Genomic DNA, 57,671 nt, shown 5'->3' on the forward strand with positions numbered 1-57,671 from the left:
GAGCGGGCGGCCACCTTGTCTCGCGTACCAGTTCAGGCTCGCGATCCCGCACAGGCCGGAACCGAGCCCGGGTGCGGGCTGCCGGGCCTGGTAGATCGCCTTGCTCTGTTCGTGAACCCTGGAGTCCCACCAGGCCGCGCGGATCCAGCGCGGGGCCTGGAGGTACTGGCCCGACGGAGCAACACCCGTGCCGTCCAGCCGGGTGAAGACCGTCGGGATGCCGTCGTCGCCGGTGGTGGCGAGGTTGTCGCCGAACGTCCGCCCGATCGCGCGGAGGTCGGTGTCGCCGAAGACAATGCCGGCCTGCCGGGCAAGCCCGGCGAAGTCGACACTGATCGCGGCGTGGCTGCAGTCGTCGACCTGCTGGGCTCCGGCACCTGAGGAGTTCCGGTAGGTCGGCGTGTAGAGCGACACGTCCGTATCCGGGTTTCCAGTCGCGGCGTAACCCTTCCAAATCGGCGCGTCGGTGGGCCAGTAGTACCAAATCGACGCATCGCCGGCGTCCCGGCTGATCTGCGCCTTGAACATGCGGGCGATCGCTGCCGCGCGTACGGCGTAGGTCCGCTCGCCGGTCGCCGCCGCGAGCTCGACCAGCGTCCGGCCGATCGCCGTGGTCTGGTTGATCGGCAGTGGGTTGCCGTCGTACGGCAGCGGCGTGCCTTTCAGCCAGCGGAAGTAGCCGATGCCGTTGCTCTGCACCCATTCGTGGTCGTGCACGGCGATCGCGTCGCGTACCGCCTGGACGTACTCCGCCGCCTTCGAGCGGTAGCGCGGGTTGGAGCGCAGGCTCGGGGTGCTGAGCACGGTCCGTGCGAAGGCGGCCAGCGGATAGGTGATCATCCCGGTGTGCACGGAGAAGATCACCGGCTCGGCGACCAGGCGGTACGTACCCGCGGCGGGGCGGGCGGACGTGCCGGTGCCGCCCGGCTCCCGCGCGGTGATCATGGTGGTCATGGAGTAGGCGCCGTAGACCCGCTTGGACGCCAGGTCGGCGCTCTGCGGATCCAGCGTGAGGTGCTCGTACGTCGTGGTGCCGCCGGTCGGGTGGGTCACGGCGAGCGTGAACCGGCCGTCGTCCTCGTGGGTGATCGTGGCCGTCGCGCCCTCAGCACCCGAGCGGGCGCAGCGGACCTCGAGCGCCGGGCGGCCGTCGGCATCCGGGAGCTCCACGGCAGCGACGGTGTAGGGGTTGGCGGCTCGCCAGGCCGGCAGTGACTGACCTCTGTAGTCGGTGACGCCGCGCTCGGAGTCGCGGCCGGCGAGCACCAGATCGGCGTTGTGGATCAACCGGTCGAGGTAGTAGGTGTCCTGGTAGGCGTCGTACATCCGGATGAAGCCGATCAGCACGTACGACTGGCCCCACGCGAGCGCGCCGGCCTCGTTGGTCTGGTCGGGCTGGCCGGTGTAGCCGCCGGCGTGGAACTGCTGGTCGTAGCTGTCGAAGACGGCACGAGACGTGAAATCGAGGGGGTCCGCGTACGCCCGCGACGCGAGTGGCCCGAGGCCGGTTCCGGCGGTCGCGGCGGCGCCGGCCACGCCGGCGGCCAGCGCGCCGGAGCGGCGCAGCAGCGTACGCCGGCTGACAGCCCGATTGCTGGGACTCTGCCCTGGCATCGGCATCACTGCGGCCCTCCTTCACGTTGCGTGGTCCCACAATAGGGACGTCTCAAACTCGAATAAAGGCCTACCGGAGGTTGAATGACTCCTCCGGCTGGCCAGTTTCGGACCTGACCCGAAGTCCCCTGGAGTCTAGAGAAGTCGCAGGACATATAGCTAGGCGCTCGGCGTAACGAAACTATTTCGGGCAACGAGTGGCTACGATTACGGCCAGCCGTAAACAGTCCGTTACTCGCTACGGAGAGGGTGAGATGCGCCAGCCAGGGGTCGGCCCGCACGAAGAGGTCACGATCGGTGTCGTCGGCGCCGAGGAAGTGGTCCACCGGATCATGGCTGTGGCGCGTGAGTCGGGCAGTCCGTCCTGGCGGCTGGTCACGGCCGTCTACGTCAACGAGGCCGACGCCCATGCGCAGGCGCTCAAGGTCGCTCCGCGGGTCGACGTCTGCCTGTTCGCCGGGCCGTTTCCGTACGACGTCGCGACCAGTCAGGGCGACTTCCCGGTGCCGGCGACCTACGTTCCGGTGGGTGGCTCGTCGCTCTACGGAACGCTGCTGCGGGGAACCCTGGAGGAGCGCTTCGACCCACTGCGGATCAGCGTCGACTCGGTGTCACCGCACGACGTCGAGGTGGAGTACGAAGAGATCGGGCTGGACCCGAGCGGCGTACACGTCCAGCAGTATCTCCATCCGGAGTCGGCTCAGGGCTTCCTCGACTTCCACCGCGATCTCTACCTCCAGGGCGAGACGACCGGAGCGGTGACCACGGTCCCGACGGTCTCGGCGGCGCTCACCCGGATGAAGATCCCGCACCTGAAGATGACGCCGTCCCGGGTCGTCCTCCGGCACGCCCTGCACACGGCGGCGCTGATGGGCAGCGGCGCGAAGCTCGAGGAGTCGCGGATCGTCACGATGGTGGTGCAGCTGCCGAGCGGGGTGGCGCAGCACGCGAGCCCGAGCAACTACTGGTACCAGGAGCTGAAGCTGTCGCTCAACCGCGAGCTGCTGCGGGACGCCCGCCCGATGGACGCGGCGGTGCTCCCGCGCGACGAGCGCTCGTACCTCATCGTGACGACGATGGGCTCGCTCAACCCCGTGACCGACGACCTGACGGTGGCTCCGTTCCTCGGGCGGATCTCCGCCGAGCTCGGCGTGCAGCTGGAGGTCGGCATCGGTCTCGGCCGCTCGACCCGGGAGGCCGAGCTGAACGCCCGCTCGGCGGTCGACCGGGCCGCGGCGGCCGGTGGGCACACGGCGTTCCTGGTGGCGCCGGGCGACACCGTTCTCCAGCTGCCGGCCGACCGGCAGACCGCGGCCAAGCCGATCCCGGCCGCGAAGGACGCGAAGGCGGTCGACATCCTCACCCGCCTCGCCGCCAAGCTCGACGAGGAAGACGACACCGAACGCGTGGTCGACGCGGAGAAGGTCGCCGACCTCCTGGGCGTGACGCTGCGCACCGCCCGGCGGACGCTGCAGTCGCTGGTGGACCAGGGCCTCGCCTGGCCGATGCCGCCGGCCCGCTCCAGCAAGGTCGGCCGCCCGCCGCGGCCGTACCAGCTGCTCGTTGAGAAGATCCCGGACTGACCGACCGACCCCGAGCTGCCCGCAAGACTTCGGCGCACGACGACTCAGCGAACGGACTACCCACGCGGCGTACTCACGACGCAATCGCACGTCGCGGCGAGGGGTCTCGAGTACGGCCCGAGGCGTCGGTATGCGCAGTCAGGCTCGATCACTTCCGTCCAGGAGTCCGGCAAGTACGCGAGACGCGGCCGGCATCGCCGCGATCTCGGCGTGGATTCGGCCGGCGGCCTCGGCGTACGTGGGCTCGGCCAGCAGACGTTCGGCGGCCTCCGCGACCGCGGCCTTCGTCAGTACGTCCGGCGGCAGCGCCAGCCCGGCGCCCGCCCGGGTGACCGCGGTCGCGTTCAGGAACTGGTCCGCGCCGCGCGGCACGAGCAGCTGCGGCACGCCGTGGCACAGCGTGCCGAGCACGGTGCCGGAACCGCCGTGTGAGATCACCAGGCGGCAGTACGGGAGCAGGAGCGCCTGCGGTACGTAATCCGTCACGATCACGTGCTTCGGCTGCGGTCCGAGCGCCGTCGGGTCGGCGCCGGGGCCGGCGGTCACGAACACGTTCACCGGAAGCTCGCGCAGGCCGCCCAGCACCGCCTCGAACACGTCGAGCTCACCGTTGAAGATCGTGCCGAGCGTTACGTAGACGGCGTCCTCGTACGGAAGCGCGTCCAGATCGAACGGCTGCCGCGCGTCCGCAGGGGCGATGCCGGCGGTCGGCCGGATCGGTCGTACTCGCCGGAAGTCGGCGGGCCCGTCCGGCTGCAGCGCCGGCGGAACGATGTCGAGATAGGGCGTGTCCAGCACACGGTCGAGCAGGTCGGGTACGTCCCACTGCCGGCCGAGCTGCTCGATCGACGGCTCGAAGTGCGCGAGGAACCCGGCCGGAAACTGGCCCAGGCTGTGCGTCGCGACCCGGGCGCCGGTGTGCGCTGCCGCGACCGCGCCGGTCAGCTCGGCGAACGCGGACACGATCAGGTCGGGCTTCCACTCGACCGCCCGCGGCACCAGGTCGACCGCGCGGAGCTCGTTCGAGGGGCCGAAGATGCCGTTGATGTTGTGCCGGATCCGCTCCGGCTGCGTGAGCGTCTCGTTCGGCGGGCTGCTCGTGCGGTGGCGAGCATCGGTCTCGGCCCGGCTCGGGCCGACCTGCCAGAACGGCAGGCCGAGCCGAGCGGCGTCGGCGGACAGTTCGGCGCCGGACGCCAGCACGACCTCGTGCCCGGCTGTGCGCGCGGCGTCGGCCAGCGGCAGCATCGGCAGCAGGTGGCCGTGCGCCGGATAGCAGCAGAACAGCACTCTCATCGCAGTTCCTAAGCGACCTTGCCGACGATCACGTAGTCGCAGCCGAACTCGCCCTCGACGGGCTGGCTGGTCTGCACGTTCGCCGCCTGGATGTCGATCTGCGTGCCGCCGTTCTTGCCGAGGTCGACCACCTTGATGGCGAAGACCCCGAAGACGGTGCCCGCGATCGCCGGGCCGCTCCGCGGCGAGACCGTGGCGGTCACGGTCGGGCGTTCGGTGAACTTCGCCGGCACCTGGATCGCCGCCTCGCGGACGTGCGGGCCGCCTTCCGGAATCGCCATCCGCTCGATGCCGGCGGCCATGATCGTGTTGCCGTCGAGCTTGATCAGAATGTTCGGTGCACCCATCTCGATGCCCTCCCCCTTGTTCGGTCGGTGTTTCTCTGACCGCTCAAGTACACGGCCTCCGGCCGGTCCTCGACATCGGTGAGAGCTGCCTATGTCGGGGCTGCCCGGCTGCCTATGCGTACGTCAGCGCGAGCCGGCCGGCCTCGCGGCGGGACGAGACGCCGAGCTTGCCGAGGATCGTCGAGACGTGATGGTCGACGGTACGAACGGAGACCACCAGCCGGTCGGCGATCTCGGCGTTGGTCAGTCCGGCCGCCACCAGGTCCAGGACGTCGGCCTGCCGCGCGGTCAACCCCGCCGGATGCGCCCGCGTCGCCGCCACCGGGCGGCGCGGAACCGCCCGTACGCCAAGGCCTTTCAGCCGCCGCCGTGCCCGCCGGGCGACCTCCACCGCGCCGAGGTCGTCGAGTACGGACAGCGCCTCCATCGTCTGGTCCACCTCGCCGGAGGCGGCGAGCTCGAGCGCCCGCTCGTACGGATCGCCGGCCGCCTCCCAGCCGCGTACGGCGGCCCGCCAGTCGCCCCGAATGCCCGCCAGCCACGGCTCCGGCAGCCCGGAGTCGGCTGCCACGAGCACGCCGGCCCGCGCGGCGTAGCGCGACAGCTCGGCGGTCACCGGCTCGATGCCGGGCCGGCCGGCGTACTGCTTCCACTGCTCCAGCAGGGCCTCGGCCAGGTCGGGCCGGTCCTGCAGCCACGCCCACTCCATGAATGCGGTAGCCGCAAATCCCAGCCCCGGCAAAGAGCCCTGGCCGCAAGCTCGCTGCCAGGCAGCCTGCACCAGCGCCGCGGCGCCGGGCTCGCCGCGCCGGGCCAGCAGCCGGGCATGGTGCGGCTCGGCGTAGACCCGCAACATGCCGGAGTCCTCGGCGCGTTCGACCAGGCCGGCGAACCCCTCGCCCGCGCCGGTCCAGTCGCCCCGGCGCAGCCGCAGCAGGTTGTGGTGGACCTCGAGGTTGTACGTGTGCGACCAGAAGCCGCGCTCGCGGGTGAACGTCAGCCCGGCGGCGAGGCACTGCTCCAGCTCGGCGAACCGGCCGTACCGGTAGAGCAGCTCGCCCAGGTTGGTGTAGCCGCGCGCAGCGTGCTCGTAGTGCCCGTGCTCCAGCGCGAGCGCCAGGCTCTGCCGCAGCAACCCGACCCGTTCGCCGGCGGCGAGCCCGGGCTGGGCCTGGGCCTGGTAGTTCAGGCACAGCTCGGTGAGGTCGACGCGGCCGCAGCCGGCGGCGAGACCGGCCGCCCGGCGCAGCGTTTCGTCGGCGCGCGGGTCGCCGCTCAACGCGAGGATCGCCGCGTGGTAGGCGGTTGCGTACGCCGTCACCTCCGGTGAGCCGGCCGGCTCGACCACCTCGACCGCGGCCCGGGCGACGGTCTCGGCATGTTCGGTGTCGCCGGCCAGGTAGTAGAGCCGGGACAGCCGGACGCGCGACTCGCCCAGCGCCAGCGGCTCGGGCAGCTCGGAGTAGAGCGCGACCGCCTGCTCACTGGCGTGTAGCGCCTCGCCGAACCGATGAGCGTTGTGCAGCTCCCAGGCGTAGTCGTCCAGCAGTGCCGCACGGTGCGGCGGATCGAGCCGGTCGGCGTGGTGGACGGCGGCCTCGAAGTGCGCGAGCGCCTGCCGGTGCGATCCCGCGGCGGCCGACTCGCGGCCGGCCCGGACCGCGAACTCCAGTACGGTCTCGGCGTCGCCGGCCTGGGCCGCGTGGTGGACAAGGCGTGCGAGGTCGGGAGCCGGGCCGGCGCGCAGCGCGGTGAGAACGTTGTGGTGCAGCGCGCGGCGGCGGAGCAGCGGTGTGCCCTGCTCGATCGCCTGCCGCGCCAGCTCGTGCCGGAACGCCACGCCGCCGGCGGCGACCTGCAGGATGCCGTGCTCCTCGGCCTCGGTCAGCAGCTCCAGCTCGCCGGCCAGCAGCGTTTCAGCCAGGCCGAACTCCACGGTGCCGGGTACGACGGCGAGTTGCGCGAGCGCACGCTGGCAGCCGTCGCCGAGCTTCCGTACCCGGGTGAGGACGGCATCGGCCACGCTGACGGGCACCTCGCCCGGGGCCGCGGCCAGCACCTCGGTGACGAAGAACGGGTTGCCGCCGGTCAGCGCGTGCAGGCCGGCGGGATCCCAGCCGGTGCCTTCCGCCAACTGTCCGACCGCCGGCCGGGAGAGCGGCCGCAGCGGCAGGCGTCGTACGTGCGGACCGGTCAGCGTGCCGAGCCAGCGCCAGAGCGGATGGCCGGCCGGTGCGCCGCCGTCGCGGATGGTGCCGATCAGGACGCCGGGCCGGCCGCCGGGCCCGCCGCCGATCCGGCGGGCGAGGTAGCCGAGGACGTCGAGCGTGGCGTCGTCGGCCAGTGCAGGTCCTCGACCACCAGCACGGTGGTGAGCCGGCGCTGCGTACCCGGCTCGGCGAACTCGGAGAGTGCCGCGTCGAAGACCTCGTCGGCGCAGGCCGAGGCGAGCGCCTCGGCCAGCGGGCCCGACGTGCCGGCCGCGGCATCGCGGAGCGGGCCCAGCGTTCGCGCGGTCAGCAGGTCGTCGCAGGCGCCCCACAGCACGCGTACGTCCGCCGTTTGCTCGGCGCGGAATGCGCGCAGCAGGCTGGTCTTCCCGATCCCGGCCTCGCCGCTGACCAGCACGACCCTGCCGTTGCCAGCCACCGCGTCGGCGACCGCTGCGTGCAGGACAGCTAGTGCGGACGACCGCTCGAGTACGGCCTCCATGGAACGTCCCCCTCAGACGGTTCTGCCGGCCTGATCCGCGTACGTCATCGCGGATAGGATAGAACCGCGTTCAATTAGTTTTAATCGCGTTCTAGCCAATGTCAAGGAGAGCCGTTGACCGACAGCCGCCCGTACTCCATGTCCCTGCGCGACGAGCACACCGCCGACACGCGCAGGCGGATCCTCGACGCGGCAAGCCGGCTGTTCATCGAACGCGGCTACGTCGGCACCACGCTCAACGGAGTCGCGGAGGCGGCTGGCGTCAGCGTGCAGACCATCTACAACCTGATCGGCGGCAAGGCCGCACTGCTCAAGACGACCTACGATGTCACCCTCGCCGGCGACGACGAGCCGATCTCGATGGCCGATCGGCCAATCACCCGGGCAGTCTTCGAGGCATCCGACGGGCGGGCGTGCCTGGCGGCGTACGCGCGGATGGGCCGTGTACTCCACGAGCGGCTCCTTCCGCTGGTCACGATCCTGCTGGCACAGGTCGGCGGCGGCGATCCCGACCTGCGCCACTTCGCCAAGACGATCGAGTCGGAGCACGCGACCGGCACCAAGTGGGTCGTCGACCACGTCGCGGAACGCTTCGGTCTACGCCCTGGCCTCGACCCCTCGACAGGGGCCGACGTGGTGTGGGCGCTGACCTCGCCCGAAGTGACCGATCGCCTGGTCAACCGCCGAGGGTGGAGCTGGGACCGGTACGAGCAGTGGCTGGCCACCGCAATGGCCGACTCACTGCTCGGCCCAGCGCCCAGCTGACCCCGGCAGCTGCTCAGCCACACTGACCTGCGACAGGCGGCGTCAGGGAGTCGAGCCAGCAGCGGCTGACCACCGCGACAGCCCACGCGCTGCTCGGTCCGACACCTCAGGCGGCGCGTGACTTCGCGCTCGGCCAGCACGGGACAGCCACTTTGCATCCATTAGGGCTTGCCTTAATGTAAGTTTCGGACAACGAATAATTCGTGCGAGGGAGTCAGCCGGTGCCAGCAGGTCATACCGTCGCGGTGGTTCTGGAGGAGCAGGCGGCCAGTGCGGCGCACGCGCGCGCGGCCGACGCGTGGTGGCTGTATGCCACCGAGGTGCTCGACCATCTCCGGCTGCCCTACCGCAAGCTGGCCGCGGTCGACGCCACGACCGAGCTCGACGGCGTTGGCGTGCTGGTCTTCGCGCGCGCGCCCGAGCTCACAGAGCCCGCGCGGACGCGGGTCGAGGAGTTCGTCGCCGCGGGTGGCGCGGTGGTCGTGGCCGGCGGACCCGGATCGCTGGGCGACCTGCTGGGCGCCGCCGCCGGCGAGCCGGTCGACCACGGGCACGTCACCTTCACCCAGGCCGCGGCCTGGACACACGTGCCGGGCGTCGCCCTCCATGCAGTGGGCGGCGCCCGGCTCACCACCTCCGACGATGCGACCGACGTCCTGGCGACGTGGGACGACGGCTCGCCGGCGATCACCGCCCGGCGCAGCGGCGACGGCATCGCGCTGCTGTTCGGCGCCGACGTGTGGCAGAGCATCGTCCGGATCCAGCAGGGCTACTCCGTTACGGAGGACGGCAAGCCTGCGCTCGACGGCACCGCCCCGATCGACGACGACATCCTCAAGTGCGAGGACGGCATGGCGTTGTCGTTCGAGGCCGACCGCGCGCTGCCGCCGGGCGAGCCCGAGCTCACCGAGCCGTTCGAGCACGTCTACCCGCCGCCGTCGGCCGTTCCGATGTTCGACCAGCCGCACGCCGACTGGTGGCGCTCACTTTTCGTCCAAGGGCTCTGGTGGGCCGCCGAGCAAGTCGGCGTCGCGCTGCCGTGGCTGCACTACTGGCCGAGCGGCGTGGACGCCGTGGCGCACATGTCGCACGACTCCGACGGCAACGTCACCGAGCACGGACAAGCAGCCCTTGACACCTTCGCCGAGGCGGAGGTGAACGTGACCTGGTGCCAGGTCTTCCCAGGCGGTTACGACCCGGAGATCTACCGCGCGATCACCGCCGCCGGGCACGAGCACGCCCTGCACTACAACGCCATGCACGACGCCGACATCGCGCAGTGGGGCTGGCCGCAGATCCGCGCGCAGTACGCCTGGGCCCAGGCCGTCACGGGCGTCGAGCGGATCGTCTCGAACAAGAACCACTACACCCGCTGGGAGAACTGGACGGAGTTCTACCACTGGTGCGAGCGGCTCGGCATCGAGATCGACGAGTCGCGCGGTCCGAGCAAGCAGGGCTCGGTCGGCTTCACGTTCGGCACCGCGCACGTGTCGTTCCCGATCGCGGAGGCGTCGGAGCACAACCGTTACCTCAACGTCCTCAATCTTCCTTTGCACACACAGGATCTGGCCTGGGCCGGGCACGAGAGCATCCGAGACGTGATCCTGGACGGCGCGATCGCGCAGCACGGCGTCGCGCACTTCCTGTTCCACGGACCGCACCTGCACCTGCGGCCGCCGACGCGGAAGGCCTGCCTCGCACTGGCCGACGAGGCTCGCCGGCGCGGCCTGCCGTGGTGGACGGCCGGGCAGATCAACAGCTGGGAACGGCTTCGCCGTGGCGTGTCGCTCAGCATCGTTCCCGGCGCCGACGGATGGGTCGTTCGCACGACGTCGGACCGGGCGGTCGAGGGCGCGGCGCTCCTGCTGTCACTGCCGGCACTGACCGCGCTTCCGCGCCTGGTGGACGGCAATGGTTCGGTCGCGACCGTCGTGCGGCACGGCCGTGAGTTCGTCGAGCTGACCGCCGACATCCCCGCCGGGGACGCGGCCTGGACCTTGGCGCGGTGAGCGGCCGGATCCTGTTACTGGGCAGGGATCGCGTCGACATCACACCGGCGTTGCCGGTTCCGCTCGCGGGCTTCGCGGCCCGCGCGGAGCTCGGAAAGGCCTCGTCCGTGCTGGCACCGTTGCGCCTGCGGACGCTGGCGTTCGGCTCCGGCTCGACGCGGGCCGTTCTGCTCTCGGCCGACCTGCTGTGGTGGGGCACCGATGTCGCGGCTCGTGTACGCGCGCGCGTGGCTTCGCGGTTCGGGCTGCACCAGGACGCCGTGTTCCTGCACGCGACCCACAACCACTCCGGGCCGCAGGTGTCGTACCGCTTCGTACCCTCGCTCGGCGAGCCGGACGACGCGTTCATCGAGCAGCTGTGCGGTGCCGCCGAAGCCAGTGCCGGGCGAGCGCTCGGGTCCTTGCGTGAGGTCTGGCTGGAACGGACAGCGGGGTTGGCCGAGCTCGGTGTCGACCGCCGCTCTGCCCGAACCCGCGGCGCCGTGCCCGAGACGCCGATCACCAACGAGGTAACGGTCCTGCGGTTCCGTTCGGTCTCCGAGGATCGGACGGAGGCGTTGCTCGTCCACTACGCCTGCCATCCCGTCGTCCATCATGGCAACGCGGTCACGTCCGACTTCGCCGGCGCTGCGATGGACCTGCTGGAGCAGCGTCACCCGGGCGCGCTGGCGGTGTACGCCCAGGGCTGCTGCGGCGACATCAACCCCGACCTGTACACCGACGGTGTCTACGCCGAGGGCGACCAGCCGGTGGTGAACGCGTTCGGCACCCGGTTGGCCGACGCGGTCGACCGTGCACTGGCCGACGGCTTCGCCTCCGTCGGGGCACCCCGGGTCGCTGCCGAGGCCTGGGACGTGGAGCTGCCGGTCGCCGCCGTGCCCGGCAAGGGCGACTTGCGGGAGAAGGCGGACACGCCCGGAGTGACTGGTGAGTGGGCCCGGCTGCTGCTCGCCAACCCCGACCGCCTCACCCCAACCGTGCCCGTCCGCTTCTCCCGTTTACGACTGGCCGAAAACCTCACCCTGCTCGGGATGTCCGGCGAACCGGTCAGTGCGTACGGCACCCAGGTCAAGGCCGAGTCGGCTGGAACGGCCCTGCCCCTGGGCTACACCGGCGGTATGACGGGCTACCTCGTCACGGCTCGCCACCTGTCCGAGGGCGGCTACGAGCCGGCCGAAGCGCCGTACTACTTCGCGATGCCGGCCCCGCTCTCCCCCGAAGCCGAACCGGTGCTCCGCCAGGCCATCTCCCGCGCCCTCTAGACTGCGCGCGCTGAACCTGTCGGCGGTGGCGTGAACGCGCTGTGCACCTTGCGCAGCGCTGCCGCGATGTCGGCTGTGTCGTCCTCGGTGTAGTGCTCGTTCCAGCCGATCACGAACAGGCGCTCGTCGATCAGCGCCTCGGTGTGCGGGCAGATGCCCTTCACGTACGAGGGTTCGGTGGAGGCGGGCGGCGACAGCAGTGGGTAGCCCGACTCTCCGTACGTACGGCGGTCGGCGAGGACCGGCGTGAGGTAGAGCGGGCGCTGGATGTAGCCGCCGTTGGCCGGAACGCCTTCCGCGGCAAGCGCCCTGGCGTACTGATGCGCGTCGGCGCCCGCGAGCGCGGCGTCGACGAAGACCGGATAGAGCCAGTAGACCGCGCCCTCCGAGAGCCCGGCCGACAGTCCGGGCAGCTCGCCGATCGCGGCGGTCAGCGGCTCGGCGGCCTTGCGGCGGGCGTCGACGACCCACGCCAGCTTCTTCAGCTGCTCGCGCGCGACCGCTGCCTGGAGCTCGGTCATGCGGTAGTTGAGCCCGAAGAACAGGTGCGTGCGCTCGTTGGTGTCGCGCGGCCAGGCCTTGTCGGCGAACAGTCGCGCGCGCCGGGCCAGCGCGGCGTCGTTGCTGATCGTCAGGCCGCCGTCCCCGGCCGTGATGTGCTTGGACTGCTGCAGGCTGAAGCAGCCGAGATGGCCGACCGTTCCGGCGAGCGCGCCGTCGGGTGCGCAGCGCGTGAGGTAGGCCTGCGCGCAGTCCTCGATCAGGATCAGGCCGTGCTCGTCGGCGAGCGCGCGCAGCTCCGCGACCGGCGCCGGCTGGCCGAACAGGTGGACCGCGATGATCGCGCGGGTCCGTGGGGTGATCCGCGAGCGTACGGACTCCACGTCGAGGTTGCCGGTGGCCGGATCGACGTCGGCGAAGACGGGGACGGCGTTCTGGGCGAGGATCGGCAGCACGGTGCCCGCGTCGGACAGGCCGGTCGTGATGATCTCGTCGCCGGGCTCCGGGTTGACGGCCGCGACCGCGAGATGCAGGGCCGACGTGCCGGAACTGGACGCGACCACGTGCGCGACGCCGTAGTAGGCCGCGAACTCCGCCTCGAACGCCTTGGTCTCCCCTCCGACCGTGCAGTTCAGCTGGCCGCTGCGGATCACCCGCTCGAGCGCGGCGATCTCCTCGTCGCCCAGCGTGCGGCCTTCCGGCCCGGAGACGTTGGGGAATGGGCGCGTCCTGATCGGCGTGCCGCCGTCGACGGCGAGTGTGCCTTGGTCCGGCATCGGTCCTCCGTTTCGAAGCTCCTCCCGAACAGTATCGACTCTTCGGCGGTTTCTTACTAGCCTTATCTACTAATCTGGACGACCGAAATTAACAACAGCGAGAGAACGTGAGGCCTCGATGTCATCCGAGCTTGCGATCAACGGTGGCCCGGCGGCGCTGACGGCGCCGGTTCCGCAATGGCCGGTCCACGACAGTGCCGAGGAGAAGGCGCTGCTCGACGTCCTGCGCTCCGGGCACTGGGGAAGCACGAGCGGTGATGTCGTCGCGACGTTCGAGCGCGAGTTCGCGGCCGTCCAGCAGGCGGGGTACGCCATCTGCGTCAGCAACGGCACGCTCGCGATCGCCGCCGCGCTGCGGGCGGCCGGGGCCGGGATCGGTGACGAGGTGATCGTTCCGCCGTACACGTTCATCGCGACGGCGTCGGCCGCGCTGTTCGTCGGCGCGGTGCCGGTCTTCGCCGACGTCGACCCGCGTACGCACCTGCTCGATCCGGCCGCGATGGAAGCCGCGATCACCGAACGCACCAAGGCCGTGATCCCGGTCCACCTGGCCGGGCGGCCGGCCGACCTGGACGAGATCATCCGGCGGGCCGGCGGGCTGCCCGTGATCGAGGACAGCGCGCAGGCCGCGGGCGCGGCGTACCGCGGCCGGGCCGTCGGCGCGATCGGTACGGCCGGAACGTTCAGCTTCCAGTCCAGCAAGAACATCACGGCCGGCGAGGGCGGCGCCGTCGTGACCGACGACGAAGCGTTCGCGGCGGCGCTCTACGGACTGGTGAACGTCGGGCGCGTGCCGGGCGGCGGCTGGTACCAGCACGAGATGGTCGGCTACAACCTGCGGCTGACGGAGTTCCAGGCGGCTCTGCTGCGGACCGGGCTCGGCCGGCACGAGGAGCTGCAGGCGCTGCGCGAGCGCAACGCGCGGTTGCTCACCGAACTGCTCGGCAAGTCCGGCGACATCCTGCTCGCGCCCGAGGACGACGCGGTGACCGCGCACGGCCGCCACCTGTTCCTGCTGCGGGTTCCGGCCCTCGCCGAGGGCGACCGCCGCGCGGCGGCGCTGCAGGCGCTCAAGGCCGAAGGCGTGAACGCGGCGAGCGGCTACATCCCGCTGCACCGCAACGAGGCCTTGCTCCGCGAGTCCAAGGCGATCGCCGAGCGACTCGGCCAGCCCTACCCGGAGTTCCCCTGCCCCAACGCCGACACCGTCGCGCGCGACACCATGTGGCTCGCGCAGACCTACCTCCTGGGCGACGAGAACTTCACCCGCGGTGTGGCAGAGGCGATCCTCAAGGTCGTCGCCGCCGCCGACCACCTCTGACCCGACGGCGGCAGCTTTCGCCGAGCTCGTGCCCGGCCGTCACCAGAGTCCCGCTTCACCAGCTCCTACAGCGTGGCGACACTGTGCCGTTCGCCGGCACGCGCTCACCGGACTCCCGGCACGGTCAGGGATCGACACCTCAGCGAGCGGCAGGGTCGTCGGCGGGGCGGCGCTGCCAGTGCTCGTAGATGTCGGCCACTACGTCGTCGATCGGTTCGCGGTGGGTTTCGACGTCGAGGATCTGGACGCGTTCGCCGGCCTGCGCAAGTAGGTCGGCGATCGGCGTCCCGGCCGCGTCGAAGGCGTACTCGTGGCGGCCCGCTTGGCTGGACACCAGGCCGGCTCCGGTGAGCGAGGGCGCCGCCACGTCCTCCGACGTCTGCAGCAGCAGCCGCCGGCGGTCGCCGAGGGTGGAGCGGAGCTCGCGGAAGGCGCCGTCGAAGGCGATCGACCCCTTGTGCAGCATGACCACCCGCGACGCCAGCTGTTCCAGGTCCGGCATGTCGTGGCTCGTCACGAGCACCGTCAACGAACGGTTGGCGTTGATGTCGAGGATGCTCTGCAGCATCCGCCGCTTCGCCAGGACGTCCAGCCCCAGCGTCGGCTCGTCCAGCAAGAGCAGCTCGGGCTCGTGCATCAGCGCCAGCCCGAGGTCGGCCCGCATCCGCTGGCCCAGGCTGAGCTCGCGCGCCAGCGTCTGGAAGAACTCGTCCAGGCCCAGCAGCTCCTTGACGTACCCCAGCATCCGGTCGTAGCGCTCCCGCGGGATCTCCCACACCACCCGTTTCCACTCGAACGTGGCGGCGATCGGGTGGTCCCACCACAGGTCGGTGCGCTGGCCGAAGACGACGCCGATCCGCCGGACGTACGGCACGCGCTGGCGGACCGGATCCATGCCGAAGACCCGGACCGTTCCCGCGTCCGGTGACAACAGGCCCGAGAGCAGCTTGATCGTCGTGCTCTTGCCCGCGCCGTTGGCTCCCGCATAGGCGACGATCTCGCCGCGCCGGACCGACAGCGACACGCCATCGAGCGCCGTCACCAACGTGTCGCGCGACCTGATGAGGTTGACCAACGCGTCGCGCAGGCGCTCGGAGCGCTGGCGTTGCCGGTACCGCTTCCAGACGCCGGAAAGCTCAACGACGGTGTCCGAATGAGGAGTAGCGCCCAGATCCGACCCGGACATAGTGCTGCAGTCCTTTCCTGAAGACGAAAACGGCCGCCGCCAGGAACAGCGGCGCGGCGAGCGGGGCGAACAAACCGCCCGGAAACAGGGGCGAAACTCCCACGACCGCGCGCGACGGCAGCCACGCCACGAACCCCACCGGTACGGCGGTCAGCAGTCCACCGAGCAGCAGCCGCGGAACGTTGTCGAGCGGCAGGTTGCCGAGCTGCGCCGCCATCCGGTTGGTCGAGGAGTTGATCTCCTCGGCCGCCCGCGGCGCCCAGAACGCGAGGCTTCCCCACGCGATTTGCAGGGACAGCACGATCACGGCGGACGCGAGCAGGTTGACGAGGAGCACGACCATCCAGCCGGGAGTGACCGCCAACGACAGTAGCGACCCGGCCCAAACCATCAGCCCGGTGGCAACGAGCACTTCCCACGGCTGTGAGGCCGGCATGAAACCCTCGGTCACGAACTGCCGCCACAGCGGCTGCGGCGCCACCAGCATGTGGTCGAGCTGGCCGCGGCCGATCCGGCGGCTGATCATCTTGAGGTTGTAGCCGAACAGCATGTCGAGCACGCTTCCGACGACCATCGCGTAGGCGAGCATGAAGAGGATCTGCGCCTTCGACCACTGCCCGATTCCGCCGAACCGTTCGGCGAGCAGCAGCGTCGTCGTGATGCCCGCCAGCCGAGTCAGGAGACCCGCGAGGATCCAGAGCAGGGCATCGCGGACTCCGCGCGCGATCCAGAGCAGGTCCATGCCGGCGTACAGCCGCCACATCCGGAACAGCTGACGGACTCCGTCCGGAACCTGGGTTCTAGCCGCCATAGCCGACCAGCCTTTCCCGGCAACGCCGCCACAGCCAGGCAGCGAGCAACCACAGCAGGATCGCCCAGCCGGCCTGCAGGAACAGTTCGCGTACGCCGCCGATGCCGGTATAGATGCGTAACGGCGCCGACGCCATCGACGCGAACGGCAACCAGTCGAAGATCTTCCCCAAGCCCCACGGCAGAATCGCCAGCGGCAGCAGCGCACCGGAAAGCACGCCAAGAATCGCCGTGCGCAGCATCTCGACCAGCCAGATCGCGAGTCCGTAGGTGGCGGTCAGCGCACCGAGGATCACGTCGAACGCGAGCCCGATCGTCACCGACAGGGCCAGGCTGGGAACGAACAGCAGCGCCGCGCCGAGCGACGCCGGCGACGGGTCGACGCCGAGCAGCGGCGAGAGCAGCAGCACCGGCAACGAGACGGCGCAGAAGCCGAACACCCAGCTGCCGAACAGGTTGGCGAACAGCTGCCCGACGAGGCTCATGGGATAGAGCAGCCGGCTGGTGATCGTGCCTTCCCACAGCCAGCTGTCCAGGTCGGACTTGGTGAGGAGCTGCTCGGCGAACACCTCGGCGATCAGCGTGTACGCGAGCAGAGCGGGCAGCGTGAACCCGCCGACGACCTCCCCCGGCCCGACCAGGGTGTGCCAGATCGCCAGCAGGACGAGCACACGTACGATCCGCAGGCCGGCGTCGGCCAGCAGCAGCCGGCTGTCACCGATCGCGGAGGCGGCCGACATGCCGACCGTCTTGCCGTACGCGTGCAACCGAGCGACTGTCACCGCAGCAGACTGCCCTAGCCGCACCGGACCGGGCGAACTGTTTTCGGCCCGCTACGCGGGTGGACCCGCGTTTTGGCCAGCGCCGGAATTACGGGCTGTGCGGTCCTACTATGAGTTGTGACACGAAGCACCCGGCTACGACCGCAGTTTCTCGTAGCCATCCAGATCGCCGCCGTGGCGGTTGCCTACTTCCTTTCCGCCGAGCTGGGCCTCCAGTTGGCGCTGGTCAACCACCAGGTCTCGCCGCTGTGGCCGCCAACCGGAATCGCGCTGGTCTGCCTGCTTATGCTCGGGTTTCGCACGATTCCGGGCATCGCGATCGGAGCGTTCTTCGCCAACGAACTGGTCGACCCCAACGTCCTCGCGGCGGCGGCGATCGCCATCGGCAACACGCTGGCACCGCTGACGGCGTACGTCCTGCTCCGTCGCGCGCGGTTCCGGATCGAGCTGGACCGCTTCCGCGACGGGCTCGCACTGGTGTTCCTCGGCGCGTTCGCCGGCATGCTGGTCAGCGCCAGCCTCGGCAGCGCGGTCCTGCTGTTGAGGGGCACGCTGGAGCCGGCGGACTTCTGGACCACCTGGTGGATCTGGTGGGCGGGAGACGCCATGGGCGTCCTCATCATCGCGCCACTGCTCCTCCTCGCGCGAAACGCCAAGCCGCCGAAGGACGTCCCGCCGATCCGATGGCTCGAGTTCGGCACGCTGGCCGCCGGAACGTTCACCGCGGCCGTGCTCGCGAGCGGGGCGTCGTACCACCTGCTGTACCTCGTCTTCCCGTTCCTGGTGTGGGCCGCGATCCGCTTCCAGCTGGCCGGGTCGGCACCGTGCGCGCTGATCGTCTCGCTGGTCGCGATCTTCGCGGCGGCCGGTCATTACGGGCCGTTCAGCGACCACAGCGATCTGGTCAACATGGTGACGCTGCAGACCTTCAACGGATCGATGTCGCTGACCGCCCTGCTCCTTGCCGTCGTCACGACGCAACGAAACAACGCCAGGCGCCAGATCGAGGAAGCGGTCGGCCAGCTGGCCAACGCCGTCACGACGCTGGGAGGCGCGAGCCGCTACAAGGTGGCGGCTCTGCTGGGCCGCGTCGACGATCCCGAGTAGGCGGCGATGGGGTTGTGCTGCGTGCCGGCGAACTGCAGCGTGCTTCCGACGTCCGGGTTGTCGAAGTCGACCATCTTCTGGTTGTCGCGCAGCTGCAGGCGGTTCAGGCACGAGTGGGCGAACTCCGGCGCGAACAGGTCGTACTGCTCGAACCGCGGCGTCAGCTCGGGCACCGACCGCTGATAGTCCTCGATGCAGGAGGCGACCGTTGCCCAGAACGCCTGCTCGGGCAGAACGCCGTCAGCGTCCAGGATTCCGGCCAGGAAGCGGAAGAAGCAGTCGAACACGTCGGTGAAGATGGAGAGGATCTTCAGCTCCTCCGGCGCCTCGGCCCGGACCCGCTCGACGTCCGGCGGCAGCGGGCGGTCGTTCAGCACGCCGATCTCCTCCGCGATGTCCTTCAGCACGACGCGTTGCGCCACGCCGGCCTCGTCGAGCACGAGGATGACGTTCTCGCCGTGCGGCATGAAGACCAGGTCGTAGGCGTAGAAGCAGTGCAGCAACGGTTTCAGGTACGCGTCCAGATACCGGCGCAGCCACTCCGCCGCGGGCAGCTCCGACCGCGCGATGTGAGCGGAAACCACCGAGTCGCCGAAGCGGTCGACGTGCAGCAGCGACGCCATCGTGGCCAGGCGCTCCCCAGGCGAGAGCCGCGGCACCGGGCTCTCCCGCCACAGCGCGGCCAGCATCGTCAGGTACGGCGAGCCCTTGACCGCTGCCTGTTCGTAGTACGTGTTGTGATAGCCGATCGCGGCCCGCTCCCGCAGGATCGAGACGCCGGTCTGCTTCAGCACCTCGTCGCCCGCGATCAGGTCGGCCAGCCAGTCGTTGATGGCCGGCGTGCCCTTCATGTACGCCGCCGACAGGCCGCGCACGAAGCCCATGTTCAACACCGACAACGCCGTCTTGACGTAGTGCCGCGAAGGCGTGCTGACGTTGAAGAACGTACGAATCGACTGCTGCGGCAGGTACTCGTCGTCCGACCAGCCCAGGCACACCAGGTTGCGCGCAGCCACCTCGGCCGCGAACGTCACCGCGAGCTTGTTCTCCCACTGCCACGGATGCACGGGGAACAGGTGCACGTCATCCAGCGACAAGCCTGCCGCCGACAGCACAGGAGCGAACCGGTCGAGCGCCGAACGGTCCAGCTCGGTGTGCACCAGCTCGTCGTACGTCAGGTCGCCGGAGCAGGTGAACGTCGACACCGACCGCCGGGCCGCCAGCCACAGCAGGCGAATCGGCTGCCCGGCCTCCGGCGCGTACGAGTGGTACTCCGGCGCCGCGAACCCCAGCCGCCCGTTGTTGGCGACGAAGCACGGATGCCCCTCGGTCATGCCCGACTCCACCGTCTGGAACGGCGCCGCGGCCAGCTCGGCCGCGCGTACCGGCGGCTGCGCGAGCTTGTACGCACTGCCGGCCAGCGTGCTGCTGATCTCCTCGAGGTAGACCGGCAGCACGCTGTCGTTGAGCGACAACGCCCCGCGCAACTCGAGGACCAGCTCGAGCGCGTCCAACGGCAACTCCACACCGGAGCGCCGGCGCGTGATGCTGCCGGCGTCGATCTGCCAGTGCAGCAAGGAGAGTACGCGCGCTTCGAACGTGTACTCCACCGAGCCGTCGTCGCTGCGGACGACGAAGCGGCCGCGCCCAAGCGGCGACGGTTCGATCAGCCGCTCGTGCGCGAACTCCGCCAGCGCCTTGCGCACCAGCAGCCGGTTGGCGAGCTCCCAGCGTTCCGGGGTCAGATGGTCGACGACGGTACCGGGATGACTCACAGGCGCACTCCTCCAGTCGCTCGGGCGTTCTCGAACTGCTCACGCGTGCAGACGCTGAGCAGGGCCTGCTTGTGCGGCAGCCGCACCGGACCGAGCACCCCGAATCCGACGTACGCGTTGAGCGCGTGCACCGCCGTGTTACGGACATCCGGTTCGACGACCACCCGCCGGGTCGCCGGATCGGAGAACAGCAGCTCCATCACCGCGACGATCACCGCCCGGGTGAAGCCGTGCACAGGCTCGGTCGTCGGCGGCACCAGGAAGTGCATGCCGACGTCGCCGGCCTCGGCCGCGTAGTGGTCGCCCAGCTCCTCGGCCGGGTCGTAACGTTCGACCAGGAAGCTCGCCCGCCCCCGATCCAGCCCGAGCAACGCGTCGTGCCCGGTCTTGCGAGCGATCTCCTGGTACTCCTCGATGACGTCGGCGAGCGACGCGTCCTGCATCAGCCAGTAGGCACACTTCGGATGCGTCACCCACCCGTGCAACAGCTCCGCGTCGCCCACTGGGTCGACCGACCGGAAGGAGAAGTCGAAGCTCACACCGCCACCGCCCCGAAGGTCTGGAACGCGATGGCCTTCTCGATCGGATAGTGCTCGCGGCCGAGCAGCTCCCGGATCAGATAGGAGTTGCGGTACGCCGCCATCCCCAGGTCGGGCGCCACGAACCCGTGCGTGTGCAGCTCGGCGTTCTGCACGAACACGTCCCGTCCGGTCACGTCGACGCTGTAGTTGCGCTGCACCGCGAACCGCCCCGCCTCGTCCCATCGGAGACGGTCGCTGATCGGCGTCAGGAACGCCGGCACCTCATACGAGTAGCCGGTCGCGAGCACCAGTCCCTGCGTGGCAAGGGAGAGGTCGACACCCTGCTCCTCCTGCCGGAGCCCCAGCGTGTAGGTGTCGCTCGCGAGGTCGTAGGAAGCGGAACGCACGGCGGTGTTGGTCAGCAGCCGGGTCGGGCACGGGCCGCGCAGGTTCTCCCGGTACAGCAGGTCGAAGATGTCGTTGACCAGTTCGGTGTTGATGCCCTTGTACAACCCCTTCTGAGACGTGTTGAGCTGCTCGCGCGTCGCCGCCGGCAGGCCGAAGAAGTAGTCGGAGTACTCCGGCGATGTCATCTCCAGCGTCAGCTTCGTGTACTCCAAGGGAAAGAACCGCGGGGAACGAGTCACCCAGGTCAGCTCGTAGCCGCACCGCGAGCGGTCCTGCAGCAGGTCGAAGTAGATCTCGGCGGCGCTCTGGCCGCTTCCGACGACCGTGATGCTCCGCTTGGCCCGCAGTGCGGCCTTCGCCGAGAGATAACGCGAGCTGTGCACAACATCACCGCCGAGCCCACGACAAGCCGACGGAACGTGCGGCGGCGTGCCCGTGCCGAGCACCAGCCGCCTGCCCCTGAAGGTCTCCTGCTCACCCGATACCAGGTCGTCGGCGTACACCACGTAGAGCTCGGCGGCCGGGTCGTACTCCACCGACGTCACGTGCCGGTTGAACCGGATCGACGGCAGCCGGGCCGCCGCCCAGCGGCAGTAGTCGACGTACTCGCTCCGCAACGGGAAGAAGCTCTCACGGATGTAGAACGAGTAGATCCGCCCGGATTCCTTGAGATAGTTGAGGAACGAGTACGGCGACGTCGGATCGGCCAGCGTCACCAGGTCGGCCAGGAACGGCGTCTGCAGTGTCGCGCTGTCGAGCAGCATCCCCGGGTGCCAGTCGAAGTCGGGCTTGCTCTCCAGGAAGACGCCCGTGAGGTCCGCGATCGGCTCGGTCAGGCAGGCCAGGCCGAGGTTGAACGGACCGAGCCCGATCGCTACGAAGTCGTGGACCTCGTTCGGTCCGTTGGCGTCAGGAGACCTGGGCAAGGCTGCCTCCGAGGTAGTCTTCGGCATGTCCGGCGAGCAGGTCGAGCACCTCTGCGAGATCCGCGATGGTCGTCCGCGGGTTGAGCAGCGTGAACTTCAGATAGCGCCGCCCGTCGACGACCGTTCCCGCCACCACCGCCTCGCCCGACGCCGACAGTGCCGCCCGTGCGTGCAGGTTCGCCCGATCGAGCAATGCCTGGTTGACACCCGTCACATCGGGCGCGACGTAACGAAAGACCAGCGTCGACAGCTGCGGCTCCACCACGACGTCGAACCGCGCGTCGGCGTCCAGTAACCGCCACACCGATGCCGCGCGGTCGATCACCTCGTCGAACAGCTCGCCCACGGCGTCGGCACCCATCACGCGCAACGTCAGCCACAGCTTCAGCGCGTCGAACCGGCGCGTGGTCTGCAGGCTCTTGTCGACCTGGTTGGGGATGCTCTGTTCGACGGAGTAAGCAGGATTGAGATATTCGGCGTGGTACGTCACGTGCCCGAGCATCGCCCGGTCCCGTACGACCACCGCACTCGAGCTCACCGGCTGGAAGAACGACTTGTGGTAGTCGATCGTGACCGAGTCGGCGTGCTCGATGCCGGCCAGCAGCTCGCGACGGCGTGAGACCAGCAGCCCACATCCGTACGCCGCGTCCACGTGCAGCCAGACGCCGGCGGCCTGGCACAGCTCGGCGATCTCCGGCAGCGGATCGATGCTGCCGAAGTCGGTCGTCCCCGCCGTGGCGACGACGGCCATCGGCACCAGGCCTTCGTCGTGGCAGCGTTCGAGCTCCCGCGCCAGCGCGACGGTCTGCATCCGCCTGGTGTGGTCGCAGGGAATCGAGATCACCGAGTCTTCGCCGAGGCCGAGCAACGTGGCGGCCTTGGTGACGCTGAAGTGCCCGCTCGCGGACGTCAGCACGCGTAACCGCGGCAGGATCTCCGCCTTGCGCAGGCGAAACGGCGCCTGCTTCTCCACCAGCCGGCAGGTCTCGTCGCGTGCCATCAGCAGCGCTTGCAGGTTCGACTGCGTGCCGCCGCTGGTGAACACGCCGTCGGCCGCGGCGCCGAAGCCCAGCCGCTCGGCCGTCCACTCGATCAGCCGCCGCTCGATCAGCGTCCCGCCCGCGGACTGGTCCCAGGTGTCGAGCGAGGAGTTGACCGCGGACAGCACCGCCTCGCCGACCACTGCCGGAATCACGACCGGGCAGTTGAGATGTGCGACGTAGCGCGGGTGGTGGAAGTAGACCGCATCCCGCAGGTAGACCGCTTCGAGCTCGTCGAGCGCGGCCTCCGGGTCGCCCAGCGGCACGTCCAGGTCGATGGCGTCGATCTCCGGCGCGAGCTCCCCCGGCGCGATGCCGGTGAACGGCCGATCAGCGGTGGCCAGCCTGGTGGCCACCCGATCGACCGCGGCGGTGATCCAGCGCTGGTAACGCTCCACGGTCTGATCGTTGAGCAGGTGGGACCTGCTGGTCACAAGTCGTCCTCTCCGATGCGGGTCGTCGGTGGGTGCTACGCGCCATAGCCGGCGGACTCCGGGCACGGCGATGCCCACCTCCTGTACGAGGCACGTCCGTTCTTGGTGAGCGCGGGCTTATTCAGGCAAGCCTTACCTAAGTACTGCGCTCGCAGTTAGGTTAACCTAACTCGCGCCGGACGTGTCAAGGCCACGGCCACCGGCCGCGGCGAATCCGGCACGAAAGAGGCGCCGTGGCAGGCACGTGGACGCTCAGCTCCGTGGCTCACTCCGTAGGGCGGCGCTCACGTATCTCGCCGCGACGAGGAGCGCCTCCCTGACCGTGGTCCAGACCTCGGGCAGCCGGTCGCCGCGTTCGAGCGCGGCCAGCGTCGCCGCCTGCGCCGCACCCATCCAGCCTCCGACGACGGCTGCCGCGGAGATCTCGTCGAGGTCATCGGGAAACGCCTTGTGCAGCGCGGTCGCGAGCTGCTTCTGGCTGCTGAACATCACGATGAGCGCCCTGGACTGCAATGCGGGCTCGTTCATCACCAGCTGCACCCGGGCCGCGGCCATCTCCGAGGAGATGTGCGGGCCGTAGGTGGCGGCCAGGTCCATCAGCCGCTCGGACGCACGGAGCATGACGTCGAGCACGGTGTCGTCGTCGGCTCGTTCGCTGATCGTGCGCAGCACCACGTCGATCCGGTCCTGGGCGTCGGCGAACAGAACGTCGTCCTTGCCTGGGAAGTAGTTGAAGAACGTCTTGGTGGCGACGTCGGCCCCGGCCGCGATCTCGGCGACGGTGGTCTGGTCGTAGCCCTTGGTCATGAACAGCTTGAGAGCGGCCTCGACCAGGGCGCGACGAGTGCGTAGCTTCTTTCGTTCCCGCAGGCCGAGATCGTGCATGTGGGGTAGCTTACACTCACGGCGTTTTTACATCAGTTGTAAATTTTCTCTCACTGTTGTTCCATGGTCCTGGAAGGGCAAGTGCAGGACACGAACTGGAGCACTCCCCGAGGAGCGTGAGATGGCAGAAACCCTGTCGGCGCCCAAACCGTTGCCGATCGCCCGGATCAACCCGTTCGACCCGCCGGACGTACTCGCGAAGCTGCGCGAGGAAGAGCCACTCAGCCGGCTGGCGTTCCCGGACGGGCACGTCGGATGGCTCGTCACCAACCATGCGCTGGCACGTGCCGTGCTGGCCGACAACCGGTTCAGCGCACGTCAGGAGCTGCGGCACATCCCGATGAAGCACCCGCTGGCCAACGAGCCGCGCCGCGCGGCCGACCCGGGCATGTTCATCCGGATGGACCCGCCGGACCACACCAAATATCGCCGCCTGCTGACCGGCCAGTTCACCGTCCGCCGGATGCGGCAGCTGGAGCCGCGGATCGCGGAGATCACCGCCGAACACCTGGACGCGATGGAGGCCGCCGGCCCGCCGGCCGACCTGGTGGAGGCGTTCTCGTTGCCGATCCCGTCGCTGGTGATCTGCGAGCTGCTCGGCGTTCCGTACACCGATCGTGAGCGCTTCCAGCACCACACCCGGATCGCGCTGAACATGAACACCACGGCAGAGCAGTCGATCGGCGCGTTCCTGGCGCTGAAGGAGTACTTCGCCGAGTTGGTCGCGTGGAAGAAGAGCCACCAGGGCGACGACCTGCTGAGCGGCCTGATCGAGGGCGGCGAGCTGGACGACCAGGAGCTGGCCGGCGTGGCGTTCCTGCTGCTGCTCGCGGGCCACGAGACCACGGCGAACATGCTGGCACTCGGTACGTTCGCGCTGCTCCGGCACCCCGACCAGCTGGACGCCCTGCGGGCTAATCCCTCGCTGGCGGAGAACGCCGTAGAGGAGCTGCTGCGCTACCTCAGCATCATCCATATCGGCCCGTTGCGTGCGGCGCTGGAGGACGTTGAGCTCGGCGGGCAGGTCATCAAGGCCGGCGACAGCGTCGTGATCTCCACGCCGGCGGCCAACCGCGACCCGGGGAAGTTCTCGAATGCTGACGATCTGGACCTTCGCCGGCCGGCGACCGGGCACGTGGCGTTCGGGCACGGCGTGCACCAGTGCCTGGGCCAGCAGCTCGCGCGGATCGAGATGCGGGTGGGCTATCCCGCGCTGCTGAACCGGTTCCCCACCTTGCGGCTGGCGGTGGCACCCGAGGACGTGCCGCTTCGAACGGACATGAACATCTACGGCGTACACAAGCTGCCAGTAGCGTGGTGACCATGAAGATCGAGGCCGACCGCGAAATCTGCTGCAGCTCCGGAATGTGCGTGCTGACCGCGCCCGACCTGTTCGACCAGGACGAGGAAGACGGCCGGGTGATGGTCCTGGCACAGCCCGAGGACGCGGCCCAGGAGGATCTGGCCCGTCAGGCGGCCCAGCTGTGCCCGTCGAGGGCGATCTCGGTATCGGGGTAGGCCGCATCGGCTGCCGGCTGTCCGAATGCTGCCTGCCCAGCATTCGGATTCCGGCGAATCGGCAGAGGTCGCGGCAGTACGGTGGGCCGCTATGACCGAACGACCCGCTGCCGGCTGTGCTCCTCCGGGGACGACCCCGGACCCCGGAAGACAGCCGGGCGGCGAGCTCGACCGCACGGGCGACGAACTGATCGACCTGACGTTCGCCGCGCTCGACCATGCCGTCGAGTCGGTCTCAGCGGGCCAAGGTCCGCTGATCCCGTTCGTGATGGCGGTCCGCCCAGGCGCCGGCGACGACCAGCGGGAGCTGCTGCGCTACGTCGCGGAGACGTTGGAGGACGGGATCGACGCGGCCCGCGAGCACCTGCGCACGACGGCGTACGAACGCTGCGCGCTGGCGTGGGACGGCTACCTCACCGTCTCCGGTGAACGTACCGACGCGGTGTTCGTCGAAGCTCAGGAGCAGGGCCGGCCGGTCGGCATCTGCCTGGCGCAGCGCTACTCCCGAAGCGAAGGAAACGTCGAACTGATCGGCGCGCCGGCGTCCATCGGTGACATTCCACCGTTGCTCGGATGAGCGGGGACGGCCGGCGCGCCGGGCGAAGTGGTTACGGGCGAGCCGAAGCCGCCTTGTAGAACTCCGACGACTCCGGCCGCCACATGAAGATGACGGCGGCGAGGCCGACGAGCCAGATCAGCACCAGCAAAACCATGCTGATCGCGGTGTTTCCCTGTCCGACCGCGAGCGTGTAGATCGCGCTCAGGGTCTCGATACCGAAGAAGACGGTTCCGACGATCCGGGCCCAGTTCGCGCCCTTGCCGTTCTGCCAGGCCATCAGGAACCAGAGTCCGGCCCCGATCAGACCGAACACGAGCGCGGCGATGATCGAGCCCGTGACGATCGCGTCGATCTGGGACTGGCTGAGCACACCTCCGCTGTCTTTGGCCGCCTGTTCGGCAGCGTCGCGGATCTGGCCCGTCATCAGCAGGGTGGACAGGAGGCTCAGGATGCTCAACACGCCACCGGCGTACATGAGCCGGACGGCCATCGTGACCGAAGCGGGTCGCTCCGGTCGCATGGCCGGCCCCGGCTGCTCGATCGGCGGCGGCGTTGGGTAGTCAGTCATAGGCGAAAGCTACCCAACGTCGCCGCGCGATAAAGGCGTTCCGGCAGGTTCAGGCCATCAGGCCGAAACCTAGCCGAGGTTCTTGTTGTAGTCGTCGCGCCAGGCGACCCAGTCGCGGACCAGGCCGAGGTCGTAGTTGGCCTGCCCGTCGACGCCGAGCGTGAACTGCGTGGCGCCCGCGTCGAGCAGGTCGGTCACCACCTCGTCCGGGCTCTTGTTGACGCCGACCGAGCGCTCGATCTCGGCCGGGTCGCGGCCGATCTCCTTGCACCAGTTGTCGAGCACGCCGCACTTGTGCTTGATGGTCTCGGCCTCGCCGAAGCCGTGCCAGGTGGCGGCGTACTTCGCGGTGAAGCGCAGCGTCTTCTTCTCGCCGCCACCACCGATCAGGATCGGGATGTCGCGCGTGGGCTTGGGGTTGAGCTTCTCCCACCGCGAAACGATCCGGGGCAGCGCCTCGCCGAGCTGGTCGAGCCGGCCACCGGCGGTGCCGAACTCGTAGCCGTACTCGGTGTAGTCACGCTCGAACCAACCCGAACCGATACCGAGGATCAGCCGGCCGTTGCTGATGTGGTCGACCGTGCGCGCCATGTCGGCGAGGAGCTCGGGGTTGCGGTAGGAGTTGCAGGTGACGAGCGCGCCGATCTCAACGCGCGAAGTGGCTTCCGCCCACGCACCGAGCATCGTCCAGCACTCGAAGTGCTTGCCGTCGGGCTCGCCGTAGAGCGGGAAGAAGTGGTCCCAGTTGTAGACGATGTCGACACCGATGTCCTCGGCCTCGGCAACCGCACGACGAATCTGGTCATAGTCCGCGTGCTGCGGCTGAAGCTGCACACCAATCCGTGCAAGTCTGGTCATAGTCGTCATCCTACGTCCCTGCCGCGGGCTCGAACTTATCGCGCGTCAGTCGCCGAATGCGGCCAGCCGGTAGCCCCGTTTGGTGATCGTGCGAATGATTTTCGAGTCGCCCAGGCCGGAACGCAAGCGGGCGATGGCCATTTCCACCGCGTGCCCGTCGGCGCTACGCGGCAACGCGTCCAGCAGCTCCGCGCGCGACACCACGCGTCCCGGGCGTTCCGACAGGACGCGCAGTAACGTCATCGGAACGGGAGCGAGCATGCGCATCGCACCGTCGACGACGACCGCGTGCCCGCGAATCTCCATCTGGTGCCCGGCCGCCTCGACCAGCCGGGTCCGATGCGCCGGCAGCCGTTCGACCAGCGCGTGCACGAGCCCGCCGAGCCGCGCCCGTTTCGGCTGCAGCGTCGCAACGCCCAGCTTCTCCAGCGGTCCGGCACACACCGGCCCGACACAGGCCGGGAGTACGTCCTCGCGCAAGGCGTCGACGACCGCCGTCCGGTCGGCGCCGGCGACGTTGAGCAGTGCGGTGGCCGCGGGCGCGGAGGTGAACGTCACCGCGTCGACGTAGCGCAGCTTTATCAACTCCACAAGGCGTTCCAGCGGCGCTACGTCGTCGGGCAGCACCCAGCGGTAGACCGGAACCTCGATCACGGACGCCCCGGCCAGCCGCAACGCCTCGACGAAGTCGGGCAGCGGCTCGCCGTGCAGTTGTACCGCGATCCGCAGGCCGTCGACGCCGTCCTCGAGCAGCCGTTCGCGTACCTCCGCGAGCGCCTCCGAGTCGGGCGACCACTCCTCGGTAAGCCCCGCGGCGCGGATCGCGCCTTTCGCCTTCGGTCCGCGGGCGAGCAGCCGCGCCTGCTTCAACGTGTCCAGCAACAGGTCCGCGACGCCGGCGCTCTCGGCCGCCTCCAACCAGCCGCGGAAGCCGATGCCGGTCGTCGCGACCACGACATCGACGCCACCGAGACACTCACGGGTCGCGGCCACGAGTTGACGATCGTCCTCCAGCGGCACGATCCGGATCGCCGGCGCTTCGACGACCCTCGCGCCACGCCGCTCCAACAGGGCGACCAGTTCCTCGCGACGACGAGCCGCCGTCACGCCGATCGTGAAGCCCGCAAGCGGATGGGGAGGAGCCTCGACCGTCACGCGTGCTCCGAGGCCCCTATCCGGACCATCCCGTCGGTGCAGATGACCGGGTAGGTGCGCAACGCTGCGCCAGGCTCGGAAAGGCATTCACCGGTACGGAGATCGAAGGTCTGCTTGTACATCGGCGACGCCACCGTCGGAGCGTCGCCCTTGCTCCCGACGATGCCGCGTGACATGACGTAGGCGTCGGAGAACGGGTCGTAGTTGCTCACCGCGAAGACTTCGCCTTCGTACGTACGGAACAGCGCGACCTGCTCGCCGTCCACGAGTGCGGCGGCACCGCGCTCGGGCAGCAGGTCGTCGTACCTGCAGATGGCGATCCAGGTCTCGGTCAGGACAGCGGTCATCTGTCAACCTCCGCTTGCTCGTGCTCGGTGCTGAGTGTTGTCGCTCCGCGACGTGGGAGAACAGGAGGCGCGACCAGGACCGGCTCCTTGACGCTGGGCTGCGCCGGCCTGGGCTGGCCTCGTTCGGTGACGAACTGGATCGAGGGGTCGGGGGTGTCGGGGGCGTTGACGAACGAGACGAACCGGCGAAGCTTGTCCGGGTCCTCCAGCGTCGCGCGCCATTCGTCGGTGTAGTGCTCGACGTGCCGGGCCATCGCGTCGTCCAGCTCGGCGCAGATGCCGAGCGAGTCGTCGACGATGACCTCACGGAGGTAGTCGAGTCCCCCGTCGAGGTTCTCCAGCCAGGTCGCCGTCCGCTGCAGCCGGTCGGCGGTCCGGATGTAGAACATCAGGAACCGGTCGACATAGCGGATCAGCGCGTCCTTGTCGAGATCGGTCTCGAACAGGTCGGCGTGCCGCGGCCGGAAGCCGCCGTTGCCGCCGAGGTAGAGGTTCCAGCCCTTCTCGGTGGCGATGATGCCGAAGTCCTTGCTGCGCGCCTCCGCACACTCGCGGGCGCAGCCCGAGACCGCGCACTTGATCTTGTGCGGTGCCCGCAGGCCGCGGTAGCGCAGCTCGAGCTCGATCGCCAGGCCCACGGAGTCCTGGACGCCGTAGCGGCACCAGGACGTTCCGACGCAGGACTTCACCGTTCGAAGCGCCTTGCCGTAGGCGTGCCCGGACTCGAAGCCGGAGTCGACCAGCCGCTGCCAGATGGCCGGCAGTTGCTCGACTCGGGCGCCGAACAGGTCGATCCGCTGGCCGCCGGTGATCTTCGTGTAGAGGCCGAAGTCGCGTGCGACCTCGCCGAGCACGATCAGCTTCTCCGGCGTGATCTCGCCGCCGGGGATCCGCGGAACGACGGAGTACGTGCCGTTGCGCTGCAGGTTGGCCAGGAAGTGGTCGTTGGTGTCCTGCAGCGTGGCCTGCTCGCCGTCGAGGATATGGCCGCCGATCAGAGCGTTCAGGATCGAGGCGATCGCGGGCTTGCAGAGGTCGCAGCCGCGTCCCCTGCCGTGCTTGGCGACGACCTCGGAGAACGTCCGGTGGCCGCGCACGCGGATAATGTCGAACAGCTCCTGCCGGGAGTAGTCGAAGTGCTCGCACAGCGCCTTGCTCTGCTCGACTCCGGCCTCGGTCAGCAGGCTCTTCAGCAACGGTACGCAGGAGCCGCAGCCCGTTCCGGCGTTGGTGCAGGCCTTGATGGCCGGGACGTCCGAGCAACCGTCGCCGATCGCGGTGAGGATGTCGTCCTTGCTCACGTCGTTGCACGAGCAGACCTGGGCCGTGCCCGGCAGCGTGCCCTCGATCGTTCCGGAACCGAGGAAGTCGGCGAGCTTGCCTGGCAACGTGCTGCCGACGCTGGCCCGCAGCACTGCGTACGCGGAGGCGTCACCGACCAGGATGCCGCCCAGCAAGGTCTGTGCGTCGTCGGTCAACGCCAGCTTGGCGTAGACACCGCTCACCGGGTCGGAGTAGACCACGTCGAGCTCGCCGGTCGGGTTGCCGAAGCTCGCCACGTCGACGCCCATCAGCTTCAGCTTGGTCGAGGTGTCGGCGGTCTTGAACTCCGCCAGCCCGTCGAGCAGCCGCTGCGCCACCAGCTCCGCCATCGCGTAGCCAGGTGCGACCAGGCCGTAGACCCGGCCGTCGATGCAGGCACACTCACCGATCGCGAAGATGTGCTCGTCGCTCGTACGGCAGCTGGAGTCGACCACGATACCGCCGCGCTCGCCGACGTCCAGCCCGCAAGCGCGGGCCAGGTCGTCCCGCGGCCGGACGCCGGCGGCGAACACCACCAGGTCGACGTCGATCGCCTTGCTCTCACCGGATCCGTCGTCGATGAGCATCCGGCCGACCGCGCCGGACTCGTCGGCTTCCAGGCGTTCGGTCTTGGTCGCCGTGTGGACAGTGAGCCCGAGCGACTCCACGTGCCCGCGCAGCATCGCGCCGCCCGGATCGTCGAGCTGCATCGGCATCAGCCGCGGCGCGAACTCCACCACGTGGGTCGAGAGCTCCATCAGGCGCAGGGCGTTGGCCGCCTCCAGGCCGAGCAGGCCGCCGCCGACGACGGCACCGACCTGCCGGCCGTCCGCGTACGCCTGCAGGGCTTCCAGGTCGTCGATCGTGCGGTAGACGAAGCAGCCCGGCAGGTCGTGTCCGGGCACCGGCGGAACGAAGGCGTACGAGCCGGTCGCGAGCACGAGCGCGTCGTAGGGGTACTCGCCGGCGGCGGTCGTCACGATCCGGTTGTCGCGGTCGATACCGGTCGCCGGCTCGCCGAGGCGCAGCTCGATCGCGCTGTCGTCGTCGTAGAACCCCTGCGGAACAAGCGAAAGGTCTTCCGGCGAGCTGCCGGAGAAGAACGCCGAGAGCCCGACGCGGTCGTAGGCAGGGCGGGTTTCCTCGGCCAGCACGGTGACCTGCCACCGCCCGTCGACATCCCTGGCCCGCAGCGTCTCGACCAACCGCTGGCCGACCATGCCGTTGCCGATGACCACAAGCTTTTGCGCGTCCTTCATGCAACCACCTCTTCGGCCTCGACCGCCCCGGCGACATCCGCTGTCTCCGCGGCGAGGTACGACAGGAACTCCTCCACCGTTCCCCGGCAACCGCCGCATCCCGTGGTCGCGCGGGTGACGCTCGCGACCTCGGGAACCGTCCGGGCGCCTTCCAACCAGGCGCGGACGATCGTGCCGGCGGTCACCGTGTTGCAGCGGCACACCGTCGTGCCCGCCGACATCTCGGCGACGTCGCTCTGCGGGCTGCCAGCGCCCGCGGAGACGGGGAAAAGCAGCGCTCTCGGATCGTTCGGTACCAGGTCACCCCGGTCGAACAGCTGCGTGACCAGGCCGACCGTGGGTGTGTCGCCGAGGAAGATGGCGCCCACCAGACGGCGGTCACGGATCACGACCTTGGAGTACGTCCGGCGTGCCGGGTCGGCGAACGTCAGGACCTCGGCAGAGCTGTCGTCGGCGGCGGTCGAGTGCGGGTCGCCCATCGACGCCAGGTCGACGCCGCTGGCCTTGAGCCTGGTCACCAGCCGGGAGCCGAAGTAGCGCGTGGCGCCGCCGGTGATGACGTCGGCGACCACCTGCGCCTGCTCCCAGGCCGGAGCGACGAAGCCGTAGACCATGCCGCGGTGCTCGGCGCAGTCGCCGATCGCGTAGATCCGCAGGTCGGAGGTCCGCATCCAGTCGTCGACGATGACGCCTCGCTCGACCTGCAGTCCGGCCTGCTCCGCAAGGGCGGTCTCGGGCCGCACACCGCAGGCGACCACGAGCAGGTCCGCCGGGATCTCCGTGCCGTTCTCCAGCAGCACGCTCTCGACGCGATCCGTGCCGACGATCTCCTTGGTGAACGCCTCCAGGTGGATCGTGACGCCGAGCTCCTCCAGCGTGTCGATCAGGATCTGGCTGGCCCCGGAGTCGAGCTGGCGCTCCATCAGGTGCCCACCAAGGTGCACGACGTCGACGGCGAGCCCGCGCCTGGCCAGGCCGCGGGCGGCCTCCAGCCCGAGCAGCCCACCGCCGAGAACGACCGCCCGCTTGGCGTTTCCGGCCTCCTGGACGATCTGCCGGCAGTCGCCCATCGTCCGGAACGTGATCGCACCCTCGACCAGCTCGCCGTCGGGCTTGCGCAGCCCTTGGATCGGCGGGACGAGCGCGCGGCTGCCGGTCGCCAGGATCAGCTTGTCGTAGCGCGTCCGCGAGCCGTCGTCGGCGACCACCACGCGGTTCACCCGGTCGATCTCGACCACGGAAACGCCTGTGCGCAGGTCGATCGCGCCGGACGGCTCGGCCAGCGCGATGTCGTCGTGGTCGAGCTTGCCGGCCAGCACGTCCGACAGCAGGATCCGGTTGTAGGCGCGGCCCGGCTCGTCGCCGAAGATCACCAGCTGGCACCGAGGGTCGCGCTCACGAAGCAGGGCCGCGAGCCGCGAACCGGCCATGCCGTTACCGATGATGACGGTACTGGTGCTCAAGCCACCTTCTCCAATCGCACGGCGCAGACCTTGAACTCGGGCATGCGGGACGTCGGATCCAATGCGGGGTTGGTCAAACTGTTGGCCCGGCCGGCGCCGGCCCAGTGGAACGGCATGAAGATCGTGTCCATCCGGATCGTGTCGGTCAGCCGTGCGGGAGCCACTGCGACACCGCGCCGGCTGACCACGCGTACCTCGTCGCCTTCCTCGATGCCCTGCCGGCCGGCGAGATCGGGGTGCAGCTCGACGAACGGACCGGGATTCGCCTTGTTCAGCTGGGCGATCCGGCGGGTCTGCGCGCCGCTCTGGTAGTGCGCCAGGACGCGACCGGTCGTGAGGTAGAGCGGAAACGACGCATCGATGTCCTCCGCCACCGGCCGGTGCTCGACCGGCACGAAGGCCGCTCGTCCGTCCGGCGTGGCGAACGTGTCGAGGAACATCCGCGGCGTTCCGGGGTGGTCCTGGCTCGGGCACGGCCAGAACACCCCGTCCTCGGTGTCGAGCCGCTCGTAGGTGATGCCGGCGTAGTCGGCCGGCCCGCCCGCGCTGGCCTGGCCGAGCTCGCCGAACACAGCTTCCGGATCGGCACTGATCCGCGGGCCGTGACCAAGACGTTCGGCGAGCTCAGCCAAGATCGCGAGGTCGGAGCGGGCCTCGCCAGGTGGTGCGTGCAGGCGCCGCCTGCGCACCACACGTCCTTCCAGGTTGGTCATCGTGCCGTCCTCCTCGGCCCACTGGGCGGAGGGCAGCACGACGTCGGCGAGCGCGGCGGTCTCCGAGAGCACGAGGTCGGACACCACGAGCAGGTCGAGGGACTCCAGCCGGCCCTCGATGTGGCTCGCCCTCGGTGCCGACACGACGGGATTGGTGCCGAACACCAGCAGGGCGCGCGGTCCGTCGTTCTGGCCGAGCGAGTCGAGCAGTTCGTACGCGCTCGGACCTGGCCCAGGAAGACTGTCGGGGTCGACGCCCCACACCTTGGCGACGTGTGCGCGGGCGGCCGGATCGGCCAGCTTGCGGTATCCCGGGAGCTGGTCGGCCTTCTGGCCGTGCTCGCGGCCGCCCTGGCCGTTGCCCTGGCCGGTGAGGCAGCCGTAGCCAGAGCCGTCGGTGCCGGGGAGCCCCAGCGCCAGCGCCAGGTTGATGAACGCGCTCACGGTGTCGACGCCCTTGGACTGCTGCTCGGCGCCGCGGGCGGTCAGGATCATGGCCCGGTCCGCGTCGGCCAGCAGGCGAACGGTTTCCCGCAGCTGGCTCACCGGAACGCCGGTGAGCCGCTCGACGCGTTCCGGCCAGTACGACATGACGATCGGGCGGACCTGGTCGAGCCCTGTCGTACGTTCGGCGATGTAGTCCTTGTCGAGGTGGCCCTCGACGATCGCGAGGTGCAGCAGGCCGAGCGCGAGCGCCAGGTCCGTGCCGGGCGTGAGCTGCAGGTGGAGCGTCGCGTCGCGCGCGGTCGGCGTCATCCGGGGGTCGGCGACGATCAGCGCGCCGCCGTTGTCCCGCTGGGCGCTGAGGTGCTGCACGAACGGCGGCATTGTTTCGGCGACGTTACTTCCGACCAGCAGGATCGCACCGGCGGCGGCGAGGTCGGACAGGGGGAACGGCAGCCCGCGGTCCAGGCCGAACGCCTTGATCCCGGCCGCGGCCGCCGACGACATGCAGAACCGGCCGTTGTAGTCGATGTTCTTGGTGCCGAGCACGATGCGGGCGAACTTGCCGAGCGTGTAGGCCTTCTCGTTGGTGAGCCCGCCGCCGCCCAGCACCGCGACGGCATCCTTACCGTGGGTGCGCTGGATGTGGCCGATCGCGCCGGTGACCAGGGTGAGCGCCTGCTCCCAGGTCGCGGGCTCGAGCTCGCCGTCGGGGTTGCGGATCAGCGGTGTGGTGAGCCGCTCGGTGCTGGAGAGCAACTCCGGCGCCGTCCAGCCTTTCTGGCAGAGGCCACCGGAGTTGCTTCCAGCTGCGCGCGGCATCACCTCGACGTCGGTGCCCTGGCGGCGAAGCGTCATGCCGCACTGCAGGGCGCAGTAGGGGCAGTGAGTGGCTACGGCTTCGGGCATGTCATCGAGACTGCGTGCCGCCGATTTCGCGTCGGCGTCCCGCTTGTTTCGTTCATGCAACGCTGTCCTCACTTCCCGGGTATGTACGCCCGCTTACCGCAAGCTCATACCGAGGCGTGCGCAAGTGAGGGCGCCTTCTCCACCAGCCACTGCTTGCGCAGGTAGAACCACCAGGTCACGCCGAGGCAGACCGCGTAGAACACGGCGTACGCGATCACCGCGGTCGCGACCGAGCCGGTCGCCGCGATCGAGCTGCCGTACGCCCGCGGGATCAGGAAGCCGCCGAACGCGCCGATCGCTCCCGCGATGCCGAGGCAGGCGGCGCCCTCCGTACGCGCGATCGCGATCGCGTTCGGGACGCCTGCCTTGTCCTCCTTCTCGCCCTGCGCCTTGAAGATGGCCGGGATCATGCGGTACGTCGAGCCGTTGCCGGTGCCGGAGGCCGCGAACAGGATCAGGAACGAGATCAGGAACAGCGGCAGCGACTTGATGTTGACGGAGAACAGCATCGCGACCATGCCGATCACCATCGCGGCGAAGACGGCCGCGGTGACCTTGGCACCGCCGACGTGGTCTGCCAGCCAGCCGCCGAACGGGCGGATCACGGCGCCGACCAGCGCGCCGATGAACACGTAACCAAGCCAGGCCGTGCCGGGGAACTGCGTCTTCAGCAGCAGCGGGAACGCCGCCGTGTAGCCGACGAACGAGCCGAACGTGCCGATGTAGAGGAACGACATGATCCAGGTCTGCGGCCGCTTGCCGGCGCTGAGCTGCTCCTTGATCGGCCGCTTGGCGACCGTCAGGTTGTCCATCAGCAGCCAGGCCACGATGGCCGCCACCAGGATGAACGGGATCCAGAACAGGCCCGCGAACGCGAGGCTCGTGCCCGCACCGAACGCGACGATCGCCGGCGTGGCGAACTGCACGACACTGGTGCCGAGGTTGCCGCCGGAGGCGTTCAGGCCGAGGCCGAGGCCCTTGCGGCGTTCGGGGAAGAAGTACGTGATGTTGGTCATCGACGAGGCGAAGTTGCCGCCGCCGACACCCGCCGTCGCGGCGACGATCAGCATCAGCCAGAACGGCGTGCTGGTGTCGCTGACGATGATCGCGAGCAGCGTGGTGGGGATCAGCAGCAGGAACGCCGAGATCACCGTCCAGTTGCGGCCGCCGACCTTCGTCACGGCGAACGTGTAGGGCAGCCGGAGCGTCGAGCCGACCAGGTTGGGGACGGCGACGAGCCAGAACAACTGGTCGACGGTGAAGTCGAAGCCGGCAGCCGGCAGGCTGACGACGACCACGCTCCACAGCAGCCACACCAGGAAGCCCAGGTGCTCGGCGAAGACGGAGCCGATCAGGTTGCGGATCGCGACCTTGCGCCCGGTGCTCTGCCAGAACTGTTCGTCCTCGGGCCGCCAGTCGTCGATCCACCTGCCCTTGGACTTCGGTGTCGCGGCGGGTGTCGCAGTGGCTGTGCTCATGATGATCTCCCGAGCGCATAGAGCTGTGTCCGTACTCATCTGTGCTCGCGAAGCTATGAACGCCTTGTTTCGCACCCATGTCCGGATCCGCACAGCTGTGGTAAAAGAGGCCGCACACAGCTTGGGCACGGACGGTGAGAACCAGGCAATCCCAGGCGTCCGCACTTGAACACCAGGAATGCGAACGCGCTGAGCGCTACGACACTGTTGCCGCGGACCAGCGGTCCGCCCAGTGCTTCTCGAGCTCCGCGAACGCGGCGTCGTCCAGGCCGTAGCTGGTGACGGTGAGGCTGATCGGGCCGGTCGCGGCCATCGGCTGCTGCCCGGCGATGCCGAGCAGCATTCCGCCGGCGTCGACGGACATGCGCTGGTAGCGGCTGTCGTGCCAGGGCTCGCCGGAGAGCAACGCGTCGGCCGCGGCCTCGCCCGTGCCGACTCCGGTCAGGTAGATCGTGCGGCGCCCGCCGCTGCCGGTCCGGCGTTCGAGATAGAACCGGAGCTGCTCGAAGAACGTCCGCCAGCCCTCCTCCATGCCGTCGTAGATGTCGTCCCAGCTCGCGTCGGACAGATCGCCCGGCATGGTCACCTTGACGACGGTCCGCGGGCCGTCCGGCACCAGCTCGATCCGCTGCCCGTCGCCGAACACGATGCGATGCTCGGCCGGCTGCGGGTCGGCGCTGTCGGCGAAGATGAAGCGGATCTCGCCCTCGAGCTCGTCGTAGTCCCAGCCGAACCACTGGTGGATCAGCTCCAGGCTGGTGAACGACCGCCACACCACGTCGACCGGCGCGTCGACGACGGTCTCCACCTCGAACGGTTTCTGCTGCTCACTCATGGCTTGGCTTCCTTTTCAGGGCTCGGGCTCGGGTGGCCGCCGATCAGCAGGCGGTAGCGACGACCGGACTCCGGGGTGTCGTACGCCGCGGCCAGCTCGGCAATCCGTTCGCCCAACTCGGCCACGAACCGTTCGATGTCGGCCGGCTCGGCGAAACCGATCGCCGCCTCGATCGTGAACGTGACCAGCCGCTTGCCGGCCGCCTCAGCACGTTCGCGCTGGGCCGCCACCTCGTCGAACGTCCGGGCGGCGCCGGCCAGCAGCGTGTCGGCGGCGAACCGGTCCTGCTCGCCGGCCGCGTCGCGGTCGCCGATGATCGCCGGCGCCACGACCACGGTGCGGGCCTTGACGCGCAGGATCCGCTCGGTACGGCCGCGTCGTGGTCGCAGCTCGACCAGCTCGACGAAGCCGCTCTTCTCCAGCTCGCGCAGGTGGTAGTTGATCCGCTGGCGGCTCTCCCCGAGCCGGGCGGCCAGCGTGGTCGCCGAGCCCGGTTCGCGCAACTCCTCGAGCAGCCGCTGGCGCAGCGGCGACATTATTCCGCGCAGGCGGTCTCCGGCTCGCAGCACGTCCAGCTCGGCGTTCACAGCGCTCATCATGCGATTTGACAAACTGATTTGTCAAATGCGGTGGATGCCACCTGGATACAGGCGAGCGGCGCCTCGGCCGGTCATGCGGCGAGACCGGCCGGGGCGCCGCTGCGACTGCGAAGCGATCAGCCCGAAGGTTTGGTCAGCAGGGGTTCTCCTCCGAGCATCGGGCGAAGGCCTGCACCCGCGCCAGCGTCCCGTTGAAGTAGTCGCGGTCGACGTTGCCGCTGATCCCCGACACCGCGCCCGTCGAGGTGTACTGCCAGATCGTCCACGCCGGCCAGCCGGCGGGCAACGTGCCCGGCGCACTCGCCCAGCGCGCGATCCACAGCGCGTTCGTGCTCGCGAGGCCACTCCAGTTGCCCGTGCACGTCGACCACCAGTTGGTCGTCGTGTAGATCACGGGGTACCTGCCCGCCAGACGCTTGGTCGTGTTGCTGAAGTCGGCGAGCCAGCTGCGCATCGACGCCTGCGACAGGCCGTAGCAGCTCGCGCCGTACGGGTTGTACTCCATGTCGAGCGCCGGCGGCAGCGTCTTGCCGTCCCCGGACCACCGGCCGCCGTTGTTGACGAAGTACGTCGCCTGCGTCGCGCCGCTGGAGGCGTTCGGCAGCGCGAAGTGGTACGCGCCGCGGATGACACCCGCGTTGTAGGCGTTGGTGTAGTTGCTGTTGAAGTTCGGGTCCTTGTAGTTGGTGCCCTCGGTGTCCTTGATGTAGGCGAACCGGATGCCGGCGTTGTAGACCGAGGTCCAGTTGATGCTGCCCTGCCAGTGACTGACGTCGACACCTGCCGTGGTCGCGAGTACGCCGATGCCCTGCGGCTGGACGGCGATCCGCTGATCCGCGGCCCGGGCGCCTTCGTGAGCCGCGATCGTCGAGCCCATGAAGTCGCGCTCGGGGTGCCAGGTCGCAGCTCGCGGAGCCGGTTCCACGGCGGCGTTCGCAGTGGAGACGGCCGGGAGCGCCAGGCCCACCGCGACCAACGCCGCCACGGCGAGCCGAAATGTCCGTGCTGGGAGTTTCACGCCCTTCCTCCTGAGTAATGATGTGACGCATTTTTCCTGCGTCGTAAAGGAATCCTTCGGACACCCTGATGGTGAAGTCTGGACCGATAGCGGACAAGACCTCGATGCGGCAGCAAGGTGCCACCGGGCAACCTGGCAAGCTCTCGGCATATGACTGCGACGAACGAACCAGCGTGGGTTCAGCGCTTCCGGGCGATCAGCGTCGGCTTCCCCAACAGCGCAAGGGACGTGCCGCATCGGTGCATCTACGTGTCGAACGCCAGCGGCGTCAACCAGGTCTACGCCTGGGACCGCCGAGAGGACACGCATACCCGGCTGACCGACCGCGATCAGGGCGTGTTCATGACGCAGGTCAGCGCGGACGGCGAATGGGTGTGGTGGTTCGACGACGACGGTGGCAACGAGCAGGGCCGCTGGATGCGGCAGCCGTTCTCGGGCATCGGGGACGCCGAGTTCGCGGTCACCGGCGTACCGGGCGGCTATCCGATCGGCCTCCACCTCGGACGGACGCGCACTGTGCTCGGCTTCACCAACGACGACGCCACGACCGTCCACGTCCACCGCGACGGCGAGGCCGTCAGCACGATCTACTCCGCGGCTTCGTTCGCGCGAGCCGCAGCCCTTTCGCGTAACGAGGAACTGGTCGCGATCGACCACACCGAGCACGGCGACGCCGACTATCCGGCGGTACGAGTCATCGACACCGCCACCGGCGAGCCCGTCGCCGACCTGTGGGACGGAGTGGACCGTGGTCTGCACGCTGTCGCGTTCGCCCCGGTCGACGGCGACGCGCGGCTGATCGTCGAGCACGAGCGCTCCGGCCCCACGGGCGTGCTGATCTGGGACATCCGGACCGGCGAGCAGTCGCTGCCGGCCCTCGACCTGGACGGCGACATCTCGGCGCGCTGGTACCCCGACGGCCAGGCCCTGCTGGTGAAGCAGCGCCGGCACGGCCGCGACCGGCTCTACCGCTACGACCTCGAGTCCTCCACGCTCACCGGCATCGAAACGCCGGCCGGCGTCATCGGCTCGTACAACATCCGCCCCGACGGCACGCTGGAGTATCACTGGTCGTCCAGCGCGACCCCCGGTGTCACGCTCGACGGTGCCGGGCGCCGGGTGCTGGAGTCGCCGGATCCGCCGAAGCCGTCCGTTCCGCTGACCGATGCCTGGGTCGACGGGCCAGGCGGCCACATCCACGCGCTGGTCGCGCGGCCGCACGAGAACGGTCCGGCGCCGACGGTCGTCATGCTCCACGGCGGGCCGGGCGGCTGGACCGACGACGGGTTCTCGGCGACGCGCGCGACACTGGTCGACGCGGGCTACTGCGTGATCCACGTCAACTACCGCGGCTCCAGCGGCTACGGCGCCGCCTGGCGCGACGCCGACCGCGAGGCGCCCGGACTGATCGAGCTGGAAGACATCGGTGCCGTCCGCGACTGGGCGGTGGAAGCCGGCATCGCCGACCCCGCCCGCTGCGTGATCGGCGGCTATTCCTGGGGCGGCTACCTCACGTTGCTCGGCCTCGGCATCCAGCCGTCGAAGTGGGCGGCGGGGCTGGCGATGGTGCCGATCGGCGACATGGTCGCGCTGTACGAGGACGAGATGCAAGCCGTCCGCGAGCACGACCGCGCGCTGTTTGGCGGCACACCGGAGGAGCTGCCGGAGAAGTGGGCCCGCTCCTCACCGATCACGTACGCCGAGCAGGTGCGTGCTCCCGTGCTCGTGGTGGCGGGCCGCAATGACGTTCGCTGCCCGATCCGGCAGGTCGAGAACTTCCTTGCTGTGCTGGACAAGACCGGCGCGGTCTACGAGGCGGACATCTTCGACGCCGGCCACTTCAGCCTGGTGGTCGACGAGCAGATCCGCCAGCACGCCCTGCAGCTCGACTTCCTGGCCCGCCACCTACCGGCGTAGCGGATCTCTGGAGGACCGTGGTCTCGAGGATGTAGAGCTCGGTGCCCGCGGGCTCCTCGCCGTCGTCGGGGGCGGCGAGGAGGCGCAGGGTGTCGCCGTCGAGCTCGAAGGCGACCGGGTTGCGCGTGAGGACATGACCGGCGGTCGAGAACAGCGGGAGCGGCACCTGGTGCAGGATCCGGTTGTCGCGCAGGTCCCGCAGGACGATGCCACCCAGCTCGTACGTGCCGCCGCCCGGCGCGGGTAGCCCGGTGATCCCGGTGCACACCTGCAGGCTGTCCGCCACGTAGGCGCCGTCCTGATAGTCGAGCAGGTGGTCCTCGTTGCCCTGGCTCGACAGCTGGCGGCCGTCGGGCGTCCAGGTGTAGAGCGTGCGGCCGCCCCAGCTCACGCCGTGGACGTCGCCGGTGATCTGGTCGCGGACGACACCGCCGATGTGGTCGTCGACGCGGAAGCGTTCGGTGAGCTCGTACGTTCCGGGGTCCATGGTGTAGACGATCGCCTTGCTGTGTGGGCGATACTCCGCGACCGGCACCCACACCGACTCGCCGTCGAAGTCGATGCCGCCCGGATGGTAGATCGGTTCCTCGCCGATCCGCACGTCGTCCAGCAGCCGTCCGCCGCGGTCCAGCACGAGGACGTGGCCCGTGCCGTGGTCGCGGTCGGCACCGATCTCCACCGACGACAGGAAGATCCGGTCGCCGGCCAGCGTCATCCCCTGCGGGTGATAGGTCGCGAAGCGCAACGGGATCCGCTGCACCTCCCGCCACTGGGTGGTGCGGTCCAGCCGCCGGATCGCCCCCGCGAGCGTCGTGTCTGCCACGCCGGCGACTTTAGTACCCGGACAAGGCGCCCACGATCGCGAAGACCAGGAACAGCAGAACCCAGACGCCGAAGACGATGCCGCCGATCACCAGGGGCTGGCTCCAGCGGGACGATCTCGGCGGCGGTGGGGCGCTGAAGGCGGGAGGCTGCGGCTGCAGGGGCAGTGGCCGGGATCCGGGCGGCGGCCGCCCGGCCGGTGGCGTTGGTTGGCCCGGCAGCGGCCGGAAGCCGGCCGGCGGCTGCCCGGGCGGTTGCGGCGGTTGGGCGTTCCGCCAAGGCGTCTGGGCGGTGCCCCAGACGTCCTCGGGTTCGGTCTCGCGCTCTGGTTCGGGTTTGGGTGGAGGCTCAGGAGTCGTCATCGGGTTTCTCCGGTTGGTGTCGCAGGCGGGGTTCGAAGCGGGCCCACTCCCTGGAGCCGGGATCCCAGGTCCACCGTCCTGGCTCGTCGCCGGGATTCAGCAGGAGGGCCTTGCGGTAGGCCTCGTCGGGCAGGTCCTGGGTGAAGATGAACTGCGCACCGCTCGCGGTCGACTCGAACACCACGGTCGCAGGCTTGACCGACGCGTCCGGCCGGCCGAACAGCTGGCGCACCAGGCGCCGCAGCGCCGGGAGTGCGTCGGAGCCGAGCCGTTGGGCGAACGCGGTGAGGAGTGGTTCCAGCACCGAGGTGGTGAGCAGGACGAGGACAGTCAGGCCCGGGTCGCCGCGACGGCTCGGTTCGAGCCGGCCGGTCGCTTCGACGCCGAGCTCGTGGAACAACTCCTGGGCATCCCGCAGGGCTTCCTGCGGAAGAGCCGCGGGCCAGTAGATCTCAACCTCGTTCATGAGCGGTCCTGTCGGATGTGGGCGGGTCGAACGGCCAGGCCTGGACGCCGGTGGTGACGGTGCCGACGATCACCCGGTCGGTACGGCCGATATGGCCGGCGAAGGTGACCCCGACGCAGGTGCTGCCCACGGGGTACGTCGCCACCGGCGAGCCCGCCTGGCCCCAGACGTGGCACTGCGAGTCGTCGCCGATACCTGCGAGGTACGTGCCGTTCGGCGACACCGCCGGATGCCGGACGGCTCCGAGCCGATCCAGGTCGTGGAGCGGCCGGCCGGCCGGCGTCCAGGCCAGCACCTGTCCGTGGAAGCCCGCGGCGATCAGCCTGTCGTCGCGCGCCGTCAGCCCCACGACGGGTTGCGGGTGCTGCCAGCTCATCAGCTGCCGTCCCGCGTGGTCGTACCGGCGCACCAGGCCGTCGCTGCCACCGACCAGGACGTCGCCGTCGGAGGTGAACTGAAGGGCCGGCAACGCCGACGGTGCCGTCTGCTGGATGCCCGGAAACGTCGCCGGACGGCCGACCGGGATGGCCAACGCCTCCACGCCCTGCACGTCGTAGATGTGGACCCGCAGATCCGATCCGGTGACGGCGATCCAGTGCCCGTCCGGGCTGAACGCCAACGCGTGCAAGGCTCGCGGGCCTCGGACGCGCAGCACCCGGAGCGGCGTCGCCGACTCCAGGTCCCACACGACGACAGAGCAGTCGTCGTGCATCGAGGCGAGGTGACGCGGCCACGGGCTCCACGCGACCCGGCGGGCGTGGCCGGCCTGCGGCAGCGAGCAGGTCGAGAGCTCCCGCAAGGAGGAGGAGAGTACGTGGACGCCGGCCTCGCCGGCCGCGGCCAGCAGACTCTTCGGGCCGAGTGCGACAGAGAACAGCGAGTCGCGGGCGGCGAACTGGTGGATCGGCTGGGGTTCAGGGCCGGTGCGCCTCGGCTGGTGCGAAACGATCGCCGGCGTGGTCCTGGCGGCTGTGGGCGCGGGAGCGGGCTCGCGTGCGGCGGACCGGACGGGTGCGGGTGTCGCATCGGGAGTCGCGCTCTTCGTGGCGTCCTTCGCCCGTTCCGTCCACTCCGGCTGGACCACGTGGTGTGGTGAGTACGTGGACGTGACGAACGTCTGGACGTCTCCGGAGGCCAGGAACAGCACCGGCGTGGCCCACTCCAGGCTGTGCAAGGCCATCTTGACCGACTCACGGGCGAGCGTCACGGCGCGATCGATCGGAGAGCCTCGCGCGATGCTCTCGTAGAACGAGCAGGAGAAGACGAGAGCCGCGGGATCGGTGATCTCGTACTGCATCGCGACCACCGTCGGTACGCCGTCGCGCATGAGCTTCGCGGCCGTGCTGGAGAAGACGCCATCCGTACCCGCGGCGGCCGACTCGCAGGCGTTCAGGACGACCATCCGCAGATCGTCGTTGCCGGCGACGAGCCGGGCGAGGTCGGCTGCCGGGACCTGGGTGGCCGCCCCGGCGTCATCGGTCAGCTCGATGTAGCCGGAGCTGGTCCCCTCGTCGAAGCCGCCGTGTCCGATGAAGTGCAGAACATGCCAGCGACCGTTCCGGACCGCTGTCGCGAGATCTCGCCAGCGGTCACCCGGCAGCCAGGTCAGCTCGACCAGGCCGGAGCTCAACTGGCCGAACGCCTGGGAGATCCGGTCGCGCTCGCCCTCGACATCGAGCTCGGCCAGATCGGTGGGCCTCGAGATGACCCCGAGCACTCGCAACGGCGGCTCGATCTCCAGCGGCGGCCTTCCCTCCGGGAGATGAGGCGTTCGAACGACCGGCACCCGCAGCGCGAGGTAGTCGTCGGGGATCAGCGGGTCGGCAAGGAATTCCCACGGAATACGAGCGATTAACGGCCCGTTCGGATTGACCAGTACCCGAAGATCTCCGTTTGTCTCTTTGGCCCGCCGGCGTGAACGATCGAACAGGAGCCGAGCGTCGTCACCGAGGACGATTCCGGTCAGGCGCTCACCGAACTCCTTGACTACTCGCTCATGCCCCTTCGCCCGGCGCGTGATCACCGATGCCGCCGACCGGAGCAGGTTGGTTTCCACCTTCTCCAGAAGGGTTTCGAGCTCCGCGACCGCGAACGGGTTGTCGAGCCGGCGCACGACCCGGCCGCCTGCGGACGACTCGCAGACGATCACCCATTCGGACTTGGCTTCAACCAAGTCGACCCTGAAGACGACATCCATGCCGATTTCCCCCCGGAACACACCGGACTACGGCCGGCCTTCGCATCCCCCAAGCTAGACGGCGATTCAGCCTACCGGTTTCAGTATCCGGCTCCCGGATTCGTTCTACTCCGCCGGGAGTAGCGGCGAACTCCGGCTACCGCACCGGGGGCAGGCGCGACTGCCGTCCCGGAACCGACGTTGGCCGGCCGGACGCGCGGGCAGAATCGTTCGCATGACGACGATCGTGAACACGCACCAGTCCGAGGCCTGGAACGGCTACGAGGGCCGGCACTGGGCCGACAACCAGGAGCGCTACGACCACGGCAACGAGGAGTTCAACACGATCCTCTTCGATGCGGCCGGGATCGGTGAGTCCGACAACGTGCTCGACATCGGCTGCGGCAACGGGCAGACCACGCGGCTGGCCGCGCAGCGCGCGGTCAACGGCAACGTCCTCGGAGTCGACTTGTCGGTGCCGATGCTGACCCGCGCCCGCCAGCTGGCCGAGGCCGAGGGCCTGTCGAACGTCACGTTCGAGCGCGGCGACGCGCAGGTCTTTCCGTTCCCGGCAAGGGAGTTCGACGTCGCGATCAGCCGGTTCGCCATCATGTTCTTCGCCGATCCGGTGGCGGCGTTCGGCAACATCAGGCAGGCGCTGCGCCCGGGCGGGCGGGTCGCGTTCCTCGCGATGAGCGCGGGCCCGCGCAACCAGCTGTTGCCCGTGTTCGCGACCGTGCACAAGCACGTCACCGTGCCGGAACCGCAGGACCAGCCGGCCGGCACCGGGCCGCTGTCCCTGGCCGAGGCCACCCGGGTGGCGGAGGTCTTCGGTGCCGCGGGCTACACCGGCGTCCGGTCGACGCCGGTCGAGGCGGGAACCTGGTGGGGAGACGATGTCCACGACGCCAGGGACTTCATCTGCGGCTGGGGCCCGGTGCGGCACGCGTTCACGTTCGCCACGCAGGAGCAGATTGACGCCGTGCGAGCCGAGCTGGCCGAAGCTCTACGGCCGTACGAGACCGAGCGCGGCGTATGGATCCGGCACACCGCGAACCTGATCACGGCGGTGAATCCGGACGCGAGGTAGCGTTGCGGGGTGTTTCCGATCGGTGCCGCCGCCACGCTCGCCGAGCTGGAGGCCGACCCGCATCCGCTGCACGCCCGGCTGCGGGCGAGCGAGCCGGTGTCGTGGCTGCCGGCGCTCAACGGCTGGCTGGTGACGCGGCACGATCTGGCCCAGTCCGTGCTCCGGGCAGCCTCCGACTTCACCGTCGACGACCCTCGGTTCTCGACCGCCGCCGTGGTGGGGCCGAGCATGCTGTCGCTGGACGGCGCCGCACACGGCCGGCATCGCGCGGCGTTCGCGCCGGAGTTCAAGCCGCGGCAGGTCCGCGAGCGCTACGGCGACTTCGTGACCGCCGAGACGCGCCGCCTGGTCGACGGCTTCCGCGCGGACGGCCAGGCCGAGCTCCGGCGCGGCCTGGCCGGGCCGCTGGCGGTCGCGGTGGTGACCGAGGCGCTCGGCCTCGGGCGTACCAACGCTTCGGCGGTGCTCGGCTGGTACGACGCGATCGTGTCGGCCGTGACCGACATCTCCTCCGGCCGGCCCGCCTCTCCGGCGGGTGCGCGGGCGTTCGACGAGCTGCGGTCGTCGATCGCCGCCTCGCTTGCCGCCGCCCACGGCGACAGCGGGCTGTCGGTCGACGAGCTGGTGTCGAACGCGGCCGTGCTGATGTTCGGTGGCATCGAGACCACCGAGGGCGAGATCGTCAACCTTGCATTGCATCTGCTGTCGGCCCCGGACCAGCTGGCGTTGGTCCGCGCCGATCCCGCCCTGCTGGACAACGCCCTGGAGGAGTCGGTCCGGCTCGAACCGGCCGCCGCGGTCGTCGACCGCTACGCCACCCGTGACATCTCACTCGGTGGAGCGTCCATCGCCGCCGGCGACCTGGTGACGGTCTCACTGGCCGGCGCCAATCGCGACCCGGCGGTGTTCACCGACCCGGATCGCTTCGACGTAAGGCGGGCGAACGCCCGGCAGCACCTGGCGTTCGCCCACGGCCCGCACTTCTGCGTCGGCGCCGACCTGGCCCGGCTGGAGGTGCGTACGGCGCTCCAGGCCTTGCTCGACCTTCCCGGGCTGCGCTTGGACGAGGACCAGCCGAGGCCGGCGGCTCGCGGGCTGGTCTTCCGCAAGCCGCCGGCGCTGCACGTCCGCTGGTCCTGAGTCCGTCTAGAGGTAAAGGCTGTAGCCGAACACCGCTGGGATCCGGACGTTCAGCAGGCCGGGGCGCTCGGTCAGCACCTCCTCCTCGGCGAGCAGCCGTCCGGTCGCGGGGTCGAACATCAGGATCCGCCGGTTCGGAAGGCCGCCCTGCTCGCTGTCCAGCGCGAACGCGTCGGTCCGCCGCCCGAGCCGGTCCCTGATCGTGCCGAGGGTGGCCACATCGTCGCGCTCGGCCAGCAGCCGGAGCAGTGCGCCGCGGACGGCAGGAGCCGGCGTCGACTCCGCGTAGACGTCGACGATCGCGTCGAGCAAGCCAGGCGTGCCGTACTCCGAGATGTGATGCCCAGGCTCGAGCTGCTCGAGCAGGGCTCCCCGCTCGGCCGGCAACGGATGCGTGTAATACCCCTGATACTCGCCCGGCGGCCAGGTCGTCACGTCTGTCTTGCCTTCGGTCGTGCTGGTCTCGCGGCCGGACAGGTCGGCGTTCCACCGCAGCTCGCCGTGCATTTCCACGACCCTAGACGTGACGCGATCGTCGCCGGCGTCCGTCTGCAGGTTCCAGTTCCGCGTACGGACCAGGTGCCGATCGGTGTCGCCGGGGATAGTCGTGTCGGCCTCGGCACGTTCGGCCAGCGCCAGCAGAGCCTCGCGGGCCGGATCGCCCGGGTCGAGCTCGCCTGGCAACAAGGGTGGGGTCGCAGCCTCCGCCACCTGCCGTTCGCCGAGCGGATCAATGAGCTGGATCCCGCCGACCGCGAGCGTCGCCGCGACTCCGGTGAGCGCCGCCACGACGACGAACCGGCGGGTCGGGAATGTTCCGCGGGTTTTGCCGGTTGTGGCTGTGTCGGCTGTCCCAGCGAGGATCACGTGTAGATCTGCCCGGGCCCGCTCGTCCAGCGCCCGGTCGGTCATTGTGCCGGCGGGGTCCGCCCGGCGCAACTGCTCGATCGTGTCAGTCGTCCGCATGGTTCAAAGCCCTTCTCGACAAGAGGTGGAACGTACCGGCGCCCGGATTGTCCGGCGCCGATCGAAGTGCCCGTTCGAGCCGGCGCCTGGCCCGATGGAGCCGGACCGCCGCCGAACCGGTCGTACAGCCGAGCGCGACCGCGAGGTCCTTGCCCGCAAGGCCTTCCCATGCGTGCAGGCGAAGCACTTCCTGGTCCTTCTCGCTGAGCGTCCGGAGCGCGGCAAGGACCGCATCCAACCGCTGAGACCACGCCACGTGGTCGGCGAGGTCAGGTGCGGACCGGTCGTGGGCCTCCGACTGCCCGGCCCGCTCACGCAACCGGGCGTGCAGCTCGGCGTCCCTGGTCCGGCGGCGGTACTCGTTGCGGATCAGATTCCCCGCGACGCGGTACAGCCACGGCAGTGGCTCTGCCTTCGGTATCCGGTCGCGCCGGCGCCACGCGACGACGAACGTCTCGGCGGCGACATCGCGCGCCGCCTCCGTACCGTCGACGCGGCGCGTCGCGAACCGCACGATCGCCCAGTAGTGCTGCTCGTAGAGCTGGACGAACGCATCGTCGTCTGTCTCCTCCGCTGGCGTCATGTCCCCTTTGTGTCGGCAGCCGCGAAACCATTACAGGTCGATGGTGCTTGCCGGCGGCGCGGCAGGCCTGCTACCGTAGTTGCTGTCTGATCTTGCCGGATGCAGGCGGCTCTTTCACCGCCCCCGCGAGAATCCTCAGATTTCACCACATATCGCAGCGTTTTCTGCGAGCCAATCCACATCTCACATGTCTCACACATCGAAGACTTCGCACACCATCAAGGAGGTTGTGCATGAGCACCACTGTCCAGGGAGTTCTGGACGTCATGGAAACCTGCGGCTTCGTCCGTACCTCCGGCTACCTCGCCGGCCCCGACGACGCGTACGTGTCCATGGCGATGATCCGCAAGTACGACCTGCGCCGCGGCGACCTCGTCACCGGCGCGGTCGGCGAGCCACAAGATACCCAGCAGGGCAAGCGAAAGCGGCAACCGTTCGCGCCGCTGGAACGCATCGACACGATCAACGGCGCCGCGCCCGAAGCGGCCCGCAAGCGGCCGAAGTTCAACGACTTGGTGCCGTTGCATCCGACGTCCCGCCTGCGCCTCGAGGCCGAGCCAGGCAACCTCACCACCCGTACGATCGACCTGGTCATGCCGATCGGCAAGGGCCAGCGGGCCCTGATCGTCGCACCGCCGAAGGCCGGTAAAACCGTTGTCCTGCAACACATCGCGGCCGCCATCGGCAAGAACCACCCCGACTGTCACCTGATGGTCGTCCTCGTCGGCGAACGCCCCGAGGAGGTCACCGACATGCAGCGCACCGCGCCGGGCGAGGTGATCGCCTCCACGTTCGACCGCCCGGCCGGCGACCACACCGCACTGGCCGAGCTGGCGATCGAGCGAGCCAAACGCCTTGTAGAACAGGGCGAGGACGTTGTGGTCCTGCTCGACTCGCTCACCCGCCTGGGCCGCGCGTACAACCTGGCAGCGCCATCGTCTGGCCGCGTCCTGAGCGGAGGCATCGATTCCACGGCCTTGTTCCCGCCGAAACGCCTGCTAGGAGCGGCGCGTAACCTCGAGAACGGCGGCTCCCTGACCATCATCGCGACGTCGCTCGTCGAGACCGGCTCGCTCGGGGACACCCTGATCTACGAGGAATACAAGGGCACCGGCAACGCCGAGCTCAAGCTGGACCGCATCCTTGCCACCCGCCGCGTCTTCCCGGCCATCGACATCGAGGCGTCCGGCACCCGCCGCGAGGAGTTCCTCCTCTCCCCCGACGAGCTGGCCGTCACCCACCGCCTCCGCCGCGCCCTCGCCTCCCGCGAAGGCCGCCAGGGCATCGAGCAGCTCCTGGACAGCCTCCGCAAGACGCGGACGAACATCGAGTTCCTCAGCCAGCTGCGCACCCAGGTCGCCGCTGCCGCCTAGGCGCCGCCGGAGCGAGTGCGATGCTCCTCCATCAACTCTTCGAACCGCTCGATGTCGACGGTCAGGCCGGACTCGTGCGCCAGCTCGATCGTCAGCTCCAGTGGCATGCCGCACGCGTCGTAGAGCTCGAACGCGGACTCGCCCGGCAGCACGGTTTCCGAACGGTCGAGCGTACGGCGGATCGCCCGCCGGAGGAGGCGGGAACCCTGGCGTAGCGCGCGGTCGAACGCCTTGGTCTCCACGGTGAGCACGGACTCCACGATCGGGCGGACGTCGATCAGGTCCGGCCGCAGCGAGAGTCGCCCTTCCAGTACGGACGGCACGAGCGACGTCAGCGTCTTCGACGGCAGGTCGAGCCTGCGCAACCGACCCAGCGCGCGGCGGATCAGCCGGCGCATGACGTGCCCGCGGCCGCCCGCCGACGGGAGTACGCCGTCCGCGACGAGCATCACCGTCGCGTGCAGGTGGTCGACCACCACGCGCACGGATTCCACGTCGTCGACCGGAGAAAGCCCGGCCAGGTGATCCAGCGTGGGCCGGAACGAGTCGATCTCGTGGATGTGGTTCGCGTCCTGGAGCACCATCGCGATCCGCTCCAGGCCGAGCCCGACGTCGATGCCCGGCCGGGGCAGGTCGCCGACCACCGGGAAGTCGTCGTCGGTTCCACCGGAGCCGCGAACGTGGCGCATCAGCACGACGTTGCCCAGCTCCAGGAAGCGATCCGTGTCGACCGCCGGCCCGCCGTCCGGGCCGTACGAAGGCCCACGGTCGTAGAAGATCTCGGTGCACGGCCCGCACGGCCCCGGGCGTCCCACCGACCAGTAGTTCTCCTCCATGCCGAGCCGCTGGATCCGCTCCAGCGGCACGCCGAGCGAGCGCCAGATGTCAACGGTGTCGTCATCGTCGCGATAGACGGTGATCCAGAGCCGATCACTGTCAATGCCAAGGTGCGACGTGAACAGCTCCCACGCCCATGCGACCGCCTGCGGCCCGTCGTAGTCGCCGAAGGAGAAGTTGCCGAACATCTCGAAGTACGTGGTGTGCCGGTCGGTCTGCCCGATGTTGTCGACGTCGACCGTACGCACACAACGCTGCGCCGTCGTCAGCCGAGGGCCGGGCGGCGTGCGTTCGCCGGTGAAGTACGGCAGGAACTGCACCATGCCCGCCGTCGTGAGCAGCAGGCTCGGATCGTCCGGGATCAGGGAGGACGAGGGCAGCAGCAGATGATCTCGCTGCTCGAAGAAGCCGAGCAGGGTATGCCGAATCTCGATGGACGAGACGGAAGAGCTGGAGGAGCGCACGATTGACCTCTTTCGCGAAGTGCGCGGACGGCGCGGATGCTTGCGGATGAACGAGTCGGAGGCATGCCGAACCGGCCGAGAGGTCAGCTCGGCCTAGGTAGCTCGTCCTCGCAACAGCATCTGTCGAATCGCTCCTTCGTCGGGTCGTGCGCGGCAAGTATGTCCGACCTGCCGTAACTGATGCCAACCGTTTTCGAACTGCAGGTATTCCTGAGCGAAAGTGCTTGCATCCCGCCGAAACGAGACTAGTTTGTGCAGACGTACAGCATCGAGGAGGGGAAACATGAGCGGAGCGTCGACGCGGCGGCTCGGGGCTGCCCTGGTCGTCGGGATCCTCGGACTCGCCGGGCTGACCGGCCCGGCTGCGGGAGCGAGCCAGCCGGCACCCGCCGCTGCCGGCCACAAGGCGGTCGTCACGTACGAGCCGACCGACGAGGTGATCGCGAATCCCGAGCGCGGCTTCTACCACTTCCCGCTCGAATGCGACAAAGCCGACTTCGACGCCGCCACCCTGCGGCAGTACCGCGAGACCGAGCAGATCACGCAGGTCATGTGCGTGTTCTACCTCTCGGAGTTCAAAACCGGCCCGATCAGCCAAGCCGCCCTGGACCAGTTCCAGCAGCAGGCCGACACCATCCGCGCGGCAGGCTTGAAGACGATCCTGCGCTTCGCGTACACGCAGTCGACCGAAGGCGACGACGCATCGCCCGCGGTCGTCACCGGGCACCTGAACCAACTCGCCCCCTACCTCCAGCGCAACAGCGACGTGATCGCCGTCGTGCAGGCCGGCTTCATCGGCGCCTGGGGCGAGTGGTGGTACACCAACAACTTCGGCGACGAGGGCAACGTCACCGCCGCCGACTGGGCCAACCGCAAGGCGATGGTCGAGCAGCTGCTGTCCGTCCTCCCCAAGGACCGGATGGTGGAGGTGCGCACGCCGTACTACAAGCGCACGATGTACGGCGACGCCGCGCTGTCACCCGGCGAGGCGTACAACGGCACGGCCCGGGCGCGCATCGGCCAGCACAACGACTGCTTCCTGGCCAGCCCGGACGACTTCGGCACCTACATCGACCCGGCCGTCGATTATCCTTACCTGGCAGCCGAAACCCGCTACCTGCCGATGGGCGGCGAGACCTGCAACCCCAACCCGCCGCGTTCGGAGTGCGCGACCGCGCTGCAGGAGATGGAGCTGTTCCACTACTCCTACCTCAACACCGACTACCACCAGGGCGTCCTCGACAGCTGGACGGCCGGCGGCTGCATGCCGGAGGTGAAGCGCAAGCTGGGTTACCGGTTCGCGCTGAGCCAGGGCACCTTCCCGGACTCCGCCACCCGCGGCGGCAAGCTCCCGATCCGGCTCCAGCTCGCGAACGAGGGCTGGTCCGCGCCGTACAACCCACGCTCCGTCAACCTCATCTTGCGCAACACTCAGTCCGGTGCGGTCCGCAGCCTCCCGCTCACTACCGACCCCCGCCGCTGGTCCGCCGGCCAGCCGGCGACGGTCAGCCAGAACGTCACGCTGCCGGCCGATCTCCCCGCGGGCACGTACGCGCTGCTGCTCGAGCTCCCAGACCCCAGCCCGAGCCTGCGGACGCGCCCGGAGTACAAGATCCGCCTTGCCAACAACGACCTCTGGGAAGCCACCACGGGATACAACGACCTGCGCCACACCGTAAAGATCAGCTAGAACGGTAAGGGTGCGTGCACCCCTGCACAGCGATGTATCCCCCGGAAAAGCCCCGGTTCCGAACCCGAGCGGTCCGGCCCGCCGGAAGCCCGACAAAGAGCAAGCAGCAACAAGAGGGCAACGAGAAAGCTAAACCGCGCCACCGGACGCCAGCAGCCGCGCGACCGGCAGCGTCGCCGCACCCACGGCCACCGCATCCGGCCCGAGCCGGCCGAGTTCGATCGACGCGCCAGCGAATGGGCGGCGCAGGGCGTTGGAACGCGCCGCCTCGCGGATCTCCGGCAGCAGCCGGCCGCCGAGCATCAGCCCCGCCCATCCCGACAGCACCACTCGCTCCGGATTGAACAGGTTGATCAGGTCCGCGATCCCGGCGCCGAGGTACCCCGCGGTCTCCGACAACACACGACCCGCCGTCGCCGAGCCGTCGTCGGCGGCCACGAGTAGCGCCGCGAGCTCCGACTCCTCCGAACCGCCCACCGCGGCCGCCGCACCGCCGGCCTGCCGGTAGCGGTCCAGGATGCCCTCCGCGCCGACGTACGCCTCCAGACAGCCGCGCGCTCCACATCTGCACGGCCGCCCGTCGTAGACCAACCGCGTGTGTCCCCACTCGCCGGCGCTGCTCGTCGCGCCGCGATAGCTCGTGCCGTGCGTGACGACCGCCGCGCCCACACCCGAGCCCACCAACGCGATCACGGCGTGCTGTGCACCCCGCCCGGCACCGAACCACAGCTCCGCCTGCCCGAGCGTCTTCGCGCCGTTGTCGATGTGCAGCGGTGCGCTGGTGCCCGTACGCAACATCCGTTCCAGCGGTACGTCCCGCCAGCCGATCGTCTGTGCGTCGACGATCGCCTCCAAGCCCTGCTCCACGACGCCGAACACGCCGATCCCCACGCCGAGCAGGGAATCCGCCGCCACTCCGGCGTCCAGCAGCACCTGGTCGAGCCCGGTCAGCACGCGGTCGGCGACCAGCGAAGGGTCCGGCAGCGCCGACGCCACCGGATGGTCGGCCTTCGCGAGCGGCGTCATCGCCAGGTCGAACAGCTCGACGCGTACGCCGGTCTCGCCGACGTCGACGCCCACGACGTACCCGAACCGCGGCGCGATCCGCAGCAACGTGCGCGGCCGCCCGCCGTCGGACTCGACCGAGCCGGCCTCCTCGACCAGGCCCTCCTCGAGCAGCTCACCGGTGAGGTTGCTGACGGTGGCCGTGCTGAGCGCGGTGATCCGGCTGAGCTCCAGCCGACTCAACGGCCCGTCGAAGTACAGCCGGGACAACAGGACCGACCGGTTGCCCCGGCGTACGTCGCGCGACGTCGCGTTCCTGTTCAGCTTGGGACCGTCCACTTCTGGTTGGCGCCTCCTGTGCAGGCCCAGATCTGCAGCCTGGTGCCGTTCGCCGAGCTCGGGCCGGTCGCGTCGAGGCACTTGCCGGACTGCGGGTTCACCAGGTCGCGCCCGGCGGTGTAGGTCCACTGCTGCGCGCCGCTGCCGTTGCAGTCGTAGAGCTGCACCTGCGCGCCGTCGGCGGTCGAACCGCCCGTGACGTCCATGCACTTGCCCAGCGCGCGGACCGTTCCGTCGGAGCTCATGGTCCATTGTTGCGCGGCCGTGCCGTTGCAGTCGTACAACTGGACGGCCGCGCCGTTGGCCGTGCTCGCTCCTGCGACGTCGACGCACTTCCCGCCGTACCCACTGATCGGCCCGGTCGCGCCGGTGCCACCGCCACCGCCGCCCGACCCGGGCGTGCCGGACCAGGTGAACGTGGCGGACGTGCGCGCCGGCAGCGTGTAGACGAACGCCTGGTTGCCCCAGACCACCTTGAGCGGCTGGCTGCTGGTGCCGCCGTTGTAGGCGATCAGCGCCTTGCTGCCGTCCGGGTTCTTCCAGGCCACGTTGGGGATCGTGCCGCTCGCGGTCGAGGCGATCCGGTACGCACCGGGCTTCACGAACTTCGTCAGGTGACCCATCGTGTAGTACTCCACGGTGTAGTCGACCTGCCCGGAACGGCTGTCGCCGTTGTGCACGGTGATGAGCCCGGTGCACGTGCCACAACCGCCGTTGTGCGGCCCCATGTTCTGGTCGACGCCGAGGCTCCACTTGACCCACGTACGTCCCCAGTTACGGGTGTAGTCGATCAGGTTGTGCATGTCCTCGCTGTGCTGGTTGGAGATCCAGGTGCCGCCGGAGTGCTCGGTGTCGTACGCCTGCACGCCGGGGTACTGGTTGTGCACGGTCGTCTGGGTCGCGACGTCGCCGCCGTAGCCGTGCCAGGCGATGCCCCCGAACAACGGGTCGTTACGGATCGCTGCGTCGGCGAGCTGAGCCGCGCCGAGCCCGGCGTAGTTGCTCCAGTTGAAGTCGAGCACGAGCGTCTTGGTCGTGATGCCCGCGGCGCGGAACGCCGGCCAGAGGTTGTCCTTGGTGAAGAAGATGAGCCCGCCTGAGTTCCAGTTCATCGAAGGGTACGTCGTGCCGGGACCGCAGCAGGTCGGCTCGTTCTGCGGCGACACGTAGTCGATGCGTACGCCCTGGGCGGCGTAGGCCTGGATGTACTTCACGAAGTACTGCGCGTAGGTCCCGTAGTACTCCGCCTTCAGCCAGCCCTGGTCGATCATCGAGTTGTTGTCCTTCATCCAGGCGGGCGCGCTCCACGGCGATCCCATCACCCGGACGGCGGGGTTGAGCGACTTCGCCTGCTTGGTCAGCGCGAGCACGTCAGCGTCCGGCGCGATCGTGAAGTCGTTCACGTCGCAGCAGGTGTCGTCGAAGGAGTAGGTGAAGCGGGCCAGGTCGGAGGCGCCCATCGGGTTGCGCAGGAAACTCACGCCGATGCCGTTCACCGGGTCGAACAGGTCGCGCAGCACCCGGTCGCGGGTGGCCGCGCTGACGGCGCCGCTGCCGCGCAGCAGCCAGGCCGTGGTGTCGGTCATCGAGGCGCCGGCACCGTCGAACTGCTGGTACGTCGTGCCTTCGTCGACGTTCACCGTCGTCCCGCTGCCGGTGTTGGGCCCGAACGTGATCGGCGCCTGCTGCTGGAGGCCTCGGGTGACGGCGCGGCCGCCCGAGTCGCTGGTCGTGGTCAGCCAGATGTCGACCGTCTCACCGGCCGCGTGGGCCGGCCGGGAAGCCGGCAGGCCGGGTACGAGCAGCGCGGCGGTCAGAGCCGCGACCGCGACGCCGTAGCCGGCGATCGTCCGAGTACGAAGCATGCCGAACCCTCTCTCGCGTCGAGTGGTGTCGCTGCTGCTCCGGAACGTAGCCGACCTTATTTCAAGCGTCAAGATAAGTCAGGAAGGAAAGTTGGCGATTGAACCCTCGCAGGGTCCCTGCGAGGGTTCAGTCCTCGGACGTGAACGCCGACCAGACCGGCGCGCCCAGCCGGTCGAAGATCGCGCGCGCGGTTCCCAGCGCGGCAGCTGCGGCCGTACGGTCGCCCAGGCGACGGCAGACCCGGCCGAGCCAGAGCTGCGTGCGGCCCTCCTCGAACGGCATCCCCTGCCCCTCCAGCACCCGCAACCCGCAGCTCAGAGCGTCCCGCGCCGCCTCCAGCTCGCCGGTCGCGGCGCGGAGGACGGCCTGGCTGCGGTGGGTCGCCGCGCTGAGCCAGGCGTACGGCGCGGCCTTGACCCGCTGCTCCATCCACTCCACCAGGCCGGCCGCGCGGTCGAGGTCGCCCAGGCCCACAACGGCCTCCACCTGGTCGGCGTGGAACGGATGCCGGGCGGGCTCGGCCAGCCCGATCACCTCGACCAGGTGCTCGGCGAGCTCGAAGTACTCCACCGCTCCGGCGTAGTCCTGCCTGACCAGCTCGACCGAGCCAAGCAGGCCGAGGTAGGCCGCCGAGATCCACGGGTCGTCGATCGCGGCGGCCGACTCGATTCCGCGTTTGGCGGCCTGCTGCGCCGCCTCCAGGTCGCCGAGGTGCGCGTCGGCGAGGCCGCGTACGTACGACGGCGGACCGGGCCACGCCGGCCAGGCCGGGCGGGCCACAACCGTCATCGCCTGCGCCGCTTCGCGCTTGGCCAGCCGCCAATCCCCGAGCCAGTAGTCGATTTCGGCGAGCTGCCCGCCGACCGCGCAGCGCCAGTGCTCGTCGCCCACCACACCCGCCAGCTCCAGCTCGGCGGCGCACGCGGCACGGGCGGCGCGCAGGTCGAAATGCGCCGTGAGCGAGCGCCACGCCATCCGGGCCCAGCGCGCCGGCCACTCCAGGCTGTCCGGAGGCAACGCCGCCCCGGCCCGCTCGATCCGCACCCGGTCGAGGCCGGACCCGTTGTAGAAGCCCAGCTGGGCGGTGACCAGCTCGACGCACGTGGACAACGCCGGCTCGTCCCGCACCTCGTCCGGCCAGAGCGACAGCAGCTCGGCCGCGTGCCGCACGCTCTCGAGCTGCTCGCGTACGTGGTGCGTGCCGTACCAGCCGGCCTTTATGCCACCGATGACCCGCAGCCTGTGATCGTCGCCGGCGTCGAGCAACGCCCGCCGGCACAGCGAGACCGCCTCTCGTGTCCTGCCCTGGCTGAAGCTGACGTCGGCGAGGCCCAGCCGGGCCAGTGCGCGGCCACGACCGGCCGGTAGCCGCCGGACCGCGGATGACAGCGGGCCGCGTGCCCGCGACGGTTCGCCGGCGTGCGCGATGCTGACACCCGCGTGCCCGATCCGGCCGAACCGTAAGCCCGCTTGGCCTTCCGGGGTGCGCA

Annotated in this window: 49 protein-coding genes (2 of these 49 cut by a window edge); 14 read left to right on the forward strand and 35 right to left on the reverse strand. The window is 69.6% G+C overall.

Annotation, left to right across the window (positions count from 1 at the left end):
- On the reverse strand, positions 1–1,620 hold the 5' portion of the coding sequence (locus ACYVF6_RS27475; protein ID WP_460525451.1) for a hypothetical protein. 12 nt of this gene lie to the left of the window's left edge; only the first 1,620 of its 1,632 coding nucleotides appear in the window; its start codon is at positions 1,618–1,620; the stop codon falls past the left edge of the window.
- 248 nt (positions 1,621–1,868) lie between these two features.
- Here ACYVF6_RS27475 and ACYVF6_RS27480 point away from each other — a divergent pair, with 248 nt between their 5' ends.
- Positions 1,869–3,197 (forward strand): hypothetical protein, encoded by a 1,329-nt coding sequence (locus ACYVF6_RS27480; RefSeq protein ID WP_460525452.1) that lies wholly within the window; start codon positions 1,869–1,871, stop codon positions 3,195–3,197.
- Between the two features lie 138 nt (positions 3,198–3,335).
- Here the strand turns inward: ACYVF6_RS27480 and ACYVF6_RS27485 are convergent, their stop codons facing one another.
- The 4 genes from ACYVF6_RS27485 to ACYVF6_RS27500 form a co-directional block, all read right to left on the reverse strand.
- Positions 3,336–4,493 carry a glycosyltransferase gene (locus ACYVF6_RS27485; protein WP_460525453.1) on the reverse strand — a complete coding sequence of 386 codons (1,158 nt, stop codon included), beginning with the start codon at positions 4,491–4,493 and terminating at the stop codon, positions 3,336–3,338.
- A gap of 8 nt (positions 4,494–4,501) precedes the next feature.
- Complete coding sequence (locus ACYVF6_RS27490; protein WP_460525454.1) at positions 4,502–4,840, reverse strand: hypothetical protein; 339 nt, start codon at positions 4,838–4,840, stop codon at positions 4,502–4,504.
- A gap of 112 nt (positions 4,841–4,952) precedes the next feature.
- Complete coding sequence (locus ACYVF6_RS27495) at positions 4,953–6,974, reverse strand: helix-turn-helix transcriptional regulator (protein ID WP_460525455.1); 2,022 nt, start codon at positions 6,972–6,974, stop codon at positions 4,953–4,955.
- A 125-nt stretch (positions 6,975–7,099) separates the two neighbouring features.
- Positions 7,100–7,552, reverse strand: coding sequence for an ATP-binding protein (locus ACYVF6_RS27500; RefSeq protein ID WP_460525456.1), 453 nt, complete (start codon positions 7,550–7,552; stop codon positions 7,100–7,102).
- A 114-nt stretch (positions 7,553–7,666) separates the two neighbouring features.
- Between ACYVF6_RS27500 and ACYVF6_RS27505 the strand changes: the two genes are divergently transcribed.
- The 3 genes from ACYVF6_RS27505 to ACYVF6_RS27515 all read left to right on the forward strand — a co-directional run bounded on the left by ACYVF6_RS27505 (position 7,667) and on the right by ACYVF6_RS27515 (position 11,588).
- A complete protein-coding gene (locus ACYVF6_RS27505; protein WP_460525457.1) occupies positions 7,667–8,317 on the forward strand; it encodes a TetR/AcrR family transcriptional regulator in 651 nt (216 codons plus the stop codon).
- 221 nt (positions 8,318–8,538) lie between these two features.
- A complete protein-coding gene (locus ACYVF6_RS27510; protein ID WP_460525458.1) occupies positions 8,539–10,326 on the forward strand; it encodes a hypothetical protein in 1,788 nt (595 codons plus the stop codon).
- Positions 10,323–11,588, forward strand: a complete 1,266-nt coding sequence (locus ACYVF6_RS27515) for a neutral/alkaline non-lysosomal ceramidase N-terminal domain-containing protein (protein ID WP_460525459.1) — start codon at positions 10,323–10,325, stop codon at positions 11,586–11,588. Before ACYVF6_RS27510 ends, ACYVF6_RS27515 begins: the two co-directional genes overlap by 4 nt.
- On the opposite strand, the gene ACYVF6_RS27520 is transcribed toward ACYVF6_RS27515, so the two are convergent.
- Positions 11,585–12,865 (reverse strand): DegT/DnrJ/EryC1/StrS family aminotransferase, encoded by a 1,281-nt coding sequence (locus ACYVF6_RS27520; protein ID WP_460525460.1) that lies wholly within the window; start codon positions 12,863–12,865, stop codon positions 11,585–11,587. The genes ACYVF6_RS27515 and ACYVF6_RS27520 overlap by 4 nt on opposite strands.
- 118 nt (positions 12,866–12,983) lie before the next feature.
- Here ACYVF6_RS27520 and ACYVF6_RS27525 point away from each other — a divergent pair, with 118 nt between their 5' ends.
- Positions 12,984–14,186, forward strand: coding sequence for a DegT/DnrJ/EryC1/StrS family aminotransferase (locus tag ACYVF6_RS27525; RefSeq protein ID WP_460525461.1), 1,203 nt, complete (start codon positions 12,984–12,986; stop codon positions 14,184–14,186).
- 139 nt (positions 14,187–14,325) lie between these two features.
- Here ACYVF6_RS27525 and ACYVF6_RS27530 read toward each other — a convergent pair whose 3' ends face one another.
- From ACYVF6_RS27530 to ACYVF6_RS27540, 3 genes are read right to left on the reverse strand one after another with little or no spacing between them, the layout of a single operon-like run.
- Entirely contained in the window at positions 14,326–15,372 is a 1,047-nt protein-coding gene (locus ACYVF6_RS27530; RefSeq protein ID WP_460525462.1) for an ABC transporter ATP-binding protein, read from the reverse strand.
- Positions 15,323–16,183 (reverse strand): ABC-2 transporter permease, encoded by an 861-nt coding sequence (locus ACYVF6_RS27535; protein ID WP_460525463.1) that lies wholly within the window; start codon positions 16,181–16,183, stop codon positions 15,323–15,325. Before ACYVF6_RS27535 ends, ACYVF6_RS27530 begins: the two co-directional genes overlap by 50 nt.
- Complete coding sequence (locus ACYVF6_RS27540; protein ID WP_460525465.1) at positions 16,173–16,964, reverse strand: hypothetical protein; 792 nt, start codon at positions 16,962–16,964, stop codon at positions 16,173–16,175. The genes ACYVF6_RS27535 and ACYVF6_RS27540 overlap by 11 nt, the downstream gene beginning before the upstream one ends.
- 117 nt (positions 16,965–17,081) lie before the next feature.
- On the opposite strand from ACYVF6_RS27540, the gene ACYVF6_RS27545 reads away from it, so the two are divergent.
- Entirely contained in the window at positions 17,082–18,071 is a 990-nt protein-coding gene (locus ACYVF6_RS27545; protein WP_460525466.1) for an MASE1 domain-containing protein, read from the forward strand.
- Here ACYVF6_RS27545 and ACYVF6_RS27550 read toward each other — a convergent pair.
- The 5 genes from ACYVF6_RS27550 to ACYVF6_RS27570 form a co-directional block, all read right to left on the reverse strand.
- Entirely contained in the window at positions 18,026–19,846 is a 1,821-nt protein-coding gene (locus ACYVF6_RS27550) for an IucA/IucC family protein (RefSeq protein ID WP_460525467.1), read from the reverse strand. The two genes, ACYVF6_RS27545 and ACYVF6_RS27550, sit on opposite strands and share 46 nt — an antisense overlap.
- On the reverse strand, positions 19,843–20,385 hold the full coding sequence (locus ACYVF6_RS27555) for a GNAT family N-acetyltransferase (RefSeq protein ID WP_460525468.1): 543 nt from the start codon (positions 20,383–20,385) through the stop codon (positions 19,843–19,845). Before ACYVF6_RS27555 ends, ACYVF6_RS27550 begins: the two co-directional genes overlap by 4 nt.
- The gene (locus ACYVF6_RS27560) at positions 20,382–21,701 is read right to left on the reverse strand and encodes a lysine N(6)-hydroxylase/L-ornithine N(5)-oxygenase family protein (protein ID WP_460525469.1); all 1,320 of its coding nucleotides are present in this window, start codon (positions 21,699–21,701) and stop codon (positions 20,382–20,384) included. The genes ACYVF6_RS27555 and ACYVF6_RS27560 overlap by 4 nt, the downstream gene beginning before the upstream one ends.
- Complete coding sequence (locus tag ACYVF6_RS27565; RefSeq protein ID WP_460525470.1) at positions 21,685–23,175, reverse strand: pyridoxal phosphate-dependent decarboxylase family protein; 1,491 nt, start codon at positions 23,173–23,175, stop codon at positions 21,685–21,687. Before ACYVF6_RS27565 ends, ACYVF6_RS27560 begins: the two co-directional genes overlap by 17 nt.
- Before the next feature lie 252 nt (positions 23,176–23,427).
- Positions 23,428–24,060 carry a TetR/AcrR family transcriptional regulator gene (locus ACYVF6_RS27570; protein WP_460525472.1) on the reverse strand — a complete coding sequence of 211 codons (633 nt, stop codon included), beginning with the start codon at positions 24,058–24,060 and terminating at the stop codon, positions 23,428–23,430.
- 121 nt (positions 24,061–24,181) lie between these two features.
- Here ACYVF6_RS27570 and ACYVF6_RS27575 point away from each other — a divergent pair, with 121 nt between their 5' ends.
- From ACYVF6_RS27575 to ACYVF6_RS27585, 3 genes are all read left to right on the forward strand, one after another.
- Positions 24,182–25,381, forward strand: a complete 1,200-nt coding sequence (locus tag ACYVF6_RS27575; RefSeq protein WP_460525473.1) for a cytochrome P450 — start codon at positions 24,182–24,184, stop codon at positions 25,379–25,381.
- 2 nt (positions 25,382–25,383) lie between these two features.
- A complete protein-coding gene (locus ACYVF6_RS27580; protein ID WP_460525474.1) occupies positions 25,384–25,578 on the forward strand; it encodes a ferredoxin in 195 nt (64 codons plus the stop codon).
- A gap of 91 nt (positions 25,579–25,669) precedes the next feature.
- Complete coding sequence (locus ACYVF6_RS27585) at positions 25,670–26,155, forward strand: hypothetical protein (protein WP_460525475.1); 486 nt, start codon at positions 25,670–25,672, stop codon at positions 26,153–26,155.
- 31 nt (positions 26,156–26,186) lie between these two features.
- Here ACYVF6_RS27585 and ACYVF6_RS27590 read toward each other — a convergent pair whose 3' ends face one another.
- From ACYVF6_RS27590 to ACYVF6_RS27640, 11 genes are all read right to left on the reverse strand, one after another.
- Entirely contained in the window at positions 26,187–26,705 is a 519-nt protein-coding gene (locus ACYVF6_RS27590; protein ID WP_460525476.1) for a hypothetical protein, read from the reverse strand.
- Between the two features lie 69 nt (positions 26,706–26,774).
- Positions 26,775–27,563, reverse strand: a complete 789-nt coding sequence (locus ACYVF6_RS27595) for an LLM class F420-dependent oxidoreductase (protein WP_460525477.1) — start codon at positions 27,561–27,563, stop codon at positions 26,775–26,777.
- A gap of 45 nt (positions 27,564–27,608) precedes the next feature.
- Positions 27,609–28,718 carry a uroporphyrinogen-III synthase gene (locus ACYVF6_RS27600; protein ID WP_460525478.1) on the reverse strand — a complete coding sequence of 370 codons (1,110 nt, stop codon included), beginning with the start codon at positions 28,716–28,718 and terminating at the stop codon, positions 27,609–27,611.
- On the reverse strand, positions 28,715–29,065 hold the full coding sequence (gene nirD / locus ACYVF6_RS27605) for a nitrite reductase (NAD(P)H) small subunit (RefSeq protein ID WP_460525479.1): 351 nt from the start codon (positions 29,063–29,065) through the stop codon (positions 28,715–28,717). The genes ACYVF6_RS27600 and nirD overlap by 4 nt, the downstream gene beginning before the upstream one ends.
- Positions 29,062–31,626: a nitrite reductase large subunit gene (nirB, locus tag ACYVF6_RS27610; RefSeq protein ID WP_460525480.1), complete on the reverse strand. Its 2,565-nt coding sequence runs from the start codon at positions 31,624–31,626 to the stop codon at positions 29,062–29,064. The genes nirD and nirB overlap by 4 nt, the downstream gene beginning before the upstream one ends.
- Positions 31,623–33,089 (reverse strand): FAD-dependent oxidoreductase, encoded by a 1,467-nt coding sequence (locus tag ACYVF6_RS27615; RefSeq protein WP_460525481.1) that lies wholly within the window; start codon positions 33,087–33,089, stop codon positions 31,623–31,625. The genes nirB and ACYVF6_RS27615 overlap by 4 nt, the downstream gene beginning before the upstream one ends.
- On the reverse strand, positions 33,086–35,155 hold the full coding sequence (locus tag ACYVF6_RS27620) for a molybdopterin oxidoreductase family protein (protein ID WP_460525482.1): 2,070 nt from the start codon (positions 35,153–35,155) through the stop codon (positions 33,086–33,088). Before ACYVF6_RS27620 ends, ACYVF6_RS27615 begins: the two co-directional genes overlap by 4 nt.
- A gap of 104 nt (positions 35,156–35,259) precedes the next feature.
- Positions 35,260–36,633 (reverse strand): MFS transporter, encoded by a 1,374-nt coding sequence (locus tag ACYVF6_RS27625; RefSeq protein WP_460525483.1) that lies wholly within the window; start codon positions 36,631–36,633, stop codon positions 35,260–35,262.
- A 196-nt stretch (positions 36,634–36,829) separates the two neighbouring features.
- Complete coding sequence (locus ACYVF6_RS27630; protein WP_460525484.1) at positions 36,830–37,468, reverse strand: SRPBCC family protein; 639 nt, start codon at positions 37,466–37,468, stop codon at positions 36,830–36,832.
- Complete coding sequence (locus tag ACYVF6_RS27635; protein ID WP_460525485.1) at positions 37,465–38,064, reverse strand: helix-turn-helix domain-containing protein; 600 nt, start codon at positions 38,062–38,064, stop codon at positions 37,465–37,467. The genes ACYVF6_RS27630 and ACYVF6_RS27635 overlap by 4 nt, the downstream gene beginning before the upstream one ends.
- Before the next feature lie 136 nt (positions 38,065–38,200).
- Positions 38,201–39,085 carry a lysozyme gene (locus tag ACYVF6_RS27640; protein ID WP_460525486.1) on the reverse strand — a complete coding sequence of 295 codons (885 nt, stop codon included), beginning with the start codon at positions 39,083–39,085 and terminating at the stop codon, positions 38,201–38,203.
- A gap of 150 nt (positions 39,086–39,235) precedes the next feature.
- On the opposite strand from ACYVF6_RS27640, the gene ACYVF6_RS27645 reads away from it, so the two are divergent.
- Positions 39,236–41,002, forward strand: coding sequence for a S9 family peptidase (locus ACYVF6_RS27645; protein ID WP_460525487.1), 1,767 nt, complete (start codon positions 39,236–39,238; stop codon positions 41,000–41,002).
- Here the strand turns inward: ACYVF6_RS27645 and ACYVF6_RS27650 are convergent.
- From ACYVF6_RS27650 to ACYVF6_RS27665, 4 genes are read right to left on the reverse strand one after another with little or no spacing between them, the layout of a single operon-like run.
- Positions 40,926–41,825 (reverse strand): DUF6454 family protein, encoded by a 900-nt coding sequence (locus ACYVF6_RS27650; RefSeq protein ID WP_460525488.1) that lies wholly within the window; start codon positions 41,823–41,825, stop codon positions 40,926–40,928. The two genes, ACYVF6_RS27645 and ACYVF6_RS27650, sit on opposite strands and share 77 nt — an antisense overlap.
- Positions 41,826–41,835: 10 nt before the next feature.
- On the reverse strand, positions 41,836–42,186 hold the full coding sequence (locus tag ACYVF6_RS27655) for a hypothetical protein (protein ID WP_460525489.1): 351 nt from the start codon (positions 42,184–42,186) through the stop codon (positions 41,836–41,838).
- Complete coding sequence (locus ACYVF6_RS27660) at positions 42,173–42,652, reverse strand: hypothetical protein (RefSeq protein ID WP_460525490.1); 480 nt, start codon at positions 42,650–42,652, stop codon at positions 42,173–42,175. The genes ACYVF6_RS27655 and ACYVF6_RS27660 overlap by 14 nt, the downstream gene beginning before the upstream one ends.
- Entirely contained in the window at positions 42,639–44,849 is a 2,211-nt protein-coding gene (locus ACYVF6_RS27665) for a CHAT domain-containing protein (RefSeq protein WP_460525491.1), read from the reverse strand. Before ACYVF6_RS27665 ends, ACYVF6_RS27660 begins: the two co-directional genes overlap by 14 nt.
- A 214-nt stretch (positions 44,850–45,063) precedes the next feature.
- On the opposite strand from ACYVF6_RS27665, the gene ACYVF6_RS27670 reads away from it, so the two are divergent.
- A complete protein-coding gene (locus ACYVF6_RS27670; protein WP_460525492.1) occupies positions 45,064–45,918 on the forward strand; it encodes a class I SAM-dependent methyltransferase in 855 nt (284 codons plus the stop codon).
- Positions 45,919–45,927: 9 nt separating this feature from the next.
- Positions 45,928–47,058, forward strand: coding sequence for a cytochrome P450 (locus ACYVF6_RS27675; protein WP_460525493.1), 1,131 nt, complete (start codon positions 45,928–45,930; stop codon positions 47,056–47,058).
- A 6-nt stretch (positions 47,059–47,064) separates the two neighbouring features.
- Here ACYVF6_RS27675 and ACYVF6_RS27680 read toward each other — a convergent pair whose 3' ends face one another.
- Together ACYVF6_RS27680 and ACYVF6_RS27685 are read right to left on the reverse strand one after the other, a co-directional pair.
- Positions 47,065–48,024 (reverse strand): hypothetical protein, encoded by a 960-nt coding sequence (locus ACYVF6_RS27680; RefSeq protein ID WP_460525494.1) that lies wholly within the window; start codon positions 48,022–48,024, stop codon positions 47,065–47,067.
- A complete protein-coding gene (locus tag ACYVF6_RS27685; RefSeq protein WP_460525495.1) occupies positions 48,011–48,607 on the reverse strand; it encodes an RNA polymerase sigma factor in 597 nt (198 codons plus the stop codon). The genes ACYVF6_RS27680 and ACYVF6_RS27685 overlap by 14 nt, the downstream gene beginning before the upstream one ends.
- A 233-nt stretch (positions 48,608–48,840) precedes the next feature.
- Here ACYVF6_RS27685 and rho point away from each other — a divergent pair, with 233 nt between their 5' ends.
- Entirely contained in the window at positions 48,841–49,980 is a 1,140-nt protein-coding gene (gene rho / locus ACYVF6_RS27690; protein ID WP_460525496.1) for a transcription termination factor Rho, read from the forward strand.
- Here rho and ACYVF6_RS27695 read toward each other — a convergent pair.
- Positions 49,977–51,281 (reverse strand): alanine--tRNA ligase, encoded by a 1,305-nt coding sequence (locus ACYVF6_RS27695; protein WP_460525497.1) that lies wholly within the window; start codon positions 51,279–51,281, stop codon positions 49,977–49,979. The two genes, rho and ACYVF6_RS27695, sit on opposite strands and share 4 nt — an antisense overlap.
- A gap of 283 nt (positions 51,282–51,564) precedes the next feature.
- Here ACYVF6_RS27695 and ACYVF6_RS27700 point away from each other — a divergent pair, with 283 nt between their 5' ends.
- A complete protein-coding gene (locus ACYVF6_RS27700) occupies positions 51,565–52,971 on the forward strand; it encodes a DUF4832 domain-containing protein (RefSeq protein ID WP_460525498.1) in 1,407 nt (468 codons plus the stop codon).
- Positions 52,972–53,100: 129 nt separating this feature from the next.
- Here ACYVF6_RS27700 and ACYVF6_RS27705 read toward each other — a convergent pair whose 3' ends face one another.
- The 3 genes from ACYVF6_RS27705 to ACYVF6_RS27715 form a co-directional block, all read right to left on the reverse strand.
- A complete protein-coding gene (locus tag ACYVF6_RS27705; RefSeq protein WP_460525499.1) occupies positions 53,101–54,315 on the reverse strand; it encodes an ROK family protein in 1,215 nt (404 codons plus the stop codon).
- Positions 54,297–56,180, reverse strand: coding sequence for a ricin-type beta-trefoil lectin domain protein (locus ACYVF6_RS27710; protein WP_460525500.1), 1,884 nt, complete (start codon positions 56,178–56,180; stop codon positions 54,297–54,299). Before ACYVF6_RS27710 ends, ACYVF6_RS27705 begins: the two co-directional genes overlap by 19 nt.
- Before the next feature lie 127 nt (positions 56,181–56,307).
- Positions 56,308–57,671, reverse strand: partial view of an ATP-binding protein gene (locus tag ACYVF6_RS27715; RefSeq protein WP_460525501.1) — the 3' portion only. Its footprint extends 1,192 nt past the window's final position; the window shows 1,364 of its 2,556 coding nt (coding positions 1,193–2,556); its start codon lies beyond the right edge, outside the window — the gene reads right to left on this strand; its stop codon occupies positions 56,308–56,310.

It is taken from the genome of Flindersiella endophytica (assembly GCF_054779015.1).

Bases quoted from the DNA above. Each gene is read 5' to 3' on its own strand.
- ACYVF6_RS27685 (WP_460525495.1), bottom strand. From the start codon at position 48,607: ATGACGCCAGCGGAGGAGACAGACGACGATGCGTTCGTCCAGCTCTAC.
- ACYVF6_RS27625 (WP_460525483.1), bottom strand. From the start codon at position 36,633: ATGAGCACAGCCACTGCGACACCCGCCGCGACACCGAAGTCCAAGGGC.
- ACYVF6_RS27530 (WP_460525462.1), bottom strand. From the start codon at position 15,372: ATGTCCGGGTCGGATCTGGGCGCTACTCCTCATTCGGACACCGTCGTT.
- ACYVF6_RS27520 (WP_460525460.1), bottom strand. From the start codon at position 12,865: ATGCCGGACCAAGGCACACTCGCCGTCGACGGCGGCACGCCGATCAGG.
- ACYVF6_RS27535 (WP_460525463.1), bottom strand. From the start codon at position 16,183: ATGGCGGCTAGAACCCAGGTTCCGGACGGAGTCCGTCAGCTGTTCCGG.
- ACYVF6_RS27575 (WP_460525473.1), top strand. From the start codon at position 24,182: ATGGCAGAAACCCTGTCGGCGCCCAAACCGTTGCCGATCGCCCGGATC.
- ACYVF6_RS27570 (WP_460525472.1), bottom strand. From the start codon at position 24,060: ATGCACGATCTCGGCCTGCGGGAACGAAAGAAGCTACGCACTCGTCGC.
- ACYVF6_RS27630 (WP_460525484.1), bottom strand. From the start codon at position 37,468: ATGAGTGAGCAGCAGAAACCGTTCGAGGTGGAGACCGTCGTCGACGCG.
- ACYVF6_RS27485 (WP_460525453.1), bottom strand. From the start codon at position 4,493: ATGAGAGTGCTGTTCTGCTGCTATCCGGCGCACGGCCACCTGCTGCCG.
- ACYVF6_RS27590 (WP_460525476.1), bottom strand. From the start codon at position 26,705: ATGACTGACTACCCAACGCCGCCGCCGATCGAGCAGCCGGGGCCGGCC.
- ACYVF6_RS27665 (WP_460525491.1), bottom strand. From the start codon at position 44,849: ATGGATGTCGTCTTCAGGGTCGACTTGGTTGAAGCCAAGTCCGAATGG.
- ACYVF6_RS27620 (WP_460525482.1), bottom strand. From the start codon at position 35,155: ATGCCCGAAGCCGTAGCCACTCACTGCCCCTACTGCGCCCTGCAGTGC.
- ACYVF6_RS27655 (WP_460525489.1), bottom strand. From the start codon at position 42,186: ATGACGACTCCTGAGCCTCCACCCAAACCCGAACCAGAGCGCGAGACC.
- nirB (WP_460525480.1), bottom strand. From the start codon at position 31,626: ATGAAGGACGCGCAAAAGCTTGTGGTCATCGGCAACGGCATGGTCGGC.
- ACYVF6_RS27680 (WP_460525494.1), bottom strand. From the start codon at position 48,024: ATGCGGACGACTGACACGATCGAGCAGTTGCGCCGGGCGGACCCCGCC.
- ACYVF6_RS27580 (WP_460525474.1), top strand. From the start codon at position 25,384: ATGAAGATCGAGGCCGACCGCGAAATCTGCTGCAGCTCCGGAATGTGC.
- ACYVF6_RS27585 (WP_460525475.1), top strand. From the start codon at position 25,670: ATGACCGAACGACCCGCTGCCGGCTGTGCTCCTCCGGGGACGACCCCG.
- ACYVF6_RS27670 (WP_460525492.1), top strand. From the start codon at position 45,064: ATGACGACGATCGTGAACACGCACCAGTCCGAGGCCTGGAACGGCTAC.
- nirD (WP_460525479.1), bottom strand. From the start codon at position 29,065: ATGACCGCTGTCCTGACCGAGACCTGGATCGCCATCTGCAGGTACGAC.
- ACYVF6_RS27595 (WP_460525477.1), bottom strand. From the start codon at position 27,563: ATGACCAGACTTGCACGGATTGGTGTGCAGCTTCAGCCGCAGCACGCG.
- ACYVF6_RS27525 (WP_460525461.1), top strand. From the start codon at position 12,984: ATGTCATCCGAGCTTGCGATCAACGGTGGCCCGGCGGCGCTGACGGCG.
- ACYVF6_RS27500 (WP_460525456.1), bottom strand. From the start codon at position 7,552: ATGGAGGCCGTACTCGAGCGGTCGTCCGCACTAGCTGTCCTGCACGCA.
- ACYVF6_RS27490 (WP_460525454.1), bottom strand. From the start codon at position 4,840: ATGGGTGCACCGAACATTCTGATCAAGCTCGACGGCAACACGATCATG.
- rho (WP_460525496.1), top strand. From the start codon at position 48,841: ATGAGCACCACTGTCCAGGGAGTTCTGGACGTCATGGAAACCTGCGGC.
- ACYVF6_RS27635 (WP_460525485.1), bottom strand. From the start codon at position 38,064: ATGAGCGCTGTGAACGCCGAGCTGGACGTGCTGCGAGCCGGAGACCGC.
- ACYVF6_RS27480 (WP_460525452.1), top strand. From the start codon at position 1,869: ATGCGCCAGCCAGGGGTCGGCCCGCACGAAGAGGTCACGATCGGTGTC.
- ACYVF6_RS27645 (WP_460525487.1), top strand. From the start codon at position 39,236: ATGACTGCGACGAACGAACCAGCGTGGGTTCAGCGCTTCCGGGCGATC.
- ACYVF6_RS27660 (WP_460525490.1), bottom strand. From the start codon at position 42,652: ATGAACGAGGTTGAGATCTACTGGCCCGCGGCTCTTCCGCAGGAAGCC.
- ACYVF6_RS27710 (WP_460525500.1), bottom strand. From the start codon at position 56,180: ATGCTTCGTACTCGGACGATCGCCGGCTACGGCGTCGCGGTCGCGGCT.
- ACYVF6_RS27700 (WP_460525498.1), top strand. From the start codon at position 51,565: ATGAGCGGAGCGTCGACGCGGCGGCTCGGGGCTGCCCTGGTCGTCGGG.